Here is a 56382-nt window from a genome sequence, read left to right as displayed (position 1 = left end):
CTCGAGCTCCCAGTCCTCGGCCTTCACGTTGGGGAAGTATTCGCGGAGCGCGTCGATCCGGGTCTCCCACGACTGGAGGACCTGGCCGATGAGGTATTGCGTGAGGGGGACGTTGTCGATGCCGGTCTTCACCATCGGCCAGAGGTTGTCGGGCTTGATCGAGAGCGGGAGGTCGAGGAAGGAGCCCTGCTTCAGGAACTTCGTCGAGAACCCGGCGTAGGGGCCGAAGAGGAGGGCCTTCTTCCCGTCGATCACGCGGGTGTCGAGGTGGGGGACCGACATGGGGGGCGTGCCGACGGAGGCCTTGCCGTAGACCTTCGCGCCGTGGCGGGCGATGAGGTCGGGGTTCTTGCACCGCAGCCACTGGCCGCTGACGGGGAAGCCGCCGAAGCCCTTCCCTTCCGGGATGCCCGACTTCTGGAGGAGCGGGAGCGCCCCGCCGCCCGCGCCGAGGAAGACGAAGCGGGCCGCGACGGTGCCGGTCTCGTTCGTGTCGAGGTCGCGGATGCGGAGGGCCCAATGGCCTGAGGCGTCCCTCTTCACGTCGCGGACCTCGTGGCGGTAGCGGAGGAAGGTCCCCTGGCTCTTCTCGACCTCGGCGAGGAGGGCGCGGGTGAGAGCGCCGAAGTTGACGTCGGTCCCCTCGGCGTACCAGGTCGCGGCGATCTTCTCCTGCGGGTCGCGCCCCTCCATCACGAGGGGGATCCACTTCGCGATGACGGCGGGGTCTTCCGAGTATTCCATCGCGGCGAAGAGATGGTTCTTCGTCAGCGCCGCGTGGCGCTTCCGCAGGTAGGCGACGTTCGCCTCGCCCCGGACGAAGCTCATGTGGGGCGTCCGCTGGAGGAACGCGCCGGGCGAGGGGATCTTCCCGGCCTCGACGAGGGACGACCAGAACTGCTTCGTGACCTCGAACGATTCGTTGATCTTGAGCGCCTTTGAAATGTCGATCGAGCCGTCGGCCTTCTCCGGCGTGTAGTTCAGCTCGCAGAGGGCGGCGTGGCCGGTTCCGGCGTTGTTCCACGCGTCGGAGCTCTCCGAGGCGGGCCGGTCGAGGCGCTCGAAGAGGGCGATCTTCCACGTCGGCTCCAGCTCCCGCAGGAGGGCGGCCAGCGTCGCCGACATGATCCCGCCGCCGATCAGGGCGACGTCGATGACTTGGGAGGCGTTGGGTTTCGTGGAACAGCCGCAGGTACCGGAGGAGCAGGACATAGGGGAAAGGTTCCCGCCATGCTAAAGGAGCGCGGGGCCGCTAGGCAAGGCTGGGCGGATCGGGACAATCTTAGCCAATATCGGCCGATTCCGCCCGCTTCAGGGATGCCCATTGGACGACGATGAAGAAGACGGCAACGGAGCCGAGGATCACCGGTGCGTGCCGGACGAAGGCGAGGTAGTAGGCGTCGATCCCCACGGGCCCGAGGTAGCGGTAGCGGAGGGGGAGGAAGTTCCAGAGGATGATGGGAGAGAAGAGGAGGGGGAAGAGGATTTTGGCGCTCAGCCGGTGCCAGCGGATGAGGGAAAAGGCTTGGACGGCCGAGGCGGCGGCGAGGCTGAAGAGGACGGGGACGAGGTTTAGGTAGAGGGCGTTGTAGGGGCAGGAGAGAAGGAAGTGGTCCTTGGTGGTGGAGAGAACGGTGGCGTCGGGGAAGGCTTCGCGGTAGGCGGCGAGTTTGAGGGAGCCGGAGTAGTAGGAGACGGGGACGGTGGGATGGAGGAGGCCGACGACGAGGAAGGGGGCGATCATGAGGGCGATGAGGCTGTAGTTGAGGAGGAGGACGGCCTGGTGTCCCTGCCGTCGCCCGATGGGGCGGGTGACGATGAATTCGGCATCGGGGCAGGGCGCGGAGGCGAAGTCCCGCTTCGTCGCCGAGGCCTGGAAGAAGAAGCGGCTGGCGAGGGTCATCGGGAAGAGGAGGGTGAAGAAGAGCATGCCCGTGTAGCTGGAGATCATGATGTCCCACCGGAACGAGGGATCGTTGCCGACGAAACGGAAGGGCATGTCAGCCATGAAAATGGGGAGAAGGAGATAGGCCACCGAGCTGAGCCAAAGGCCCCACGAGCCGTTTTTCCAGAAGAGCCCGACGAGGGCGGGGAGGGGGGATTTCATGAGAGAATTTCCTGACGGATGAAGGCGCGGTAGGCGAAGGTTTGGGCGATGGCGATGAGGGTCGCACAGGTGGGGATGAAGAGGGGGTGGCTGAAGAGCGCGGTTCCGGCCCAGATGTGGGCGAAGCTGGCGGCGGTGGGGAAGAGGACGCTGCACACGCGCAGTATCCCCAGCTGCAGCTTCGGAAAAGGCCAGAGCATGAGCAGGAGGGCCTGATAGAGGGAGATCAGCGTGGCGATCAGGATGAGGTGGCAGGGAAAATCTTGGAGGTGGATGTGGAAGAGGGAGGCTTCGAGGACGAGCAACGGTGCGATGAGGAAGAGAAGGAAAAACGGATGGAGGGTCTGCGCGGCATGGAGGGCCGGGCGGGAAAGTGGCCGGGTGAGGGAAAATTCGAGAGGGAAAGCGGCGAGGTGACTCTCTTTCTGAGGCGCTTTCTGGCAGGCGAGGAGGGGGAAGATATAAAGCAAGATGTAGAGGAAGCCATCGCCCGCCGCTTTGAAGAAAAAGGTGAAGGCAAGGGGGATGACGAGGAAGATCCAAAGGTAAGCCCGGCTTTCGAGGAAGGTCATCCGCAGCGCGTTGCGAAAATCGCGGAAGCTCATCGCATTTCCCCCGTCTTGCTCAACGCGACGAAGAGGTCTTCGAGGTTGAGGTCGGTGATTTCGCATTGGGCGCCGTGGGCGCGGGCGAAGGCTTCGGCGGGGGCGGGATCGCCTTCGCCATTGGGAAGACGGAGGATCGCGGCGATTTCGTGGCGTTCCCGGATCACCTCGTAGGCTCCGGGCGGGGTGAGGGCGGCGAGGTTCGTGTTCGCCGGGAAGGAGTGGAAGCGGACCCGCTTGACGGTTTCCTTCAGGGTGTCGAGCGGCTCGTCGATCTTCAGCCGCCCGTCGGCGAGGATGCCGACGCGGTCGGCGACCCGCTCGATGTCGGAGAGGATGTGGGAGGAGAGGAAGACGGTGGGGCGGCTTCCGGCGTCCCCCTCCGCGCGGAGGAGGTCGAGGATTTCGCCGAGGAGTTCGCGGCGGGCGACGGCGTCGAGGGTGGAGGCCGGTTCGTCGAGGATGAGGAGTTCGGGCCGCTGGGCGAGGGCGAGGACGAGGGCGACCTGCCGCTGGCCGCCTTGCGAGAGGGTGGAGACCGGTTTCTTCGGGTCGATCCGGAAGCGGTCGAAGAGGCGGCGGACGAGGGCGGCGTCCCACCGCGGGTAGAGCGGGGCGCAGAAGGAGACGATGGTGGCGACCTTCATGTTGGCCGGGAGGATCTGCTTCTCGCTGACGTAGCCGACCCGTTGGCGATCCTCGGGGGAGAGGGTGAAAGGGTCCTGGCCGAGGATGCGGACGGTCCCGGCGTCGGGCTTGATGAGTCCGGCGAGGAGGCGGATGGCGGTCGTCTTTCCCGCGCCGTTGCGGCCAAGGAAACCGTAGACGCCGCCCTTCGGTACGCGGAGGGTGAGGTCGCGCAGGGCTTCGGTCTTGCCGAAGGAACGGCGGAGGCCGACGGCTTCGATGGCATAAGCGCCGGAATCGGGTGCGAATGTGGACCCGATGGAGGCAAAGGAATCAGCGGGATTTGTCGGCATAGGTTTTCTCGATGAGGCGTTGGAGTTCGGAAAGGGGGAGGCCGAGGTGGAGGGCCTCGCCGACGACCTGGTCGACGGCGGGCTGGAGGAGGCGGCCCTGCGCGGCGGGGGCGAGGGGTTTCTTCCCCGCCGCGACGAAGGTCCCCTGGCCGCGCCGGGTCTCGACGGTGCCGTCCCGCTCGAGGAGCTGATAGACCTTGGCCACGGTGAGGGGATTGACGCCGAGGGAGGCGGAAAGCTCCCGCACGGAGGGCAGCTGTTCCCCGGCCTTCAACTGCCCTCCCGCGATCCGTTCCTGGATCTGCCGGAGCATCTGCCGGTAGAGGGGAAGGCCGCTCTGGGGGTTGAGGTGGAGGAGCATGGGGGTCCGGGTAGAAGACTTAGTGTAGTATATGACTAATACACTAAGCCGGACCTGTCAATCGCAATGGTACGATGGGGGCAACGGGATCAGGGAGAGGCCGAAGCCGTGGTGGTGGCGGGGGCCGCTTTCCGGAGGGCGTCGTCGAGGGTGAGGAGGCGGGTGTAGTCGGTGTTGAAGGAGAGGGTGGCGAGGTGTTGTCGGTTGACCTCGGCGGCTTCGGCGGCCTTGCCGTTGGCCTCCAGCGCGGCGGCGACCCAGAGGAGGGTGATGTAGCCGTATTGGTCCTTCGACCAGGTGCGGACGTCGTTGGCGGTGGGGGCGGCCTCGCCCCGCATGACTTGTTGGGCGTAGAGGTAGGCCTTGCGGTCGGTCTTGAAGTTCAGGAGTTCCTGCCACGCGGCGTCTTTCGCTGCCGGGTCCTTCGTGCGGAGGGCGGCGTAGAGGCGGAAGACGGCCCCGGCGGCGTTCCACGGGGTGGTCTGGGTGTGCTTCGCGGCGTAGGCGACGGTGGAGGGCCAGTCGAGGATCGCGGCGTGCCGGAGCATGGCGTTGTAGGAGGAGGCGCGGTCGGAGGTCTCCGGGGTGAGGTCGCCGTCGATTTTCAGGATGAGGCCGCGCGCCTTCTCGGCCTCGTTGCGGCGGGCGAGGGAGGCGGCCTGGAGGAGGGGGAAGAAGGTGCGGGTCTCGTGGGCGGCTCCGAGGGTGATGAAGGCCACGTCGAGGGCCGCGTCGCTCTTGACGAGCGCCAGCGCCTGGCTGGAGCTGGCGGTGGGCTTGCGGAGCGGCTCGGTCCTTTTCTCGAGGGCGAAGAGGGCGAGGGAGAGGACGCTGTCGGGAGGCTGCTCCGGGGTGGCGCGGAAGAGGAGCTTGATCTCGTCGGCGGTGAGTGTCTCGGGTGTCTTCGTCGCGGCGATCTGGTAGGCGCGGAGCATGTAGCTGTCGGGATGGCGGACGAGGAGGACCTCGTAGGGTGCGGGCCGCGGGGTGGCCTGGGTGGCGGGCGGCTGGTCCCGGAGGAGGGCGTAGAGAAGGGGATCGGTGACGTGGGTCGGTTCCTGGAGCTCCTTCCCGAGCCACTCGGCAGAGCTCGGCTTCGCCTTCTGGAGCCAGCCGAGGGAGCGGGCGCACCAGCGGCGGAGCCAGGGATCGTCGGGGTTCTGCTGGAGGAGGGCGTCGAACTGGGCGTGGGCCTCCTCGGGATGGTTGTCCTCGAAGGCGGCGAGGGCTTTCTGCTCCGCCTGGCGGAGGGGGGAGGGAGTGGCGAAGCCTTCGGGAAGGGGGAAGGCGTTCCCGATCTGCGTGGCGAGGAGGGCGCGGAGGGCGGTGTTGTCGTGCTCGGTCCCGGCCCAGACGATGACTCCGGCGGGGTTGATCAGGAAGCTGGTGGGGTAGAAACGGATTTTCCACGCGGGATCGCGGCTGGCGCTGACGGCCTGTTTTCCGTGGAAGGCGTAGGCGGTCATCAGCTCGACATCGTCGATCGAGGGGGAGTCGTTAAGCTGGATGAAGTCGAAGGGCTGGTCCTTCAGTTCCTCCTGGATGTCGGAGAGGGCGATGGAGAGCGATTCCGACGGGGTGCACCACGGGATGTCGAAGGTGAGGAGGACCCAGCGGCCCTTCGATTCGGCGAGGGTGTGGGTGAGGCCGACCTTCAGGTTGTATTGGATCTCGGGGGCCGGCTTGCCGATGAGGAACTCGACCTCGGGCGGCAGGGCGGCGGGCTCTTTCTCCTTGGTATCGGCGGAGGGGGGCGTGTCGCGGGAGGCGGCGCTCTCCTGCCCGTGCGCGGGGGAGAGGGGGAGCGCCAGCGGTGCAAGGGCAAGGGTCAGGGCAAGAAGAGCGAGGGGAGTCGGGCGGGCCACATGGCGTACTTACTCCAACACGGGCCGAAGAAGCGACGAAAGAAATGCGCCATCGCCATAAAAAAGGCGATGGCGTTTTACTTTATTTCCCCGGCTCGTAATTGAGGTTGGGGGCGAGCCACTTTTCGGCTTCGGCGAGGGGGATGCCCTTGCGTTGGGCGTAGTCTTCGAGCTGGTCTTTGCCGAGGCGGCCGACGGCGAAGTACTTCGACTGGGGGTGGGCGAAGTAGAGGCCGCTGACCGAGCTGGCGGGCCACATGGCGCAGCTTTCGGTGAGCTTGATGCCGGTCTGCCGCTCGACGTCGAGGAGCTGGAAGAGGACGGGCTTCTCGGTGTGGTCGGGGCAGGCGGGGTAGCCGGGGGCGGGGCGGATGCCGCGGTAGTCCTCGTCGATGAGCTGGTCGTTCGTGAGGTTCTCGGCGAGGCCGAAGCCCCAGAGGTCGCGGACCTTCTTGTGGGTCGCCTCGGCGAGGGCCTCGGCGAGGCGGTCGGCGATCGCCTTGACCAGCAGGGCGTCGTAGTCGTTGAGTTCCTTTTCGAGCTGGGCGCAGAGTTCGTCGACGCCGTGGCCGGTGGTGACGGCGAAGCCGCCGACCCAGTCGAGGCGGCCCGAGTCCTTCGGCGCGACGAAGTCGGCGAGGGCGTAGTGGGGCTGCTGCTGGGGCTTCTCGGCCTGCTGGCGGAGGGTGCGGAAGGTGGTGAGGAGTTTGCGCTCCCCGGGGCAGGCGGGGTCGTAGACCTCGATGTCGTCGCCGACGCTGTTCGCGGGGAAGAGGCCGAAGAGGGCCTTGGCCTTGAGGCGTTTTCCCTCGACGATCCATTTCAGGATCCGCTGGCCGTCGGCGAAGAGTTCGGTCGCCTGCGGGCCGACGACTTCGTCCTTCAGGATCTTCGGGTAGCGGCCCCGGAGTTCCCACGCGTGGAAGAAGGGGGACCAGTCGATGAAGGGGACGATCTCTTCCAACGGGAAGTCGTCGATGAGGGTGATGCCCGGCTTCGCGGGGACGGCGATGTCGGCGGCGGCCCAGTCGCAGGTGAAGCGGCGGGCGCGGGCCTCTTCGATCGTGAACATCTTCACGGCGGCGCGGCGGGCGCCGTATTCCTCGCGGACCTTGGTGTATTCGGCGGCGATCTCGGCGAGGTAGCCGGGGCGGGTCCCGGCGTTGGCGAGCTGCCCGGCGACGCCGACGACGCGGGAGGCGTCGATGACGTGGACGACGCCGTTCGGATACTCGGGGGCGATCTTCACGGCGGTGTGGGCGCGGCTGGTCGTCGCGCCACCGATGAGGAGGGGGAGCTCGAATCCGGTCCGCTTCATCTCCTTGGCGACGTGGACCATCTCGTCGAGCGAGGGGGTGATGAGGCCGGAGAGGCCGATGAGGGTGGCGTTCTGTTCCCTCGCGGCGGCGAGGATCTTGTCGGCGGGGACCATGACGCCGAGGTCGATGACCTCGTAGCCGTTGCAGGCGAGGACGACGCCGACGATGTTCTTGCCGATGTCGTGGACGTCGCCCTTCACGGTGGCCATCACGATCTTGTCCTTCACGGTCAGCTTCCCCTCGGCGGCGAGGCGGCGCTTTTCCTCCTCCATCGCGGGGGTGAGCCAGGCGACCGATTTCTTCATGACGCGGGCGCTCTTCACGACCTGCGGGAGGAACATCTTCCCCGCGCCGAAGAGGTCGCCGACGACGCGCATGCCGTCCATGAGGGGGCCCTCGATGACGTTGAGGGGGCGGCCGTACTTGGCGAGGGCCTCCTCGGTGTCGGCGTCGATGAAATCGGTGATCCCCTTGAGGAGGGCGTATTCGAGGCGCTTCTCGACGCTCTCGGCGCGCCAGAGTTCCTCCTTCGGACCGTCGGCCTTCACCCCGGAGGCGGCGGCCTTCATGGCGTCGGCGTGGACGATGAGGCGTTCCGTCGCGTCGGGGCGGCGGTCGAGGAGGACGTCCTCGACGAGTTCGAGGAGGTCCTTCGGGATCTCGTCGTAGACGCCGAGCTGGCCCGCGTTGACGATCGCCATGTCCATCCCGGCCTTGATGGCGTGGTAGAGGAAGGCGGCGTGCATCGCCTCGCGGACGGGGTTGTTCCCGCGGAAGGAGAAGGAGACGTTGGAGAGGCCGCCGCTGACCTTCGCGTGGGGGAGGGTCGCCTTGATCTCGCGGACGGCCTCGATGAAGTCGACGGCGTAGTGGTTGTGCTCCTCCATCCCGGTGGCGACGGTGAGGATGTTCGGGTCGAAGATGATGTCCTGCGGGGGGAAGCCGATCCCGGTCAGGAGGTGGTAGGCGCGGGTGCAGATGCGGACCTTCTCCGCCTGCGTCGCAGCCTGGCCCTGCTCGTCGAAGGCCATGACGACGCTCGCCGCGCCGTAGCGCATGATCTTCCGCGCCCGCTCGAGGAAGACGGCCTCGCCGTCCTTCAGGCTGATCGAGTTGACGATGGCCTTGCCCTGGACGCAGCGGAGGCCGGCCTCGATGACGCTCCACTTGGAGCTGTCGATCATGATCGGGACGCGGGAGATCTCCGGTTCCGAGGCGATGAGGTTGAGGAACTTCACCATCGCCGCCTCGCCGTCGAGCATCCCCTCGTCGAGGTTGACGTCGATGACGTTCGCGCCGCTCTCGACCTGCTGGCGGGCGACGGCGAGGGCCGCGTCGTAATCCCCGGCGAGGATGAGCTTCGAGAAGCGGGGGGAGCCGGTGACGTTCGTCCGCTCGCCGACCATGGTGAAGATCGGTTCCCGGCCGATGGTGTAGGGCTCCAGCCCGCTGAGGTGGAGGAAAGGATCGGCCTCGGGGACGACGCGGGGCGGGATCGGCTCGACGATCTTCGCGATGGCGGCGATGTGGTCGGGCGTGGTGCCGCAGCAGCCGCCGACGATGTTCAGCATGCCGCTCTCGGCGAATTCCCGGATGATCGCGCTGGTCTGGTCGGGGGTCTCGTCGTAGCCGCCGAAGGCGTTGGGCAAGCCGGCGTTCGGGTGGCAGCTGATGAGGCAGGGGGCGATGCGGGAGAGCTCCTGGAGGTAGGGCCGCATGTCCTTCGCGCCGAGGGCGCAGTTGATGCCGACGGAGAAGGGGCGGGAGTGGGAGACCGAGTTCCAGAAGGCCTCGGTGGTCTGCCCGGAGAGGGTGCGGCCCGAGGCGTCGGTGATCGTCACCGAGATCATGATCGGGAGGCGGCGGCCCAGCTTGTCGAAGACGAGTTCGATGGCGTAGAGGGCGGCCTTCGCGTTGAGGGTGTCGAAGATCGTCTCGACGAGGAGGACGTCGCTCCCGCCCTCGATGAGGCCCTCGACCTGCTCGACGTAGGCCTCGACGAGCTGCTGGTAGGTGACGGCGCGGAAGCCCGGGCTGTTCACGTCGGGCGACATCGAGGCGGTTTTGCTGGTCGGCCCGATCGAGCCGGCGACGAAGGCGGCCTTGCCGGGGAACTTCGCCTTGTGCTTGTCGACGGCGGCGCGGGCGACCGAGGCGGCGGCGACGTTCAGCTCCCGGGCGAGGCCCTCCATGCCGTAGTCGGCCTGGGAGATCGTGGTGCTGTTGAAGGTGTTCGTCTCGATGAAGTTCGCCCCGCCTTCGAGGTAGGCGGTGTGGATCGCCTCGATGGCGTCGGGCTTCGTGAGGACGAGGAGGTCGTTGTTCCCCTTGATGTCGCTCGGCCAGTCGGCGAAGCGGGTGCCGCGGAAATCGGCCTCCTCGAGGCCGAGGCGCTGGATCATGGTCCCCATGCCGCCGTCGAGGATGGCGATGCGGCGGGAGAGGAGTTCGTTCAGGGCGGGAAGGGGATCGGGGACCATGGTGGAGGTGTCATAAATAGCGGTTTTATAGGGGGGTTCAAGAAAGTCTCGCCGGGGGGGAGATCCTCGGGCGTTGCGGCCCTTCGGGGCTGGCGGGGTCGACCCTGTACAGCTGGAGGCGACCCGCTTTATAGCCCAAGAGGGGCTTTGCCCCTCCTCGAACCTCCCCTTCGGAGGGCCTTAGCTAGGCGGACGCGCTTTGGCGGCGCCTTGTCTCCGAACTGGATTAAAATCGGATGGTTCCTGGAGCGCCCGAGGGTACGGACGATAGGGAGAGACGAGGCCAATACGCCCTGGCTCCTATTGGGAAGAATCACGCGTCCTTGTGTTGGGGAGCCGAAGGGGATTGGCCGGGAGGGGGGAGTGTGATAGAACGGGGAGATGGCTTCGTCGAAACCCCTTCGCGTGAAAGAAGGGCGTCCGGCGTACCTGAAGCGGAGCGCGGCCGACGACAAGACGAAGCATCAGGAGTTGAAGACCTATTCCGCGCTCGGCCTCGGGCGGAGCTATAAGTCGGTGAAGGGGCGGAAGAAGCTCGCGGCGCTGGCCGATGGGCCGACTCTTCTGATCGGTGGCGATGCGCCCGATCGGCCTCAGATCGTGGTGAACCGGGAGGCGTACCGGAAGACCCGCCTCGATGTCCTCCGCCGGGTTCTTCTCGAGGCGGGAGCGATCATGCCCGAGGCACCGAAGGAGGTCCTCCTCGACCAGCTTCATCCCCGCGTGGAGCGGGAGACGTATGAGCATCTGGCGCTCCTCCATCACGAGGGGCCGCGCCTCGATGCCGCCTTCCAGCGTCTCCACGGGCGGAACCCGACGGCGCTGGAGCGGGAGCTCCTCGTCCCGCCCGAGGCCCGGGGGCCGGAGAAGATCAAAACGGCCAAGACCGCCGAGGCCGTCGGGGCGATCAACCAGGCGGCCTACGGCTCCTACCGGGCCGGGGTGATCGACGAGGTGCTGGGGCAGGTGCAGGCCCGGCAGAGGCACAATCCGGCGCGCTACCAGACCCTCTGGGCCGAGGCGGTGGGGCCGGAGATCGCGATGCAGAGCCGCTTCGAGAAAGTCGATCCCGCCACGGGCACCGCCTATTTCCGCTGCATGAACAGCGCGCTCTCCTTCCGCCTCCAACGGATGCCCGACCTCCCCGCCAAGCTCACGAAAGGCCTGAAGACCCCCGTGCGGCAGGTAAAAGTGATGTTTTAGCTTTTAATGGTTAAGCTTGGGCCTTGGAGCGCGAAAGACGGAAAAGGAAGTACTCCAAGCTCTCCGTCAACGCCAGCCACGAGGCCTCGACGATGTTCGTCGAGACGCCGACGGTGCTCCAGCTCGCCTCCCCGGCGCCCGACTCGATGAAGACGCGGACGCGGGCGCCGCTGCCCGACGCCGAGTTCACGATGCGGACCTTGTAATCGGTGAGGGTGACCTGGGCCACCTCGGGATAGAAGGCGGTGAGGGCCTTGCGGAGGGCCGCGTCGAGGGCGTTGACGGGGCCGTCTCCTTCCGCCACCTCGTAGCCGCGGTCGCCCTGCGGCGTGGCGATCTTCACCGTCGCCTCGCAGAGGTCGAGGTTCCGCGTCGGGTCCTTGCGGATCGAGACGTGGTATTCGAGGAGGTCGAAGTAGGGCTTGTACTCGCCCCGGGCACGGCGCATCAGGAGCTCGAAGGAGGCGTCGGCCCCCTCGAACTCGTAGCCGTCGTTCTCCAGCCGCTTCACCTCCTCCAGGATGGCGCGGGTGTCGGGGGCCTTCTCCTCGAGGGCGATGCCGAATTCCCGGGCCTTCATCATCACGTTGGCCCCGCCCGCGAGCTCGCTGACGAGGACGCGCCGGGCGTTGCCGACGGTCTCCGGGACGATGTGCTCGTAGCTGGAGGCGAACTTGTTCACCGCGTTCACGTGGGTCCCGCCCTTGTGGGCGAAGGAGGCCTGGCCGACGAAGGGGGCGCGGATGTTCGGCCGCTGGTTCGCCGTCTCGTCGAGGAAGAGGGAGAGGTCGCGGAGCTGCGCCAGCTTCGCCGCCGGGAGGACGGTGTGCCCCATCTTCAGCTGGAGGTTCGGGATGACGGTGGTGAGGTTGCAGTTCCCGTTCCGTTCCCCGTAGCCGTTCAGCGTTCCCTGGACGTGGGTCGCGCCCGCGCCGACCGCCGCGAGGGCGTTGGCGACGCCGAGGCCGCCGTCGTCATGGGTGTGGACGCCGACGCAGCCCTCGCCGATGCGGGCGATGGCGGCGCGGGTCACCTCGATGATGTGGCTGGGGAGGGAGCCGCCGTTCGTGTCGCAGAGGACGACGAAGCTCGCCCCCGCGTCGCGGGCCGCCTGGAAGCAGGCGAGGGCGTAGTCGGGGTCCTCCTTGTAGCCGTCGAAGGTGTGCTCCGCGTCGTAGATCACCTCGCGGCCGTTCTCCTTCAGGAAACGGACGGTGTCGGCGATCATGGCGAGGTTCTCCTCCGGCGTCGTCCGCAGGACCTCGCGGACGTGGTGGAGGGAGGTCTTCCCGTAGATCGTCACGACGGGGGTGCGGGCCTCCAGCAGGAGGCGGACCTGGGGGTCCTGCTCCACGGCGATCCCGGCGCGGCGGGTGCTGCCGAAGGCGGCGAGCTTCGCATGGCCGAGGGAGAGTTCCTTCGCCCGCTCGAAGAACTCGATGTCCTTCGGGTTGCTCCCCGGCCAGCCCCCCTCGATGTAATCGGCCCCGAAGGCGTCGAGCCGCGCGGCGATGCGGAGCTTGTCGGCGGTGGAGAAATTGATTCCTTCGGCCTGCGCTCCATCGCGCAGCGTGGTATCATAGAGGGCGACTTTCGGTTTCATGGGAGGGGGAAGCGCAGTATGAAGAAAGAAGGAACCCATTGCACGTCTTGAATGTCGATTCCGGCAGAGCGGGTTACGTCCGAAAAGGGGCCCGTTGGAGGCGCATTCGCGCGTGATTTTGGACGAATTGACCCGGAAGACGCAGCGGGGGGTTGAAATCGGTACGCCAATCGGCTGAGATAGGCGCGATCTCATGAGCGGTACCGTTTCCACTCCCCCCATGCGGATCCTCCTGATCGAGGATAACCGCGGCGATGCCCTTCTTTTGGAAGAAACCCTGAAAGAGACCAATCTCGTGTTCGAGATCCGCCAGTGCGAGATGCTCCAGGACGGGATCGACCTCGCCCAGAAGGAATCGTTCGACCTCGTCCTCCTCGACCTTTCCCTCCCGGACAGCAGTGGCGCGGCGACCGTCGCCCGGGCCGGGAAGGCCTTCTGGAAGATCCCCGTCGTCGTCCTCACCTCCCTCGACGACGACCAGATGGGGCTGAAGGCGCTCCAGTTCGGCGCCCAGGATTACCTCGTCAAGTCGCAGGCCACCGCTCCCCTCCTCCTCCGCGCGATCCGCTACGCAAAGGAACGGCACCGGGAACGGGAGACCCTCCTCCAGGCCTCCCTCATCGACCCGCTGACCGGGCTCTACAACCGGCGCGGCTTCATCAGCGTCGCCGGGGAGGAGCTGACCGCGCGGCAGGGCGGGGAAGCCCTCGTCCTCTTCGCCGACCTCGACGGGCTGAAGCCGATCAACGACACCCACGGCCACGCCGCCGGCGATTGGGCCATCGCCCACGCCGGGGAAGCCCTGAAGGGGGCGACCTCCTCCGACGCCATCGCCGCCCGCATCGGCGGGGACGAATTCGTCGTCATGATCCTCCGCGCCCCCGAGGGGACCGAGGAACACCTCAAGGTCCGCATCAAGGAAGAGACGGCCCGGATCAACGCCGAATCGGGCCGCCCCTACCGCCTTTCGATGAGCCTCGGCTTCCACCGCCCGAAGCCGGGCGAGCCGATCGAGCTCGACCAGTTGCTGAATCAGGCCGACGCGGCGCTCTACGAGGCGAAGCGGGCGCGCCCGCGGTAGGGTCGCGAAGTTAGGGGGGGAGCGCCTTTCGGGGCTGGGTACAGACCTTGGACCGGTCGATGTAACCCCCGCGTTTTAAAGATGCAAGAGGGGCGGTGGCGCTCCTGCGCTGCGCCCTGGGATAGGCCTGAACTTGGAAAACGGTTTCTCTTCAGGCGGTGTCACGTGATGTGGCAAGCGTCCGCTAGTTCCCCCTGTCCGCTTGGGAAGATCACGCGTCCGTAGGCGAGGACTTGGCAGCTAAGGCAGCAATCCCAATTTCGGCGCGCTCTCGGGCGTCAGCGGATTCACGGTGAATCCGGAATGCTCCAGCTTCCCGATCCACTCCCGGCAAAGGCGGCGCGCTCCGGCGGCGTCGAAGTCGAGGTGGATGTCGGGGTACTGGGCGAGGTTGGCCTCGGCGAGGGCGAAGAGGTTGCCCGAGGGGCGGAGCCGGTTCTTCTGGAGGTGGACGAAGGCCCCGGCGAGCTGGATCAGCCCCTTGAAGAAGTTCCCCTCCGCCTCCTTCCTCACCGGCAGCCACATCTCCTCCAGCACGTCGTGGGCCTCGTAATAGAGGGCCGCGTTGAAGCAGGCGAAGTAGCCCGCGTAGTAGGGGGAGTGCCGGGGATCGGCGGTGACCGTGGCGAGGAAGGCGGCGATCTTGGGGGATTTCTTGCTCACGCCGCCCGGTCCCTTACTTGAGCTTGTTTTCCTTGAGGAACTCCTCGAGGTCTTCCGGGCCGAAGTCGGCGAGGACGCGGTCTTCCCATTCGAGGGTCGGGGCCTTCGTCTGGCCGGAGATCTCCTTCATCCGCTTGAAGGCGTCGCGGTCGCGGAGGACGTCGATGGGATCGTAGGAGATGCCATGCCGGTCGAGGACGGCTTCGGCTTCGCTGCACCAGGGGCAGCCGGTTTTGACGTAGAGGATCGGAGTCATGGGAGCAGTCATAAATGGTACGGCCAAAAAAAATCCCCGCAACTTTTTCCGTGGTATCCGGTTCAATTATCGTAATGAAGAAATTCTCTCTGTTGTTGACTCTTTCCGTCCTCGGCCTCTCGTTCGCGAGCCTGGCCTCGGCGCAGACTCCCGTGACCGCCCCCGTCGCCCCCCCTTCGGATCCCGCCGGCACCACCGCCCCCGCCGATCCCTCGGTTCCCCCGGCCGTCTCCGCGCCCGGCTCGACTGCCGCCGCCCCCAAGAAGGCGAAGAAGAAGCACAAGAAGAAGGACGCCGCCGCCACCGCCACCGCTGGTAAGGCCGCGGACGACAAGACGGCTGCCGCCGACAAGAAGGCCAAGAAGAAGGCGAAGAAGAAGCACAAGAAGGACGCCGCCGCTGCCGCCGCCTCCACTCCCGCGACGACGGCCGCTTCGGCCCCGGTCACGACCTCGGCCCCCGCGACGAGCGCCAAGTAAGCCGGATCCGTTCGTTTCCCAAAAAGCGGCAGGGCCTTCCCTGCCGCTTTTTTGCGTCCGAGGGGCGCGCCTCTTTTCCGTTTTTCGCGATTTACCTCCCTTGAAGAAGGGAGAGGCATACTTTCTGCTGCACTAAAAAAGCCTCTCCCCGATCCGCAGGAAGCCGGGTGCGGAAAGGCGTTATTTCACAATCGGTACCGAAGCAAACAACGAAAAAACGTATGAATCAATGGACGATCAAAGGCCGGATTTTATTCGGCTTCAGCCTCATGATTGTGCTGGCCGCCGGGCTCGGGCTCTTTTCCCTGGTGCAGCGGGGCAGCGTGGTCGACGCCGTGGTCGGCGTCGACGGGAAGGTCCCCGTGGGGGTCGTCAACGGCGACGCCGAAGCCGTCGTCCATTCCCTCGCCCTGACGGAGACGTTCTACGGCAGCTACGTCCTCCTCGGGGAACTGCTGACGGCGACGCCCGAGGCCGCCGCGACGATCAAGGCCAAGCTGGCCGACAACACCCAGCGTTCCGAGGGCGACATCGCCTGGTACGACGCCTACGTCCGCTCCGACGAGCAGAAGGCGATGTGGAACCATTTCAAGGATACCCGGGGCCGCTGGTATGACATCCGGAAGCAATTCATGGCGCGCCTCGACGCGGGCGACACGGCCGGGGCCGCCGAGATCTATCGCGGGGAGATGGCCCTCGCCTTCCACGAGCGGCAGGAGACCTTCGGCACCCTCAACGGGGCCAACGCGCGGCGGCTCGACGCCAGCGGTGCCCGCTTCCAGAGCACGGCGGCGACGGCCTTCTGGATCATCCTCAGTGTCATCGTCCTCATCGTCTGCGTCGGCATCGGCGCGGCGTGGAGGATCATCGGCGGGATCAACTCGACGCTCCAGGAGGTGAGCCAGATGCTCGGGGAGAGTTCCTCCCAGGTGGCCGACGCCGCCGGGCAGGTCTCGACCAGCAGCAATCACCTCGCCGAGGGGGCGAGTCGCCAGGCCGCCACGCTCGAGGAGACCAGCGCCAGCCTCGAGGAGATCGCCAGCATGACGCGTCGCAACGCCGACAGCGCCGCGAGCGCCAAGGCCCTCTCCATGGAGACCCGGACCGCCGCCGAGGGCGGCGCGGAGCGGACCGGGGAGATGAAGCACGCCACCGAGGCGATCCAGAAGGCGAGCAGCGAGATGGCCGCCGCGATCGGCGACATCAAGAAGTCGAGCGACGACATTTCCAAGATCATCAAGACGATCGACGAGATCGCGTTCCAGACGAACATCCTGGCGCTGAACGCCGCCGTCGAGGCGGCCCGGGCCGGGGAGGCCGGGGCCGGGTTCGCCGTCGTCGCCGAGGAGGTCCGCGCCCTCGCCCAGCGGAGCGCCGACGCCGCGAAGGAGACGGCCCTCCTCATCGAGGCCGCCGCGGAGCAGAGCCAGCGGGGCGTCGAGGTCAACGTCCGGGTGACGAACCGGATCGCCGAGATTTCCCAGAAATCGCGCGCGGTGGAGCAGAGCCTCGCCGACATCGTCGCGAAGGTCCGGCAGGTCGATTCCCAGATCGAGTCGATCGCCACCGCCTCGGGCGAGCAGAGCACCGGCCTCTCCGAGCTGACGCGGGCCATCGGCGAGATGGAGCAGACGACGCAGGACAGCGCCGCCACCTCGGAGCAGACCGCCGCCGCCGCCGAGGAACTCAGCGGCCAGTCGGCCGAGCTCCAGAGCCACGTCGGCGTCCTGCAGCAGCTGGTGACCGGCGGCGGGGAAACGCGGGGAGGCTTCGCCAAGGCGGCCTCGTCCTCCTCCCGGCACGTGACCCGCACGCGGGTCGCCGTCGGCGCCTCGAAGGGGACGAAGGCCAAGGCCTCCCTTTCCTCCGATGACGAAGGGGCGATCCCGCTGCCGCCGATCTCCGAGGGAGAGGGGAAGCTCCATGGGTCGGAGTTCCGGGGGGAGTGATCCCTCTCTAAGCGAAAAAGCCGTCCGGGAAACCGGACGGCTTTTTTTGTGTTTGGATCGGCCGGGAAAGAGGAAAAAGCTATTTCCGACGCCAGGGCCAGAACCACCACGCGACGTAGTTTTGCCAGAAGTCGTCCTGCTCGTGGAGGTTGGAGTGCTTCGGACGGAACAGGGCGGCGAAGATCCCGCCGACCAGGGCGGCACAGCCGATCGCCACGAGGGCGGCCTTCAGCGAGGCGCTGCGCCGCAGGAAGAGGACGGCCCCGACGAATCCTCCGGCGAAGGCGCCGAGGAGGAAGTCGAAGACCTTGTCGAAGGTATCTTTCTTCGACCAATTGCCAGTTTCCTTCGGCGGCTCGGTGGAATTCTTGTTCATCTCCATGAAAAGGGGGGCCTGGAATTAGGCTTGAGCCATTAAAGAGCACATCAGTGCGGGAGGCAAGGCGCGGGAGTTGATCAATTCGGGCGAGGCCCTATCCTGCCGCGATGGATTTTCCCCGCATCGTGGCCGTGATCGGTGGCGGCCCCGCCGGGCTGCGGGCCGCCGAGGTCGCGGCCGAGGCCGGTTGCGCGGTGACGGTCTTCGACCACAAGCCGTCGCCGGGGCGGAAGTTCCTCCTGGCCGGGGTCGGCGGGTTGAATCTCACCCATTCGGAACCGCTGGAGAAATTCGTCCCCCGCTATCGCGGCGGCGAGGGGCGGTGGCCCGCGCTGTTGGCCGATTTCGATCCCGAGGCGCTCCGGGCCTGGGCGGCGGAACTCGGCGTCCCGACCTTCGTCGGGACCAGCGGGCGGGTCTTCCCCGAGGCGAAGAAGGCGGCCCCGCTGCTTCGCGCCTGGACCGCGCGATTGAAGAAGCAGGGCGTCGCCTTCCGCTTCCGCCATGCCTGGCGGGGCTGGGAGGAGACCGGGGACGGCTCCGGCCTCCATCTTCTTTTTGAGAGCGAGGGGAACGCGATCAGCTATCCCTGCACCGCCGCGGTCCTCGCCCTCGGCGGCGCTTCCTACCCGGAGACCGGCTCCGACGGCGGCTGGGTCTCCCTGCTCGCGGAACGGGGCATCCCCGTCGCGCCGTGGCGGGCGGCGAACTGCGGTTATGAGGTCGCCGGGGGATGGCCCGCCCCGGTCCTCGCCGCCGCCGAGGGGATGCCGCTGAAGAACATCGCCCTGACTGTCGGTATCGGTGGCGGCAGGCGGCGGGTCGAGGGGGAATGCCTCGTCACCCGGTACGGGATCGAGGGGAGCGCCGTCTACGCCCTCGGCGCGGCGATCCGGGAGAGTCTCCCCCGCGAGATCCGCCTCGATTTCAAGTCGACCCTTTCGGTCGACGAGCTCCTCCGCCGGGCCGGGACCCCTCCCCGCGATCCCGCCGCCTTCCTTGCAACCGCCGCGCCCCGCTGGCGGCTGGGACCGGCGGCGACGGCCCTGCTGGAATGGGCCGAGAGCGGCTCCCCCTCCCCGACCCCCGCCGCCCTGGCGGCGCGGGTGAAGGACTTCCCCCTCGCGCTGGGGGAAGCCCGGCCCGTCGCCGAGGCGATCTCCTCGGCGGGCGGGATCGCATGGGAGGCCCTGGACGAGAATCTGATGCTCCGGGCGATCCCCGGTCTCTTCGCCGCCGGGGAGATGATCGACTGGGAAGCCCCGACGGGCGGCTACCTCCTCCAGGGGAGCTTCGCCACGGGAACCCGGGCGGGACGCGGGGCGGCGGAATATCGGGGTTGAAGCGCGATCAGAGCGAAGCCGAGAGGCTCGATAGGATCAGAAAAGCGACCCACGCGGCGAGGTGGAGGAGGAGTACCACGCTGCCGATCAGCCAGCGGTCCTTGGTCTTTTTCGCGAAGGCCGTCACCACCGGCGCGACGCTCATCGCCCACGCTCCCATGAAGAGAAGGAGGACGATCAGGAGGACGATGCCCTGGAGCCAGGTAACGGAGGGACGAACGCCGCAGACCATTTCCCCCGTGACAAGACCCGCGAAGAGGAGGGCGGGGAGGGCTCCGATCGCGGCGCGGGTCTTCCAGCCTCGGGTTTTGCGATGGAGCGCCAGCGTCAGCAGGACCATCCCCCCGGTCACGAGGCCCCAGGTCAGCAACGCCCCGGTCCCGATGCGGACCACGATCCAATAGGGATCGGTCAGGAAGGAATGGAACACTTTACTGGTATGAAAGAGTTGGGTGGGGTCGGCAAGCCTCCTGCGCGATGCTTTTCCCTGAATCTGCTTGAATCGGGGACGATCGCCCCCATTCTGGTCTCCCCCAGCTTCCTATGAACGGCCCCGCTCTTCAGATCTTTTCCGGTTCGGCCAATGTCGACCTCGCCCAGAAAATCGCCAGCTACCTCGGCATCCCCCTCGGTCAGGCGACGGTGACCTCCTTCCCGGACGGCGAGACCTTCGTCAAGATCAACGAGAACATCCGGGGCCGCGACGTCTACATCGTCCAGCCGACCTGCCCGCCGACGAACCAGCACATCATGGAGCTGCTGATCATGATCGACGCCGTCCGCCGCGCCAGCGCTGCCCGGATCACCGCCGTCCTTCCCTTCTACGGCTACGCCCGCCAGGACCGCAAGGACCAGCCCCGCGTCCCGATCACCGCGAAGCTGATCGCGAACCTCCTCGTCGCCGCCGGGACGAACCGGGTGCTGACGATGGACCTCCACGCCCAGCAGATCCAGGGCTTCTTCGACATCCCCGTCGACCACCTCTACGCCGCCCCGATCTTCTACCGCCACCTTTCGGAGAAGAAGCTCGACAACCTCGTCGTCGTCTCGCCCGACGTCGGCGGGATGAAGATGGCCTCGGCCTATTCCCAGATGCTCGGCGCGGGCCTCGCCATCGTCGTGAAGCGCCGCATCAGCGCCACCGAGACCGAGGCGCAGTTCATCGTCGGCGACGTCGCCGGGAAGGACGTCCTCCTCGTCGACGACATCACCGAGACGGCGGGGACCCTCTGCTCCGCCGCGAAGATGCTGAAGAAGTCGGGCGCGAAGCGGATCTTCGCCGGCGTCTCCCACGCCGTCCTGAACGACATCGGCATCGAGCGCCTGAAGAATTCCGACATCGAGGAACTCATCACCACGAACAGCGTCCCCCCCGCGAAGATCGACGGCTTCAAGCTGACCGCCCTCGACGTCTCGGCCCTCCTCGGCGAGGCGATCCGGCGCGTCCACGACGGCGAGTCGGTCTCCTCCCTCTTCGACATCCGGTCCAAGGCGTAAGCCCGGGCAACCGGGCGGCAGGCTCCTCCTTCCGCCCCGGCCCCGGCCCCCGTCCAATCCCTTCCCACCCGATCCATGACGATGTCCTTCCTCGTCCGCCTCCTCGGTTCGGTCTCCCTCTCGGTCATCGCCGACATCGTCCTCTGCGTCCTGATCTTCCGGATCATGTTCGGCTGGATCTTCTCCAATCCCCGGCTGGGGCGCTTCGTCGGCATCCTCCTCGGCTTCGCCGCCTTCTTCTTCACCATCCAGAAGTTCGAGCTTCCCGTCACCCAGATCCTCGTCGCCGCCCTCATCGTGCCGACGGTCGCCCTCGTCGTCCTCAGCTTCCTCCCCGACCTCCGCCGCGCCTGGCAGACGGCGACGCTCCGGCAGCTCTTCGGCCACCGGCCCGTCGGCGGGAACAACCCGATCCCGGCCCTTTCCTCGGCCCTCGCCGAGCTCGTCCGCATCCGGCGCGGGACGATCCTCATCTTCCCGAAGGGGGACGACGTCGATTCCTTCCTCAACGGCGGCGAGGAGTACGACTCCCTCGTCACGAAGTCCCTCCTCCTCTCCCTCCTCCATCCCGGCTGCCCTCGGCACGACGGTGCCATCGTCATCCTGCGGGACCGCATCGTCCGCGTCGGCGCGGTCCTCCCGCTCAGCGACGGGACCGGGGAGACGCCCGTCCGCGACGAATGGGGAACGCGCCACCTCGCCGCCCTCGGCCTCAGCGAGCATTGCGACGCCGACATCCTCGTCGTCTCCGAGGAGCGCGGCGTCCTCTCCCACGCCCGGCAGGGGCGCCTCGCCGAGCTGGCCTCGGTGAAGGAGGAGGACATCGCCCGCTTCCTCGGGGAGATCCTCCGCGTCGAGCGGCGGCGGACCTCGACGCGGGACCGCTGGCTCTCCCGCTCCGCCTGGGCCGGGGCCGTCCTCGTCGCCCTGATCGCCGTCCCCACGGTGAACTGGCTGAACAAGCCGGTCCACGCCGCCCGCGTCACGAACCTCAACGTCGTCCAGGCCCCGATCAACTTCGCCAACGTCCCCGACGACCTCTACATCGACTCGGGGAGCGAGGCCCTCCGCGCCGACGTCTTCCTCCGCGTGCCGAACAACGAGGACATCGTCTCCGGCCGCTCGATCGACGACGCCGTTCACCGGCTCAACATCACCGTCGACCTCCAGAACGCCCACGCCGGGGCGCTGACGATGGACCTCACCTCCCACATGGCCTCGGAGCTGCCCCCCGGCTGGGAGATCGAGAGCTATCGGCCCCAGCAGCTGAAGCTGACCCTCGTCGAGGCCCAGAGCCGGACCTTCCCCATCGTCCCCGCCTTCGTCGGGCTCGAGAAGGGGATGCGCGTCGCCCAGGTCGTCAGCATCGTCCCGAACGTCCTCTCCGCCCGGATCAAGGACAAGCCCTCCCTCTACGGCCCGACGGTGAAGACCCTCCCGGTGAACCTCGACGGCTACCACCGCCCCGGGACCTACACCCTCCCCATCGCCCTCGACCTTCCCCCGACCATCCGCCCGCCGAAGAACTTCCCCGCGACGGTGAAGGTGACGGTGCGGCTGGAGAAGCCGTAGGGCGTTCTCCCCCAGGACGCCATGGCCGCTCTCCTCCCTCTCCCCCCCGGCTTCAAGCGGGAAGTCTTCCGCGCCGCCCGGGCGCTGATGCGGCGTCATTTTTGGCGGGTCGGCTGGCTCCTCTTCCTCGCCCTGCTGCCGGAATCGTTCTACGTCCTCTACCGGGTGGGGGCGGCCTTCGGCGCGTTCGATTTCGGCAACCTCCTCGATCCCGATCGGACGATGGAAAACATCGCCGCCCTGACGGCGATCGCGGCGACGGCCTCGGCGTGGGGCGGATGGTCGGAGCTGGTGCCGATGGCCGTCTCGCTCCCGCTCTGGATCGGTTGTTTCGCCGGGCTCCTCCATCTGGCGCGGGGGGAGCGTCCCGCCTGGGGGGACATGGCGCTTCTGTTCCGCAAGCCCCTCGATTGGCTCCTCGCCCTGCCCGCCGCCGTCCCCGGCCTCCTCCTGGCCCCCCTCTGGATCTTCTATCCGATGGTGATGATCGACGAGGGGATCGGCCCCGTCGCGGCGCTCCGCCGGAGCGGGGAACTGACCCGGGGCGCGCGTTGGCAGGTCTTGTTCTCCCTCTGCCTCCTGGCGGCCTTCCTCGCCCTGGGGAGCCTCCTCGGCGATATCGGCCTGATTTTGACGCTGCCCATCAGCTGCGTCACGGCGGTCGTCTTTTATGACCGGCTGAAGGGGAGGGAGGCCCTGTGCAGGTCCGATTTGGCCGCCCCTGTCGAGTAGGACGGTTCGGCCCGGGTTGCTATTTCCCGGCTTTTGAGTAGGGTGGACCGATGCACGCGCTCTTGAAATTGCTGGAAGCCAACGCCCGGGCCACGCCCGAGACCCTGGCCAAACAGCTGAACCTCACCCCCGAAGAGGTTTCCTCGCAGCTCCGGGAGCTGGAGGAAAAACGGATCATCCTCGGCTACACCGTCCTGGTCGACCACGACAAGGTCGACGGGGAGGCCGTGCAGGCCGCCATCGAGGTGAAGATCACCCCGGAGCGCGACGGCGGGTTCGACCGCATCGCCAACCGCATCGCCCGCTATCCCGAGGTCACCTCGTGCTGCCTCATGAGCGGCGGGTACGACCTCCTCGTCATCATCCACGGCCGGACGATGAAGGAGGTCGCCATGTTCGTCTCGGAGAAGCTCGCCACCGTCGCGGGCGTCCTATCGACCGCCACCCACTTCATGCTGAAGCCGTACAAGGAGCAGGGCGTCCTCCTTGTGAACGAAGGGACGCAGGAGCGTCTCTCCATCACTCCCTGACCCCGTCCCGCCCGGCCCCCGAATTTCACCGGACGGCACCGCCGTCCCCTTTTCCCATGTCCTCCAAGGTCATCCCGTTCTCCCCCGATTCACCGAAGCCGCCCCGCGACTTCATCGCCGACCACGTCCACGCCATCCCGCGCTCGGGCATCCGCGACTTCTTCGAGATCGTCCAGTCGATGGGCGACGTCATCTCCCTCGGCATCGGCGAGCCCGACTTCGTCACCCCCTGGCGCATCCGCGAGGCCGCCATCTATTCCCTCGAGCGGGGGAAGACCGGCTACACCTCGAACCTCGGCCTCCCGAAGCTCCGGAAGGAGATCGCCTCCTACGTCCGGAAGAATTACCGGATCGAGTATGACGGCCTCAGCGAGGTCATGGTCACCATCGGCGTCTCCGAGGCGATCGACATCGCCCTCCGCGCCGTCCTGAACCCGGGCGACGAGGTGATCTACCACGAGCCCTGCTACGTCTCCTACTCCCCCTCCATCGCGCTGGCCTACGGGAAGCCCGTCGCCATCGCGACGAAGGCCGAGGACGGCTTCCGCCTCCGCGCCCAGGACATCGCGGCGAAGATCACCCCCCGGACGAAGGTCCTGATGATGAACTTCCCGTGCAACCCGACCGGTGCCGCGATGAGCCGCGCCGACCTCGAGCCGATCGCCGCCCTCTGCCGGGAGCACGACCTCCTCGTCCTCACCGACGAGATCTATTCCGAGCTCTCCTACGACGAGCGGGAGCACGTCTCCATCGCCTCCCTCCCCGGGATGCGCGAGCGGACGATCTTCTTCCACGGCTTCTCGAAGGCCTTCGCGATGACCGGATTCCGCATCGGCTACGCCTGCGCCCCGAAGGAGCTGACCGAGGCGATGATGAAGATCCACCAATACGGCATCCTCTGCGCCCCGATCACCAGCCAGGAGGCGGCGCTCGAGGCGCTCCGCCACGGCCACGACGACATGATTGCGATGCGGGACCAGTATTGCGCCCGGCGCAATTTCCTCGTGAACCGCCTCAACGAGGCGGGCCTCCCGTGCCGCCTCCCCGAGGGGGCCTTCTACCTCTTCCCCAGCATCGAGGGGACCGGCCTCACCGCGCACGAGTTCGCCGTCCGCCTCCTCCAGGAGGAGAAGGTCGCCGTCGTCCCGGGCACCGCCTTCGGCCAGTCGGGCAGCGGCCATATCCGCTGCAGCTACGCCACCGGGATGGAGCAGATCGAGATCGCCGCCGAGCGGATCGGGAACTTCGTCGGCCGGTTGAAGAAGGGGTAGGCGGATGAGCCAGACCCGCCAGCTCGCGAAGCCCTTCAAGACCATCGCCGCGATTTCCGAGAACGGCGTGATCGGGGCCGCGGGCGGGATCCCGTGGCGGATCGCCGACGAATTCGCCTGGTTCAAGAAGGCGACGATGGGCCACACCCTCGTCATGGGGCGGAAGACCTACGAATCGATCGGCCGCCCCCTCCCGGGCCGCCGGATGATCGTCCTCTCCCGGCAGGCGCGGGAGATCCCCGGCGTCACCGTCCTCCCCTCCCTCGACCAGGTCGATCCGATGCGGTACGAGGGGGAGGTCTTCATCGCGGGCGGCGCGGAGGTCTACCGGCAGGGCATCCCCCTGAGCGACGAGCTCTGGCTCACCACCGTGAAGCAGACCGTCGAGGGCGACACCTTCTTCCCCGAATACGAAAGCCTCTTCACCCGGCAGGAGGCGATGGTGGAGCACCCGCTCTTCACGGTGTGGCGGTGGGTGCGGCGGTAGGGGAAAGGACCGATTCGGGGTCGCAACCCCTTCATTTCAGGCTTGAGCCCTGCGCTACATCTGCGATTTTGTCCCACCCTCCCATTTTTATGCTCAAACTGATCCGCAGCCAGTCGACGATCCTGATGGCCATCCTCCTCGGCATCATCAGCCTTTCGTTCATCGTCTATTTCAACCTGCCGACGATCGAGGGCCTCACCCGCGAAGACCTCGGCCGGATCGGGGGCCGCACCGTCACCCGCGACGACTTCCGCCTCGCCCAGCAGGACACCCTTCTCTGGCTCACCCTCACCCAGGGCGGCACCCTCCCTCCCGGCGCGAATTCCTCGAACGAGGTCGACCGCCTCGCCTGGCAGCGGATGGTCCTCTCGACCGAGGCGACCCGCGCCGGCCTCTCCGTCTCCGACGCCGAGGTCACCGACGCCATCCGCGCCTTCCCCTTCCTCCGCAAGGACGACCACTACGATCCGGCCAGCTACCAGCTCTTCGTCAAAAACTACCTCTCCTCCCGCGGCGTCACCGCCGACCGCTTCGAGGAAAGCGTCCGGAACGATCTCCTCATCAACAAGCTGACCCAGTCGATCGTCGCCTCCGCCTCGGTGACCCCCTCCGAGGTCGACCGCGTCATCGGCATCCGCCTCGGTTCCGCCCACCTCCAGGTCATCCGCCTGAAGCAGGCCGACTTCCTCGCGCAGGCCGCCGCCCCGACCCCCTCCGAGGTCGAGGACGCCTACAAGCTCTACCAGGCCAATCCGGCCTGGCGGACTCCCGCGAAGCGTTCGATCGCCTGGGCCTTCGTTCCCTTCGACGCCGGGGTCGAGAAGCTGGCCGAGAAGGAGAAAGCCGCCTCCAGGCGGAAGACCGGCGAGACGGCCCAGAGCCTCGCCGAGGCCGCCCTCTCCGCCACCGACAAGGACAAGACCGACGTCCACGCCCTCGAGAACGCCGCCGCCGCCCAAAAGATCAACTCGGTCGGGACGACGCCCCTCTTCGCCCGCACCGAGACCCCCGCCGGACTTCCCCCGAGCCCGAACCTGAACCGGGCCGCCTTCGGCATCACGAGCGACGTCCCCGTCAGCGATCCCGTCGAGACCGAGAAGGGTTACTACGTCCTCCAGCTCCTGAAGGCCGATTCCGGAGCCCTCCTGCCCCTCGACCAGGTCCGCCCCCTCATCGTGAAGGCCCTCACGGAACAGAGCGCCCGGAAGCTTGTCATGGAGCGGGGCCAGGCCCTCGACGTCGCGCTGAAGACTTCCCTCCTCTCGGGCAAGTCGCTCGCCGACGCGGCGAAGGAACAGAAGGCGAGCCTGGAGACGATCCCCGCCTTCATCCCCGAGGATGTCCAGACCGGCGCGGTCACGGTTCCCGAGGCGCAGACCCTCGTCCCCGTCTCGTTCTCCCTCCAGCCGGGCGAGATCAGCCAGTTCTTCCCGACCGCCGACGGCGGGATCATCGTCGGCCTCGTCGCGCGCGATCCGGCCGATGGGAAGAAGGCGGCGACGCTGCGTCCTTCGGTCGTGGCGCAGCAGTTGGAGCGGCGGAAGGAGAATATCTTTGCCGATTGGGTCGAGGCGCTTTACAAGTCGCCCTCTTACCGGCTTCCTGGGTTTCTGAAGGAACAGCGGTAGGGGTGCGGCCCTTCGGGGCATGCGGGGTCGACCCTGTACAGGTGGATGTAATCCGCTTTATAGCCCAAGAGGGGCTTTGCCCCTCCTGGAACCTCCTGTCTGAGGGCCTTAGCTAGGCGGACGCGCTTCCCCCTGCGCCTTGTCTCCTAACTGGATTAAAATCCGCTGGTTCCGGGAGCGTCCGAGGGTACGGATTGCGGGGGGAGACGGTACCAAGACGCCCAGACTCCTATTGGGAGAATAGCCGCTTCGGTTCCGCCAGCCCTCGGACGGGTGATTCCTCCCAAGCGGGTTAGTATCAGCCGAGTACAACTCTCCGAAGGAGCATTGCCTTTAGATGGAAGTAATAGTTCCCCCTACCGCCTCTTACGGGAGAGGTTCAAGGAGGGGCGACAGCCCACTCCTTGGCGTTAAAGAGGGTCGCCTCCAGCTGTACAGGCAAGCGCAGCGATTCTACCCTGCCCCGAAGGGGACTCACGGCCCCTTCGCGAACCCTACATCTCCACCGGATCGCCGAACTCAATCCCCAGATTCCTAGCTACGCGGATCGCGTCGGCAGGCAGTTCCTTCTTCCGTCCGAGGATTTCCTCAAGATTCCGAAGCTGCATCTTTCCGGCGACCTGGCCGACCATGACGCCGGTCTCGCCGTGGACGAGGGCCTGGACGGCCATCTCGCCCATGCGGGCGCCGAGGAGGCGGTCGAAGTGGGTGGGGATGCCGCCGCGCTGGACGTGGCCGAGGACGGTGAGGCGGACTTCCTGCTCGATCTTGCCCGCGCCGCGGAGGCGCTCCATGAACTCGCCGCCGGAGCAGACGCCCTCGGCGACGATGATGACGCTGTTGTTGTGCTTGTTCCGCGTGCGGTGGTGGAGGTTCTCGACGATGCGGTCCATGTTCACCCGGTATTCGGGGATCACGGCGACCTGGGAGCCGGTCGAGATCGAGGTCATCAGGGCGAGGTAGCCGCTGGAGCGGCCCATGACCTCGACGACGAAGCAGCGGCGGTGGGAGGCGGCGGTCGCCTTGATCATGTCGACGAGGGTGATGATCGTGTTGAGGGCGGTGTCGACGCCGATCCCCATCTCGGTCCCGTAGATGTCGTTGTCGATCGTCCCGGGCATGCCGACGACGGGGTAGCCGTGGCGGTGGATGGCGCGGGCGCCGGTGAGGGAGCCGTCGCCGCCGATGACGATGAGGCCCTCGATGCCGTGCTTGCGGAGGTTGGCGATGCCCTTCTTCTGGCCTTCCTCGGTGGTGAACTCGGGGCAGCGGCTGGTCTGGAGGAAGGTGCCGCTGTAGCGGTTCTTGCCGCTGACGATGAGGCTGTCGAGGGGGGTGAATTCCTCGTCGATCAGGCCCTGGTAACCGTTGTAAACGCCGACGACCTCAACCCCGAAGCTCAGGGCGGAACGGGTGACGGAGCGGATGGCGGGGTTCATTCCGGGCGAGTCTCCGCCGGAGGTGAGGACGGCAAGGCGTTTGATCATGATTGTGAGGGGTGGGGGATGAAGTGCTCGTTTTCCGTGATGATCCAGTTGAGCTGGCGATCATGAGGTTCACGGACGATTTGGGCAAGCTCCTGTACGGCGAAAAAGAGGCCGATGCGGAGGGTCCGCCCGGGGAGGCTGGCGAGGAGGCGGTCGTAGAAGCCCCCGCCCCGGCCGAGGCGGTAGCCGTCCCGGTCGAAGGCGAGGCCGGGGACGAGGATGGCGTCGATGGCGTCGTAGTCGGCCTCGGGCGCGTCGGGCGAGGGCTCCAGCATGATGATGTTCCGCTTCGGCGGGCAGGCGATCAGCTCCTCGGGCCCCGCGACGCGGTGGAGGGTGATGGCGGGGGGGGAGAAGACGGTGCGGGGGAAGAAGACCTCCCGGGGGGCGTGGCCGCCGTCGGCGGTCGGCAGGGGGGTGGGCCAGCCGGGGTTGGGCTCCGTGGGGAAGGGGGCGTAGACGGCGACGCGGCGGGCCTCCTGCCAGCCGGGGATCGAGGCGAGGCGCTCCCGGATCGCCTCGGAGGCGGGGGCGCGGCGGTCCCGGTCGAAGGCGGTGAGGGCGCTGCGGCCCCGGAGGCGCTGCCACTCTTTTTGCTCGGGAAGCGATTGGGGCATGGAGCGGGGGACGGCGGGCGCGGCAGGGAGGCCCGGTCAGAACGTCTGGGGCATCCCTTCGACGAGGAATTTGATCCGCTGGCTGACCCCTTCGCGGGCGGCGGCGGTGAGGAGGCGCTGGGCGGGCTCGTGGAGGGGCTCGAAGCTGAGGCGGTAGGTGCCGAAGTGCATCGGGATCATCGTCTGGCCCTGGAGCTCGCGGAAGGCGCAGACGGCCTGCTCCGGCCCGATGTGGACGTCGCGCTGGGAGGGGTTCTCGTAGGCCCCGATCGGCATGAGGACGATCTCGGGCTTGAGGCGGGCGCCGATCTGCTTGAACTCGTCGAAGTAGGCGGTGTCCCCGCAGTGGAAGACGGAGCGTTCCCCGTAGCGGATGACGTAGCCGCCGTAGCCGCGGTGGCTGTCGTGGAGGACGCGGGCGCCCCAGTGCTTCGCGGGGGTGAAGGTGATCGAGAGGCCGCGGAAGGTCCAGGTGTCCCACCAGTTCATCTCGTGGACCTTCTCGAAGCCGAGGTCGTGGACGAGGTTCGAGACGCCCGAGGGGACGACGATCGGCTGCCGCGCGGCGATCTTGCGGAGGGAGCGGCGGTTCAGGTGGTCGAAGTGGGCGTGGGTGATGAGGACGAGGTCGATGTCGGGGAGGTCGTCGATCTCGAACCCGGCATGCTTCAGGCGGCGGATGACGAGCATCCAGTTCGCCCAGTTCGGGTCGACGAGGATGTTGTGTTCCGGGGTCTGGATGAGGAAGGAGGCGTGGCCGATCCAGGTGATGCAGACCTGGCCTTTCTCCAGCTTCGGGAAGATCGGCTTGTTCTTCGTCCCTTGCTTCCGGGAGAAGAGGGAGGGGAGGAGGACCTCGGTGATGAAGTTCTTCCCCCGGCCCGGGCGGGGACGGCGCAGGGCGTGGATGGCCTCCTTCTCGGTCGGAAGGGGGCCGGTCGCGTCGGCGGGGTGGACGTCCTGTCGGGAGCGGTGGGGCACGGTTTAATATAGCCCAAAACGGGCTATTTTTTGGGGATGAAGAGCTTTTGCCCCACGTGGATCGCCTCATCCTTCCCCAGCCCGTTGGCTTTCCGCAGATCGGCGACGGTGACATGGACGTCGTTACCCTGGTAGGCGACGGCGATGGCGTGGAGGGTATCGCCCTTCACGACGACGTAATCGAATCCGGTTTCGGCCCCCTTGTCGGGAGCCTTTTCCCCGGAAGCGGCGGCGCTCTCCTTCGGCGGGGCGGAGGGAGGGGGCGTCGGGGCCGGGGCGCGCTTCGAGTTTTCGGCGACGATCTTGCCGACCTCGTCGAGGAGGGTCTTCCTCTCGTCGGCGCGGGCGGCGTCGAGCTTCGCCAGGGCGGCGCGGAGGGCCGTGTTCTCGTCCTTCAGCGTTGCCAGCTGGGAGCGGAGCGCGTCGAGGTCGGCCTTCTGCTGGCCGATCGTCATCTTCATGTCGGCGATCTGCGTCGTGTGGCTATCGAGGGCGGCTTGGAGGGAGTCGATCTGGTCCGATGCGCGGAGGAGTTTCTGGCGGGCGGCCTTCTCGTCCTCGCGCGCGCCGGGATCGCTCTGCGCCCGGGCCGGGAGGGGGGCCGAAAGGGAGAGGAGGAGCAGCCCGCAAAGCAGGCCGGTCGAGTAAAGAAGGGAGAGGGGACCGATGCGTGGCATGGAGGACTCATGATACGGGGGGGCCGTTCCGGAGGACAAGCCGGAAGAGCGCCGGTATTTCCCCCTATTTTTCCCTCCTGCAAGATGAGTAATCCCGTTGGTTGTCGGAGGCTCTACGGAAGACCTAGGATTGGATTACACCTGTTGCGGTTTTGGCTTACGAACGGGGGTTAGTGAGCCGAATTTCATTCTCTATGGCGTTATGAAATCTGTCCTCGGACTTTCCCTCAGCCGCGACAACCGGGTCTGGATCGACCGGTTGGCCGCGGTCGTCCTCGTGCTGATCCTGATCGCTTCGGCGGTCTACCTGAACCACCTCAAAAAAGCCCGCCTCGCGGAGGTCGAGGGAATCCGGCTCCGCCATCACAAGGCGGCCGAGGAGGTCCTCGCGACGAAGGTGGGCCACGTCGAGGGAGTCTTGCGGGAGATGGACCAGGATGTCCTCCTGGTCGGCTCGCTCCCCGAGGCGATGCGTATTTCGGGCAACGCGCACAACCCCCGCCTCGCCGACGTGGCGCGGGGGAACGCCCCCCATTCCGAGGCGGAACAGGCGGTGCTGCGGATGTACGAGGCCCTCTCGACCGGGCTCCCCGTCAGCGAGGTCTATTGCGTCCTGAAGGGATTCCACCCCGACCTCACCGGCAGCGATCCGGCGGGGGAGCGCCCTTACTTCGAGGTCGGCAAGCCGAAGCGGTCGACCGGCGGCAGCCCCTACGAGATGATCGAATATGCCTGGATGGCCCAGGCCGTGAAGGCGATGGAGGCGGCGGCGGCGAAGCTCCCCCGCAATGCCCGCGGGCTGATCCCCCGCGCCGTCTCCCCCGAGCTGGTGACGCGCGAGGTGATCGACGACGGCAAGCCGGCCTCGCGGCACGGCTTCATCATTGCGACGCCGTTCTACCGGGATTCGGGGGAATTCGAGGGGGCGATCGCCGTCGTCTTCCAGCGGCGCGACGTCGGGGCGGCGATGGCCGGCGTCGGGGGCAGCGAGCAGCGGGGGCGCTTCCTGCTGGTGCAGACCGAGAGCAACATCCGCCTCACCGAGCCCGAGGGAAAGGCGCTGCGCTCGATGTCGCTCGACGATCCCGCCTTCGTCTCGATGGATCTCGCCCCGGAGTTCCCGGCCTGGCGTCTCTATTACCTGTGGAACCCGCGGGACATGGAAGCGGAGATCGCCGAGGTGATGACCGACTATCGCGGTGACTGGAAATTGGCCCTCGGCCTGATCGTCGCGAAGATCGCCGTCCTGACGGTGCTGTGGCGTCTGTGGCGGAAGAACGGGGTGCTGCGGGCGCAGGCCGCCGAGCTCAAGGAGATGCAGACCCTCATGGACAACGCCGACGGCGCGATCATCGTCCTCGACATCGATTGCCGCATCCAGGTCTGGAACCGGATGGCGGAGCGCATTCACGAGATCCCCGCCGCGTCGGCCCTCGGGAGCGATATCCGGCAGCTCCTCTTCACGAAGGCGGTGGGGAAGGTCCCGGCCGTCGAGGAGGTTGCCGCCTCCGGGAAATGGCTGGGAGACATCGAGTATACGACCGGGGAAGGCCTGATGCTGATCGTGGAGAGCCACTGGTCGGTCATCCGCGACGGGGAAGGGCATCCGAAGGGATTCTTCGTCGTCGAATACGACATGACGGAGAAGCATGTCTGCGAATTCCAGCTCCGCCGCGCGCAGCGGATGGAGAACATCGGGGCGCTGGCCAGCGGCGTGGCCCACGACCTCAACAACGCGCTGACCCCGGTGATCGTCGGCATGCAGATGCTCGACAAGATGCGCGGGGAGATGGAGCGGAAGGCCCTCCAGAAGACGATCCTCGCCTCGGCCCAGCGGGGGACGGCGATGGTGCGGCAGATCCTCAGCTTCGTCCGGGGGACGCAGGGCGAGGACGGCCCGATCCAGATCGGGCACCTGCTGGAGGAGATGACGAAGATCGTCCGGGACACCTTCCCGAAGGCGGTGACGATCGAGGCCCGCCCGGGGAAAAACCTCCACGTCGTCAACGGCAACGCCACCGAGCTCCACCAGGTCCTCCTCAACCTCTGCGTCAACGGCCGGGACGCGATGATGCCGAAGGGCGGCGCGCTGATCCTCTCGGCGGAGAACGCCACCCTCACCCTCCGCGACGTCACCGGGCCGGGGCGCGAGGGGGTCCTGCCGGGCGAGTTCCTCGTCATCACGGTCGCCGACTCCGGCGGCGGGATCCCGGCCCACATCCTGCCGAAGATTTTCGAGCCCCTCTTCACGACGAAGGAGCCGGGCAAGGGGACCGGCCTCGGCCTCTCCACCGTCTCGGCCATCGTGAAGCGGATGGGCGGCTTCATCGGCGTCGAGAGCGAGGCGGGGCGCGGCACCCGCTTCTCGATCCATCTTCCGGCGCTCCTCGATTCCGAGGTCGAGGAGAAGAAGTCAGAGGAGACGCACGAGCTGCCCCTCGGTTCCGGGCAGCGGGTCCTCCTGGTCGACGACGACAACACGATCCGCCGCCTTTCCAAGGTGATGCTCGAGAACTACGGCTACCGCGTGGTGGCGGCGACGAACGGGCTCGAGGCGCTCTCCCTCTACGCCCAGCAGGAGGAGCCGATCCATCTCGTGATCTCCGATGTCGACATGCCCTACATGGGGGGCCCCGAGCTGGCGGCGAGCCTCCATGCGAAGGATCCCGAACTGCCGGTGATTTTGATCAGCGGCTCCGATCTGACGGAGGAGCAGCTCGCCGGGGTCGGGCGGGAGAGCCTCGGCTTCCTGATTAAGCCCTACACGGTCGAAGGGCTCATCCGGGAAGTGGGGAGGCACGTGGGGGCGGTGACGGAGCCCCACGCGCTCGCCTCGGCGGCGGAGATCTAGACCGACCTTGTCACGCGGCCTCGGCCCCTTCCGTGCAGGATCGGTTCTCTTCCCGGAGGGCGCAGAAAGATAAGTAGTTTAGACGATTGTCCGGAAGAAAAAAGGCCGCCTAGGATGATCCACGTTCGTTTTCATTTTGGTTTGCATGTGGGAGGGGCATAGAAGCTGAAGTCGATGTCGTTTTTTCATGAAATTCTCTTCGTCTCGTTTCATCGCGCGATCTTCATCGCGGGATTCTCTTGTCTGGATTGATCGGATTTCGATCGGGGTAATTTTACTGAGTCTGGCCGGGGCCTCTTTTTATTTTTTATGGCAGCGGGCGGGGCTCCATCGGGAGATCGCGGCTATCCGTCTCCGGCACGAGTCGGAGGATCGTGCGATTTTGGAGTCGAAGGCCGAGCACGTGCAGGGATTGCTCCGGGAGATCTATGAAGGCGGCCGGGCGATTGCGATGTTGCCCGATGTGCGAAATATCGAGGGGAAAAACAAAACCCCGGGCGCCCGGATGGGGGGCGCACGGGAGCGCCAATCCTCTCAGGCGGAGAAGACCGTCAGGGAACTCTACGATGTGTTTTCTGCCGGCACGCGGGTTTCCGAGATTTATTGTGTTCTCAAGGGGTTCCATCCCGATCTCACTGGAAATGGGACCAAGGGGGAGAGGCCGTTCTTCGAGGTGGTGGGGGAGGAACCCCGGCCGGGCGCGGCGGCGGAGGATGAGGACAATGCCTATGAGTCGGAAGAGTACGCTTGGCTGGCAAAGGAAGTCCGCCGAATGGAGGCCGTGGCGCAGGGCTCTCGGCTTTCCCCGACTCTGTCTCCGGAATTGGTGACCTGTGGAGATCACGACGGGGCCGATCATACGTCGGCAGACTCCCGCCGCGGGTTCATCTTGGCGGTGCCGTTTTATCACCATGCCTCGGGGAGGTTTTCCGGGGTGATCGCGATGATTTTCCAGAAAAGCGCGTGGGAAAAAATATTGGCGGGATCGTCGACGAATGGCTTGAGCGGACGGTTTCTGCTGGTGCGAAGCGATACTGGCATGCGCATTTCGGACGCCTCTGAACCGGCGATGAAGGCGGAGATGGAGCGGACGCCGCTCCAGAGTCCTGCGTTGATTCGGCTCGCCTTGGAGGAACGGGGATTTCCTGGGTGGGATCTTTATTATCGTTGGGATGAGGCCGACTTGCAGTGGGATATCGGGGGGCAGACTGCCGCGTTTTACCGGCGCTCGGAAACGGTGGTGCTGCTTGTGGGGGCCCTTATCGTGCTGACGCTTCTGGGGCGTCGCATTCTGCGGACGAATGGGGCGCTCCGGCTCCGGGTGCGGGAGCTCAAGGAGGCGCACCAACGGATCGGGGAACAGAATGCGCTGCTCGACGAGGCGCAGGACGCCATCTTCATGTTCGGTCTCGATTTTCGCGTGCAGCTTTGGAATCGGGCGGCGGAACGTTTTTATGGGTTTGCGGCGGCGGATGCCCGGGGACGGGATGCCCGGGAAGTTCTGTTTTCCAGGGCGGCAGGGGTAGTGCCGACGATGGAGGACATTCTGGCGGCGGGGAAGTGGGTCGGAGAGTTGATTTACAAGGTGGCGGAGGGGAAGGCCCTGACGGTGGAGAGCCATTGGCTGGTGCTCCATGATGAGCAGGGGAAGCCGAAGGCGATCTTCGTCGTCGATTCGAACATGACGGAAAAGAAGAGTTTCGAGGCCCAGCTCCGGCGGGCGCAGCGGATGGAGAATGTCGGGGCGTTGGCGAGTGGCGTGGCCCATGATTTGAACAATGCGTTGACGCCGGTGATTGTGGGGATGCAGTTGTTGGAGGAGACACGGGACGAGGAGGGACGGCGGGGGCTGCAGCAGACGATTCTTTCCTCGGCCCTGCGCGGGACGGCGATGGTGAAGCAGATACTCGGCTTTGTTCGCGGGACGCAGGGGGTGGATGGGGAGGTCCAGATTCGGCACCTGATCGAGGAGATGGTTAAAATTGTCCGCGACACGTTTCCGAAGACGATCACGATCGAGTCCCGCATGGGGAAGGATCTGTGGCCGATTTGCGGCAATGTCACGGAATTGCATCAGGTGCTCCTTAATTTGTGCGTGAATGCTCGGGATGCGATGATGCCCGGAGGCGGGCGGTTGATGCTTTCGGCGGAGAATGTGACGCTCGACGCGAAGGAAGTGGAGGGGCGGGAGGGGGTGGTGCCGGGGAAGTTCTTGGTCCTTGCCGTTGCCGACTCGGGAAGCGGCATCCCGGCCCACGTTTTGCCGAAAATCTTCGAGCCCCTTTTCACGACGAAGGATCCGGACAAGGGGACGGGCCTCGGCCTTTCAACCGTCGCCGGGATTGTCCGGCGGATGGGCGGCTTCATCAGTGTTGAAAGCACAATCGGCATCGGGACGAAGTTTTTGATTCATCTGCCGGCCCTGATTTCTTCCGAGAAGAAGGAGATGGAGGAGAAGCTGGAGAGGGGAGAATTGCCGGTGGGCGGAGGAGAGAAGATTCTCCTCGTCGACGACGACAATACGGTCCGCCGTCTTTCCAAGGTGATGCTGGAGAATTACGGCTACCGCGTCGTGACGGCGACGAATGGCCTGGAGGCGGTCTCTCTATTCAGCCATCAGATGGAGACGATCGATCTCGTGATCTCCGATGTTGATATGCCCTACATGGATGGAATCGACGTAGCGGCGGCCCTGCATTTGAAGAAAGCGAGCGTGCCGATCGTTCTGATCAGCGGCTCGGAGTTGACGAAGGAGCAACTGGCCGGAATCGATCGGGAAAGTCTCGGGTTTCTGATCAAGCCTTATACCGTGGAGGGCTTGATCCGGGAGGTGGCGCGCCACACGGGCGCTGTGGCCCCGAGGGGGTAGCGTTCTCGTTCCGCCTCGGGGGTTGGGGCGTTCTTGATCGGCCCCGCCCTCGTACGTCTCAGGCCTTCTGCTGCTCGCTGCGCGCCTGGAGGCGCGCGGCGATGTAGGAGCCGCCGACGAGCGCGGCCGCGGCGAGCTGCGAGAGGCACGATTGCCAGTTCGGGAAGAAGGAGACCCAGACGCCGGCCCAATCGGGGACGATCTCCTTCAGGAAGGGGATCTCCGAGGTGGCGATCCAATGGGCCTGCTGCATCTCGAAGACCTGCTCCCCGACCATGATCATGAGGACGCCCGCCAGCAGGACGCCGGTGAGGATCAGCATCTGGCGGTAGGGGAGGTGGCGGTGGGCGACGAAGGTGAGGGCCGCCAGGATGCCGGTGAGGACGAGGCCGATGAGGCAGCCGCCGAAGACGATGCCCGCGCCCATCTTCAGGTGGTAGCTCTGGAGGAAGAGGACGACCTCGAAGCCCTCGCGGTAGAGGGAGGAGAAGCCGAGGATGCCGAGGCCGAGGACGAGCTTCCTGTGGATCGCCCCGTCGTCGCCGTTCTCCTTCTTCGCCGCGAGGAGTTCCCGCTTCTTCCGGTTGTGGGCCGTGATCCAGCCGCCCCAGTAGATCTTGTGGAAGAACCAGTTCATGATGACGAGGAGGACGACGATGGCGACGAGGCCGGTCCAGACCTGCATGTCGAGGGCGGGGACGCTGTCGAGGAGGTCGTTGACGATGCCGACGGCGATGAACCAGGTGGCGACCGTCGCCGCGATGCCGACGACGACGCCGAGCCAGACGGGACGCCGGTGGACGGCGTCCTTCCCGACCATGCTCGCCATGATCGCCGAGAGGACGAGGACGCACTCCATCCCCTCGCGGAAGACGAGGAGGGCGATGTTGAAGAGGGCGGCCCCGGGGGTCAGCCCCTCGGTGGTCGGATCGGGGGTCCCGCCCGAGGTGCGGAACATCCAGACGAGGGTCGAGACGATGGCCGCCGCGCCGATGAGGGTGAGGAGGAGGGCCGAGAGGGTCCACCGCTTCGGGGCGGGCGCGTCGGCGGGGATGACGATCGAGGGGGAGGAGAGGTCGGCGGTGGAGCTCATAAGAGTAAAAGGGGGAGGATTTCCACTATCCTCCTTCCCCGGGGAGGTGCCAACGGGGGGTTGCGGTCGATATGCTCCGAATTGCTGTCGGCCGGATTGCCGCAATCGGGCCGGACAAGGATCGACAACGGGACGGCCCCCGGTACGGTAAGGGGCCTATGGTGAAATTGAAGCTGGTCCCGGTGGGGGAGGGGGAAGCCCCGGCCCGGGGCATCCGCCTGCCCGAAAGGCTCTTGAGGCGGTACGGGATCGTCGATTCCGTCGCCGTCGAGCTGGCCCCGGACGGCTTGATCCTCCGCCCCACCCGGGCGGGAAAACTTTCCTGGCGGAGCACCGCCGCCTCGATGGCGAAGCGGGGGGAGAAATGGAACGGCTGGGACAACACCCTGAGCGATGGCCTTGATACCCTCTGAGATCGAAACGTACGGCCTCTACCTGGCCGACCTCGGCGCCGTCCCGGGACGCGACCTGCGGGGCCTCCTCCCCGTCGTCCTCGTCAGCCGGGAGGAGATGAACGCGGCGCTCGACACCGTCGTCGTCTGCCCGCTCTCGACGAACAACCATCCCGCGTGGCGTTCCCGCATCCTGATCCGGCATGCCGGAAAGGAGAGCGGCATCGCCGTCGACCAGATCCGGAGCCTCCGGGCGGACCGGTTGGTGCGGAAGCTGGGGCAGCTCACCCAGCGGGACGCCACCGAGCTCAGGCGTCTGATCTGCGAGATGTACGGGACCGCTTAGGCCGCCGACGGGGGGCGGTTCAGGCGGTCGCCGTCTCGCGCGACATCGTTCCCTTGTACTTTCCGGGTTCCTCGTCGCGGACGCCGAAGTTGTCGGCATGGAGGGCGGCGATCCGGTCCATTTCCTCGGGGGTGAGGCGGGCCGTGTCGGGGGCGGTGGCGAATTCGACGAGCTGTTCCTCGTTGTAGATGTTCGGGAGGGTGCTCCCGATCCGGGGATCGGCGAGGAGCCACTGGAGGGTCGCCTGGCCGAGGGTCCGGTTCGCGTTTTCGAGGAAGCGGAGGGTCTCCACCTTCTGCACGCCGTTCAGCAGCCAGCTGCGGGGGCGGTGGACGCGGTGGTCGTTCGGGGGGAAGACGGTCTCGGTGGTGTACTTCCCCTCGAGCATGCCGCTGGAGTGGGGGACGCGGACGAGGTAGCGGGTGTCGGGGCTGGCCCCTTCGTCCATGATCGCCTTGCCGGGGTGCTGCTCCAGGAGGTTGTAGATGTGCTGGAGGACGTGGGGCTGGTGCCGCTTCACCGTGTCGACCCCCTCGTAGAGCCAGCCGATGGCGGGCCCGAGGGCGGCGCCCCAGGCGCGGATCTTCCCTTCCTGGCGGAGGGTCTCCATGAGGTCCCAGAGGAGCTGGTCGTCGACCTGCTCCATGCGGATGTTGTGGAGGTGGAGGATGTCGATCCGGTCGGTGCCGATGCGCTGGAGGGCCTTCTCCACCGCCTCGCGGATGAAGGCGAGGCCGAAGTTGTGGGGGATCTCCCGCTGGCCGCGGCCCCGGTCGTCGCCGTGCTGGTAGAAGTCGTAGCCGACCTTGGTCGAGACGACGATCTTGTCGCGGTCCGCGCCGGGGAAGGCCTTGGCGAGGAGTTCCTCGCTCTTGCCGTTGCCGTAGGTGTCGGCGGCGTCGAAGAGGGTGATGCCGAGGTCGAGGGCGCGGCGCATGAGGTGGAGGGCCTCCGCCTCGGTGAAGGTGCCCCACCAGCCGGTGGAGACGGTCCAGAGGCCGAAGCCGACTTCGGAGAGCTGCAGGTCGGTGCGGGGGAGGGGACGGTATTTCATGGAGAGGGAATTAAACGGTGAAGCTCTTGCCGCAGGAACAGTGGGAGGCGGCGTTCGGGTTCGTGACGACGAAGCCGGTGCTCTGGAGGTCGTCGCTGTAGTCGAGGGTCGAGCCGCTGACGTAGAGCGCGCTCTTCGGGTCGATGACGACCTTCACGGTGCCGACGCCGTTCGCGCCCGCGATGCTCTCGACGAGGATGTCCTTCGCCCGGGGGGCCTCGACGAGGTCCATCTGGTATTGGAGCCCGGAGCAGCCCCCGCCGACGACGGCGATGCGGAGCGCCCCGCCCGTCTTCCCGCTTTGGGCGAGGAGCGTGGCGAGCTGCCTGGCCGCGTTCTCGCTGACGCGGCAGAGGTTCTCGTTACCGATTTTGTAGGGAAGGGGGGCCGTGTCCATGGGGAGGAAGGTACTATGGAACCGGCGGCGGCGGGGGTCAAGGGGCCGGTGGGGGGAGAATTGCCGCAGGCGAGGGCGGACGAAAAAAAAGAAGGCCGAGCCTGTACTTTTTCCTCAAGTTCGGGCCTCCTTGTGCCGAAGAGGAGATTAGAAGGCTCTCCAGGCTTCAGTTTTTCTTCTCTCCAGACGAAGGATAGCCTTGAGCGGGAGAAACTTAGCAGCTATTCTAGCATATCGAAGGATCGACATATGGGCACAACCATCACAGGCACACTCGGCGGAGTCCAGATCTCCTCCCTGATCTCGGCGCAGGACGCCGCGAACCGTTCCCATGCCGTCACCCTGTCGAGCCAGGAAACGATCATCACCGGGAAGAATACGGCGCTGACGACGCTCGAAACCCAGCTGAACAGCCTCGAATCGAACCTCAACGCGATCACGAAGGTCTCCTTCTGGGAGAGCAAGGTCGCCTCGACCGGGGACTCGAACGTCGCCACGGCGACGGTCGCCTCGACCGACGCCTCGGACGGTTCCTACGACATCAATATCCTCCAGTCGGCGACGCCGACGGTCTTCACCAGCGCGAAGGCCTCGTCGATCCCCGCGGCGAGCGCCACCGTCTCGAGCGTCTTCGGCTCGAACGCCCTCGGGACGATCCTCGTCGGCACCGCCACGGGCGGGACGACGACGCTGACCATCGACTCGACGACGACCCTCGCCAGCCTCGCCAGCCAGATCGGGACGGCCATCGGCGGTTCCGCCTCCTACGACGCCACGGCGGGGACCTTCACCCTGACGGCGAGCGATTCCCTCGTCCTCAGCGCCGGGACCAGCTCCTTCCTCCAGAACGCCCACCTCTTCAACAACTACTCCGCCCGCTCCGCCTCCGGCACGACGCTGACGAGCGGCGAGACCCTCTCCGCCGCCTACGGCTCCTCCTTCGTGAACGGGACGTTCCAGGTCAACGGCGTCTCGATCGAGGCCGACTCGACCGACACCGTCGGCGCGGTCATCAACCGGATCAACGCCCAGGTCCCCGGCGTCACCGCCTCGATCGTCAACGGGCGGCTGACGGTCAACTCGACTTCCCCGGTCACGATCGCCAACGGGACGGGCAGCTTCTTCAACCAGGCGGGCCTGGCGACCAGCTCGGCCACGTCGTCGACCTCGACGACCTCCATCGGCTCCGTCGACACGACGACGACGACGGCGGGGTCGAGCGGCTCCTTCAACGTCAACGGCGTCGCGATCTCCTACAGCTCGACCGACACCGTCGCGGCGGTCCTCTCCGCGATCAACGCCAGCACCGCCGGGGTCACCGCGACCTACGACAGCTACAACGACCGGATCCTCATCACCGAGAACACCGCCGGCCCGAACGCCGTCATCGTCAACGGCGACACGGGGAGCTTCCTCTCGAAGTTCGGCCTCGCCAACGGCACCCAGCAGACGGGCAAGTCGACGATCTTCACGGTCAACGGCGGCAGCCAGCGCGTCGCGGCGACCAACACCCTCTCCAGCGATGACCTCGGCATCGCCGGCCTCAGCCTCACGGTGAAGAAGGCCGGGGAGACGACAGTGACCATCGGCGCCGACTCGGCGAGCATCAAGACGATGCTCGACGCCTTCGTCGACTCCTACAACAACGTCCAGGCCTTGACGACCTACTACACGACGGTCGACACGAGCAACTCGGCCAACAACGGCGTCCTCGCCAACGACGGCAGCCTCACCCAGCTCGGCAACCGCCTCCGCCTCGTCTTCGGCAGCGTCCTCGACTCGAGCGGCACCTACCGCACGCTGGCCGACCTCGGCATCACCGGCAACTCGACCGACAACACGGCGACCATCAGCGACGCGACGAACCTCGACAACGCGCTGACGAACAACCTCGACGACCTCAAGGCGATGTTCCTCGGCTCGACCTCGGGCCTCGGCAGCCAGCTGACGAGCCTCATCAACGGCTACGTCCTCGGCTCGACGAGCGTCATCGAGGGGAAGCTCGCCAGCAACAAGACGGCGATCAAGAACCTCGACAACCAGATCTCCCAGATCAATTCCTACGCCGACGTCCAGCTCCTCCAGCTCCAGTCGTCCTACGCCGCCTACAGCGCCGCGCAGCAGCAGGCCTCGTCGATGACCCAATACTTCAGCAGCAGCTCGAGCTCCAGCTCGTCGAGTTCCTCGGCGGGCGGCATCCTGAGCTAGTCGGCGATGCCGGGGAAGGCCTCGTAGAATCGCTTTTAGGGCGCTTTTTCGGTTTTAGGTTTAGATGGCGAAAATATTCATTCTCCCGCGCATCGCGCTTGACGGGGGGTACTCTCTTCTTTCAAGCTAGGTTTCCAATGACTCTGACGATCGATTCCGAATCCGTCGATCTCCCGTCCAAGCCGGACGAGGCGTTCTCCGAGTATTACGAACGGATCGCCGACCATCTTCTTCAGAAGAATCGCTGCATCGGCGTCTGCTCCATCAACGGCCAGGAAGTCGCCACCATCGAGGCGGGCGCCCTCCTCTTCCCCGCCGCCACCGAGATCAGCGTCACCTCCGTCTCGATCCGCGTCGCCCTCCAGGCGAACATTGCCCTCCAGTGCAACACGATGCGCCGCATCGAGGAGTCCTGCGAGACCCTCGTCACCGACAGCCTCCTGGCCGACCCGAAGCAGGTCGCCGTTTCCTGGCAGGAACTGTGCGAGGAGATCAAGTCGATCCTCACCTTCATCCCCCGCCTCGGCGTCCTCCTGACCGACGCCCAGGTCGATTCCCTCGTCGAGGGCCGCCTGAGCGAGCTCAACGGGGTGATGAGCGAGATCGCCGCCTTCCTTTCCAAGGGCGACGTCGTCGGCTTCTCCGACACGCTCGAAATGAAGCTCCTTCCCTGGATCGTCGGCCTGCGGGAATTCTTCCAGGCCCAACTCACCGTCGTCGAGGCCTTTGGCCGGGAGGAAACCGCATGAGCCAGGATATCGGACGCACCTATGTGACGAACGCCGTCCGCTCGGCCACCCCCGGGCAGCTGATCATCATGCTCTACGACGGGCTGATCCGCTTCGCCACCGATTCCCGCGATCTCCTCCGCGAGGGGAAGCCGGCCGCCGACTCGATCAACCGCTGCATCCGCATCCTGACCGAGCTCAACGTCTGCCTCCGCTTCGAGGTCGCTCCCGAATTCTGCGACCGCCTTTCCAAGCTGTACGAGTTCTATACCGTCGAGCTTTCCCGCGCGATGCACCAGCACCAGCCCGAGATCATCACGAACATCCTCCCGATGATCGAGAACCTCCGCGACGCGTGGCAGACCGCCGAGCAGCAGGTCGGCGGCAAGAAGGACGAGGGCGAGACGCCCGAAGGGCAGTAGCCCGTCGTCGCCTTTCGGTTTCCCCTTCCTCAGCCCCCGGTCTCGAAGCCGGGATAGAGCGTCATCCCCCCGTCGATGAAGACCGTCGTCCCGTGGACGTAATCGGCGTAGTCCGAGGCGAGGAACGCGGCCAAACGCCCGACCTCTTCGGGCTCTCCGATCCGCTTGTAGGGAATGAGCTTCAGCAGCGCGTTGTAATGCTCGGGCGTGTCCCACGCCGCCTTGTTGATCGGCGTCTGGATCGCGCCGGGGGCGATGCTGTTCACGCGGATGCGGTGGGGGGCGACTTCCTGCGCGATGCTTTTCATGAGGAGCATGACGCCCCCTTTTGACGCCGCATAATTCACATGGCCCGCCCACGGGATCACTTCGTGGACCGAACTCATGCAGATGATTTTCCCGGCGGCGCAGGAGAGTTTCGGACGGACACCGTGGCGCTTGAATTCCTTCACCGCTTCGCGGGCGCAGAGGAACTGCCCTGTCAGGTTCACGTCGATCACCTTTTGCCATTGCGCCGTGGTCATCTCGTCGAGCGGGGCGTCCTGTTGGAGGCCCGCGTTGTTCACGAGGATGTCGAGGTCGCCGAAGCGGTCGCGGACCGCGGCGAACATCGCGAGGACTTCGCTCTCCTGCGCCACGTCGGCCTTGAAGGCGAAGGCCGTGCGGCCCATTGCTTCGAGTTCCCGGACGACCTCGAGGGCGGGTTCTTCCTTTGAGGAGTAATTGACGCAGACATCGGCTCCGGCCCGGCCGAGTTCGAGGGCGACGGCTTTGCCGATGCCGGAACTGGCTCCGGTGACCAGGGCCTTCTGGCCGGTCAACAGGGGGAGGGGAGGGCAGACGGGCGGGTGGACGTCGGGGAAGGGGGGCATGGAGGAAGATAGCAGGGTGGGGGGAAGGGGCAAATGGGGGCTTCCTTGGGTGTTGTGGGAGCGGGGCGGCCCTTCGGGGCTTGCGGGGTCGACCCTGTACAGCTGGAGGCGATCCGCTTTAACGCCACAGAGGGGCTTCGCCCCTCCGTGACCTCCTGTTCTGAGGGCCTTAACTAGGCGAACGCGCTTTGGCGGCGCCTCGTCTTCTCACTGGATTAAAATCCGCTGCTTCCCGGAGCGCCCGAGGGTGCGAACGATAGGGAGAGACGGGGCCAATACGCCTAGACCCCTATTGGGAGATGATCCGCTCGGTTAGACGAAGGCTTCGTCTTCGAGTAGGTCGCTGCGTTGCGCTGTCGCCAGCTTGGCGTAGAGGCCGCCTTGGACCAGGAGTTCGGCATGCGATCCTCGCTCGATGATCCGTCCCCCTTTCATTACGAGGATGAGGTCGGCGCGGCGGACGGTGGAGAGGCGGTGGGCGACGAGGAAGGAGGTCCGGTTCTTCAGGAGCTTTTCCAAGGCCTCGGCGATCAGCTTTTCGGTCAATGTGTCGACGCTCGCGGTCGCCTCGTCGAGGACGAGGATCGGCGGGTCTTTGAGCAGGGCGCGGGCGATGGCGAGGCGCTGTTTCTCGCCGCCGCTCAGCTTCACGCCCCGCTCGCCGATCTCGGTATCGTAGCCCTGCGGGAGGGCGCGGATGAATTCGTCGGCGTGGGCGGCGACGGCGGCGGCGGTCACGTCGGCCTCGCTCGCGCCGGGGCGGCCGAAGAGGAGGTTCTCCCGGATGGTGGTGTTGAAGAGGAAGTTCTCCTGGGAGACGAGGCCGATCTGGCTGCGGAGGACGGCGAGGGGATAGTGGCGGACGTCATGGCCGTCGAGGAGGACGGCCCCTTCGGTCGCCTCGTGGAAGCGGAGGAGGAGGCCCGCCAGGGTCGATTTCCCCGCGCCGGTTGGGCCGACGAGGGCGACGGTCTGGCCCGGCTTCACCTCGATGTTGATGTCGTGGAGGACGGGGAGGGGCGGCTCGTCCCGGTAGGAGAAGCCGACGTGGCGGAGGGAGACGGCGCCGTCGAGGCGCGGCAGGGCGCAGGCCCCGCCGGGACGGAAGGGGGAGGAGGCGGGCGGCTCGTAGCGTTCGGTCGGCGTGTCGATGATCTTGAAGACGCGGTCGGCGGCGGCGCGGGCCGATTGCCAGAGCTGGTTGAGCTGGTGGAGCTTCCCGACCGGCTCGTAGAACATGCCGACGAAGAGGAGGAACTCGACGAGTTCCCCGTAGGTGAAGCGGTCGGCGAGGACGTCCCGTCCGCCGACGAAGAGGACGATGACGGTGCCGAGGGCGCCGATGAAGTTCATCGCCGGGGAATAGAGGGCCCAGGTGTGGGAGACGAGGATCTGGGCCTGCCGCGCCCGTTCCGAGACGCCGCCGAAGCGGGTCGATTCCTCGCCCTCGCGGGCGAACGACTTGATCTGGCGGATGCCGCCGAGGTTGTCGAGGAGGATCGAGTTCAGGGCCGAGGCGGCGCGGCGCTGCTCCCGGTAGCGGCCCCCGGCGGTGAGGGTGTACCAGAGCGCCCCGCCGAAGAGGAGCGGCAGGGGGAGGAGCATCCAGGCGGCGAGGACGGCGTTCTTCTGGAAGAGGAGGATGCCGACGCCGACGATCTGGAGGAGGGCGACGATGCCCTGCTCGACGCCGTCGATGAGGACCCGCTCGACGTTCGTGACGTCCTCGCTGACGCGGGTCATGAGGTCGCCCGTCGCCCGTTTCTCGAACCAGCCGAGGGGGAGGCGCTGGAGGTGGTCGTAGAGGTCGTTGCGGAGGTCGCGGATGACGTTTCCTTCAAATTGGTTGTTGAACCGGATGCGGAGGCAATTGAAGAGATCGCGGGCGAAGAAGGCCCCGGCCATGAGGAGGGCGCACGGCAGGAGGAGGTCCCCCCGCTTTGCGACGATCACGTTGTCGATGATGTAGCCGGTGACCTTCGGGAAGACGAACCCGGCGAGGGTGGTGAGGAGCGCGCACCCGAGGGTGGCGGCGGCGAGGCCGGGATAGCGGCGGAGGTAGATGAAGACGCGGAGGACGGAGCCCATCGGTGGATGTTAGGCGGAATTGGGGGGGAGGCAAGGATGGGGGGGCGCGAAGTTGTGGGGCGGCCCGTTGGGGCGGGCGGGGTCGACCCTGTACAGCTGGAGGCGATCCGCTTTATAGCCACAGAGGGGCTCCGCCCCTCCGTGACCTCCTGTTCTGAGGGCCTGAACTTGGCGGACGCGCTTTGGCGGCGCCTCGTCTCCGAACTGAATTAAAATCGGATGGTTCCGGTACGCCCGAGGGTACGGATTGCGGGGGGAGACGGGGCCAATACGCCCTGACTCCTATTGGGAGAGGGGGGCGTCCTCCGCATTGGAATCCGGCGCTCTACAGCCCGGACCCCGGGGCTCCGTTCCGGATCTCGATGAAGGTCCGCGAGGCCGAGATTTCCCGACCGGGGAGCATTGTCGAGACGGCCATCTCGCGGATCACGTAGGCGTCGCCGATCTGCATGACGCCGTTGACCTCGACCCGCTTGATGACTTCGCCCTTCGTGTTGTAGCCGTCGACGCGGAGGAAGGCGCAATATTGGGAGCTGATCCAGTAGCGGACCTTCGAGTAGGAGCTGCTGACGCCCTCGGGCGGGGTCGCTTCCAGGCACCAGGCGGGGAGGGTCTTGATCGAGTCGCAGCCGATGCCGGTCACCTTGTCCCAGAAGATGAAGCCGAGGCCGAGGTCCTCGTAGGTGATGTCGGTGTCGAGGATCGTCTCGCCGAGGGCCTTGCCGGAGACGGTCTGCCAGGCGTCCGATTCCTTCTTCCGCCGCTCGATGGTGGCGTGGTCGGGATCGAGGACGACGCGGATCTGGAGGGGCTGCTCGGTGAAGGCATAGACCATCTCGCGGAGCCGGGTCTTCATGACCATCGGATAGATGTTCTTCTTCGTGTGGAGGACGCCGTTGAGCTTGAAGTCCTGGAGGTTCAGGTTCCGGAAGACCCGGGCCTGGATGAGGTTCACGGGGGGGGTCGGGCGGGAGGTGTCGGGATCGGCGTGGAGCGCGGGAAGGAGGGGGATCAGGAACGCGGCGAGGAGGGAGAGGGGGTATTTGGCTTGTTTCATGGGGGTCCTGATGGCTAGCTTTCTACCCCACTCTTCAGAGAAGAGCCAAGTACCGAATCGCCGAACGACACACCATGAACCAGACCGGCTACCGCAAGCGGGTGACGCTCCTCCTCTTTGCGCTCCTCCTTGTCCGCTTCTGGTACGGGCAGACCTTCGAGCTCACCGGCCCCGAGGCGATGGTCTGGCTCCGGGGGAAGCACCTCGCCCTCGGCTACTGGTCCCAGGGGCCGCTCCTCCCCCTGTTCTCCGCCCTCGGCGTCCACTTCTTCGGCGTCACCGAACTCGGCATCCGCTGGGTGGCGGCGGCGGTCTACACCGCCTCGGGCTTCCTCCTCTTCTACACGGGCCGCCAGATCTTCGGGGCGCGGGCGGGGTTCTGCTCCCTCCTCCTCTACGTCGTCCTCCCGCTCTACGCCTGGCAGGCGCTCCTCCTCTCCGACGCGACGCTGAACATCGGCCTCATGGCGCTGGCGCTGCTGACCTTCCGGCAGGCGACGGAGCGGAACCGGCTGCGGGACTGGGCCGTGGCCGGGGCGGTCTCCGCCGTGGCGGTCTGCCTCTCCGGCTGGAACCTGATGTGGGCGGGCGGCCTCCTCCTCTTCCGGGCGGTCGACGAGCACCGGCACGAGCGTTGGTGGCGGCCCTCGATCGGCCTCTTCCTCGGCCTGACGCTCCTCGGCTTCCTCCCGTTCTTCCTCTGGCACGCGAAGATCGGCTTTTCCTACGGGCTCTCGGAAAGCGCCCTGAAGTGGCTCGGCTCGAAGCAGCAATTGAACTCGCTCGACCTCTCGATCGGCCTCGCCGGGCTCCGGGACTTCCTCTGCGCGCAGGGCGTGTGGCTCGCCCCGACGGGGGTCGCGGCGATCGCCTACGCCGTCTGGCGCTCGCGGGAGGAGGTCTTCCTCCGGCGTTCCCATCTCTTCCTCCTCTGCCTCGCCGTCCCGGGGATCGTCCTCCAGGTTCTCCTCACCCTCTGGAACCTCGAGAACCAGGAATCGCTCTCCGCGCTCTACCTGCCGCTCCTCCTCATGACGGGAAGCGTCGCCGCGCGGCGGATCTGGGGGGCCCACCACCTCTTCTGGCGTCGCCTGGCGCTGGTGCTGCTGGTGCTGGCCGGGGCGCAGAGCGTCTCCGGGCTGATGCCCAGGGTGGCGGAGCGGATCTGGCCGAATTACTCCGCCGTCCGTCCCGTCCACGCCCGCCACCTCGCCGAGGAGGTGGAGCGCCTCCAGCGGGAGGTCGGCGCGGGGATCATCATCACCGACTGGGTCCGGGAGTCGGCGCTCCTCCAGTTCTACCTGCCGCTCCATCCCTTCGTCCACGTCGTCCCCGGCCATTCCCTCACCCAGTTCGATTTCTGGGCGGGCTACGGCTCGTGGGAGGGCGAGGCGTCGAACGCCCTCCTGATGCTCCGCACCGCCGAGGTGCCGGAGGCGGTGCGGAAGGACTTCGCCCTCGTCCGCCCCCTCCCGCCGATCCCGATCCCGGAGGCGAAGGGCTGGCACTTCTTCCTGTGCGAGCGGATGCCCGTTCCTCCTTCCCAAATCCTGGGCCAGCCCTAGCGTCTTCCTTCTTTCCCTTCCCATGTCCTTCCAGCTCACCCACACCGATCCCTCCAGCCGCGCCCGTGCCGGAGTCCTGACGACGGAACACGGCACGATCGAAACGCCGGTCTTCATGCCCGTCGGCACCCAGGGGAGCGTGAAGGCGGTCTTCGGCCGCGACCTGCGGGAGATGAAGACCCAGATCCTGCTGGGGAACACCTACCATCTCTTCATCCGCCCCGGCATCGACGACATGCGGACCTACGGCGGCCTCCACAAGTTCATGAACTGGGACGGCCCGATCCTGACCGACAGCGGCGGCTTCCAGGTCTTCAGCCTCGCGCCGCTGCGGAAGCTCGTCGAGGACGGCGTCCACTTCCGCTCCCACATCAGCGGGGAGCCCCTCTTCCTCGGGACGAAGGAATCGATCGGGATGCAGGTCGCCATCGGCTCCGACATCATGATGGTCCTCGACGAATGCCCGCCGTGGCCGTGCGAGCCGGAGCCCGCCCGCGCCGCCGTCGAGCGGACGGTCCGCTGGGCCGCCGACTGCAAGCGGATCGCCGCCGAGCTCGCCGCGAGCGAGGTGAACCGCCCGACGAAGAACCAGCTCCTCTTCGGCATCGTCCAGGGCGGCTCCCATGCCGACCTGCGGAAGGAATGCGCCCAGCGCCTCGTCGAGATCGGCTTCGACGGCTACGCCATCGGCGGCGTCAGCGTCGGGGAACCGGAGCCCGAGATGATGGCCTCGATCGAGATGGCCGAGCCCTACCTCCCCGCCGACAAGCCCCGCTACGCGATGGGCCTCGGCCAGCCGTGGCAGCTCGTCGAGCTGGTGGCGCGCGGCGTCGACATGTTCGACTGCGTCCTCCCGACCCGGATGGCCCGCCACGGCACCGTCTATTCCCGCGACGGCCACTTCCACCTGAAGACCTCCCCCTACCGCCTCGACGAGCGCCCCCTCGACCCCGAATGCGGCTGCTACGCCTGCAAGAACTACACCCGGGCCTACATCCGGCACCTCCTGAAGACGGAAGAAATAGTTGGCCTGATGCTGGTCTCCCTGCATAATTCCCACTTCTACCTGGACTTTATGCGGGAAGTCCGGGCGGCGATCATCGCCGGCACCTTCGCCGATTACCGCCGCGCGTTCCGCGAGCGGTATCGGATTCCGGGCAAGAATTTGGGAGAGCACCGCAGCGATTTAAAACGAAAAAACGATAACGAATAGAGAGACTGAATATGACGACCTACGCTTCGATCCTGGCCATGGCCCCTGCCGCCGTCGACCCCGCCACCGGCGCCCCCTCCCAGCCCGCCTGGGTCGGGATGATGTTCCCCCTCCTCATCATCGTCCTCTTCTACTTCCTCCTGATCCGGCCCCAGCAGAAGGCCCGCAAGGAACAGCAGAAGCTGATCGACAACATCAAGAACGGCGACGAGGTGACGCTGACCAGCGGCATCCTCGGCACGGTGACCAACGTCAAGGAGACGACTGTCGTCGTCCGCGTCGACGAAGGCGTGAAGCTCGAAGTCCTCAAGGCCGCCATCGCGACGGTCGGCCAGGCCGGCCCCAAGACGATCTAAGCCGACGGGAAAGGGCGGGGAAAATCTCCCCGCCCTTTTCCGTATCCTCCCCCACCCCCCTCCCGAGAGTTATCCGATGATCTACACGATCTTCGCCACGTCGCTGGCCTTCTTTGTCTTCCTTATCTGGTACATCATGACCGACGATGCCGCCGTCCGGCGCCGCGTCGGCCTCGCCTCGATCCTCGCGGTCGTCGCGTCGAGCCTCTTCTCCCTCTACCCGATCCAGGAAACGGTCAAGCTCGGCCTCGACCTCAAGGGCGGCACCGCCTTCCTCATCCAGCTCGACGGGACCCCCTCGGCGGGCGCCCGCGACAAGGCGATCGAGGTCATCCGCAAGCGCGTCGACAAGTACGGCATGGCCGAGCCCCTCATCCAGCCCGTCGGCGAGAACCGGATCAGCGTCCAGATCCCCGGCCTCACCGACGAGCACAAGGGCGAGGCCCGCGCCCAGCTCTCCAAGGTCGCGAAGCTCGAATTCCGCCTCGTCCATCCCGACAACGAGGCCCTCCTCGCCGCCCGCCGCGCCGGGACCGGGACGATCCCGCTCGAATACGAGGTCCTGCCCTCCGTCTCCTACGACATCAAGGGCGAGAAGGTCCACACCGAGATCGTCGTGAAGCGCCGCGCCGAGATGTCGGGCAAGTACGTCGCCCGCGCCTTCGCCAGCATCGACGAGGTCGGCCGCCCCACCGTCATCATCCACTTCACCGATCCGGGCAAGGAGATCTTCGGCCCCCTCACCGAGGCCAACATCGGCAAGCGCCTCGCCATCGTCCTCGACAACGAGGTCCAGACCGCGCCGAACATCAACAGCGCGATCTACGACACCTGCGTCATCTCCAACGACGGCGGCGGGATGAAGAAGCAGGAGGCCGAGGAGCTGGCCAGCGTTCTCGAGAACCCGCTCGAGACGCCCGTGAAGCTCCTCGAGGAGCGCGGCGTCGACGCCTCCCTCGGGCGCGACTCGATCGTCTCCGGTCAGAAGGCCGTCGAGGTCGCCATCGCGGCGGTCGCGCTCTTCATGATCGCCTACTACCACTTCGCCGGGGTCATCGCCACCGTCGGGCTGGTGCTGAACCTCCTCATGCTCTTCGGCATGCTGGCGCAGTTCCACTTCACCCTCACCCTACCCGGCATCGCGGGCATCGTCCTCACCATCGGCATGGCGGTCGACGCCAACGTCCTGATCTACGAGCGCATCCGCGACGAGCAGAATCTCGGGAAGCCCCTCCGCGTTGCCGCCGAGGCCGGTTTCGCCCGCGCCTTCAGCGCGATCTTCGACGCCCACGTCACGAACCTCGTCCCGGCGGTCATCCTCGTCGTCCTCGGCAGCGGCCCGCTTCAGGGCTTCGCGATCACCCTGATCCTCGGCATCGTGGCGAATCTCTTCGCCGCCCTCGTCGTGACGAAGAACTCCTTCGAGTGGCTCACCGCCTTCGACAAGTTCGACCGCCTCTCGATGTTCCACTTCCTGAAGAACCCGAAGATCGACTTCATCAAGGCGGCCCGGACCCTCTCGTGGGTCACGGTCATCGTCCTCGTCGTCGGCCTCCTCCACTTCGCCACCCACCGGGAGAACCTCCTCGGCGTCGACTTCGCCGGGGGCGACCTCGCGACGATCACCTACAAGCAGAAGGTCTCCGTCGAGGAAGTGCGCGGCGTCGTCGAGAAGGCGGGCGTCCACGTCGGCTCGATCCAGACGACCTCCGAGGGGAAGCTCCTCCTCCAGACCCGCTTCGGCGAGGGCGAGAAGGCCGTCGCCTCCCTCGTCCAGGCGTTCCCCGACGCCGGGTTCGCCGCCTCGGGCCTCGACAGCGTCGGCCCCGTCGTCGGCGGCGAGCTGGCGACCCGCGCCCTCTGGACGCTGGCGGCCGGCCTCCTCGGCATCATGCTCTACGTCGCCTTCCGCTACGAGTGGTCGTTCTCCCTCGCGGCGACGATCGGGCAGATCCACGACGTCCTCGTCGCCGTCGCCGTCATGGCGCTCCTCGGGCGCGAGTTCAACATGACGCTGATCGGCGCCTTCCTCACGATCCTCGGCTACTCGATCAACGACAAGATCGTCATCTCCGACCGTATCCGCGAGGGCTGGCGCGGCGGCGAGGCGAAGAGCTTCTACGACGTCGTCAACCGCGGCCTCAACCTTACCCTCGCCCGCACCCTGATGACGGGCGGCACGGTGATCCTCGCCGTCCTCGCCCTCCTCGTTTTCGGCGGGCGGGTGATCGGCGACTTCGCGCTGGCGATGCTCGCGGGCATCCTCGCGGGCGTCTTCTCCTCCCACTTCCTCACGCCGTGGCTCCTCGTCCGCTTCCAAGGCGTCGCCGAGAAGCAGCGCCGCGCCGAGGCCGCGAAGCTGGCCGCCGCCGCCGCCGCGATCCAGATCCGCAACTAAGCGCCTCCCGCTATGGCCAAGGCCGCGCCCTCCCAACCGGCCCCGTCGGCGCAGGAGAAGCGATGGATCGACGCCGCCCCCTCGCCCGAGGAACGGGCGGGGGCGGAGGCCCTCGCCCGGGATCTCGCCCTCTCCCCCCTCCTCGCCGGGCTCCTGGCCGGGCGCGGGGTGCGGACGGCGGAGGAGGGGGAGCGGTTCCTCGATCCCCGGCTCCAGTCGCTCTCCGATCCCTTCCGCCTCACCGACCTCCGCGCCGCCGCCGAGCGGGTCGTCCGCGCCGTGGCGCAGGGGGAGAAGATCGCCGTCTTCGGCGATTACGACGTCGACGGCATCACCTCGACGGCCCTCCTCACGCGCTTCCTCGGCTCCGTCGGCGGCAAGGTGGCCGCCTTCCTTCCCCGCCGCCTTTCCGAAGGGTACGGCCTGACGCGGCAGGCCGCCGAACGGTGCCTCGCCGAGGCCTCGCCGCGGCTCCTCATCGCCGTCGATTGCGGCACCTCGTCGCCCGACGAGGTCGCGTGGCTGCGGGAGCAGGGCGTCGAGACGGTCATCCTCGACCATCACGAGCTGCCCTCCCGCCTCCCCCGATGCGAGGCCCTGGTGAATCCCCACCGGGACGGCCACTCCGAATACCTCGCCAGCGTCGGCCTCGCCTTCAAGTTGGCCCATGCCCTCCTGAAGCTCGAGCCGCGCTGGCGGGAGCGGGTCGATCTCAAGGCGTTCCTCCCCTTCGTGGCGATGGGCACCGTCTCCGACCTCGCCCCGCTGCAGGAGGAGAACCGGGTCTTCGTCCGGCACGGCCTCCTCCGGCTGGAGAAGATCGACGAGGGGAACTTCGAGGGGATCCGCGCCCTGGTGAAGGTCTCCGGGATCCGCACCGGCGCGGGTGTCACGGCGGAGGACATCGGCTTCCGCCTCGGGCCCCGCATCAACGCGAGCGGCCGGATCGACGACGCCTCGGAATCGCTCCGCCTCCTCCTGACCGACGATCCCTCCGAGGCCGAACGGATCGCCCGCTCCCTCGACGGGATGAACCGGGAACGGCAGGACCTCGAGCAGAAGACCCTCGACGAGGCGACCGCCATGCTCGCCGAGGGCCTCGGCGGGGAGCCCGGCGTGATCCTCGGCAAGCGGGGCTGGCATCCCGGCGTGATCGGGATCGTCGCCTCCCGCATCCAGAAAATGACGGGCCGCCCTGCGATCGTCATCGGCTTCGACGAGGCCGGGGACGGGAAGGGGAGCGGACGGAGCGTCGAGGGCTGCTCCCTTGTCGAGGGGCTGCGCGGCGCCCATGAAAGCCTGCCTGGAGGCCTCCTCGACCGTTACGGCGGGCACGAGATGGCGGCGGGGCTCTCCCTCCGCGTCGAGCGCCTCGAAGCCTTCCGCACCGCCTTCAACGAGTGGATGCGCGCCGCTGTCTCCCCCGAGGCGCTCCGTCCCCGCCTCCGCCTCGACGGGGAGCTGCCCGTCTCCAGCGTCGGCGAATCGCTCTTTCGCGAAATCGGCCGCCTCGCCCCCTTCGGCCGGGGCAATGTCCAGCCGCTCTTCGCCTTCCGCCGCGTCCTCCAGAGCCGCCCGCCGCAGCGGATCAAGGAAAAGCACCTCAAGCTCTTCCTGGCCTCCAACGGCAGCCGGGGAGGGGAGGCGCTCGACGCCATCGCCTTCGGCTTCGGCACGCGGACGATGCCCGCCGCGCCGCTCTCCCTCGCCGGATCGCTCGAGTGGGACGATTACAAGGGCCGGGTGCAGATCCGCGTCGTCGATTGGCGCGGGGAGGGGTGACGTGATGGCCGCTCCCCGCCTCGGCTCCGTCCCTTACCGCAACGTTGCGGCGTTGATTGAGGGGCTCGATCCCGCGCCGACGACGTTGGTCCCGGCCCGCCTCGCCGAGGAGCTCGCCGCGGGCCGCCTCGACGCCGCCCTGGTCCCCATTGCCGAATACCTCCGCGATCCGGCGGCCTATGCCCTGGTCGACGACGTCGCCGTCGCCTCGCGCGGGGAGGTCTACAGCGTCATCCTGATCCCCGATTGGCCGCCGCAGAACGAGGGGGAGGGGAACGGGCTCGAAGTCCTCCGCCCCCTGTGGACGATCTCCCTCGATCCCGACTCCCGCACCTCGGTCCTCCTCACGCGGGTGTTGGCCGAGATCGGATGCGGCACCCGTCCGAAGTACGTCGGCCCCTATGAGGATGCCGACGCCCGCCTCTTGATCGGCGATCCGGCGATCCGTTTCCGCCAGGAGAATCCCGACCGGGCCGTGATCGACCTCGGCCTCCTCTGGAAACGGTGGACCGGCCTCCCCTTCGTCTACGCCGCTTGGGTCGTGCGGCGGGAGGTCGCCGAACGGCAGCCCGAATTGGGGCCGTTCCTCCGCGGCGTGAAGGAGCGGGGCCTCGCCGCACTGCCCCGGATCGCCCGCGACGAGGCCGAGCTTCGTTACCTCACCGAAAATATTCACCCCCATTTGGGCGACGAGGAAAAAGCGGGTCTTTTGCTCTTCGCCCGCTATGCTCGAAGTCTGCCGGGAACGCCCCTCCCGGCGGAAGAACCCACACCGGTCTGGATATGATTCAATCCCTCATCGATTCCGAAGCGAAAGAAAAAGTGCTCAACGGCGAGCGGATCAGCCCCGCCGAGGCGCGCGAGCTCTACCACGCCCCCCTGGCCGAGCTGGCCCTCCTGGCCGACGCCCGACGCCGCCAGATCCAGCAGCCCGCCTACGACGGCCGGGGCAACGAGATCGTCACCTACATCGTCGACCGGAACATCAATTACACGAACGTCTGCGACGTCTACTGCAAGTTCTGCGCCTTCTACCGGACCGAGAAGGATGCCGACCACTACGTCCTCCCGCCCGAGGTGATCTCCCAGAAGATCCGCGAGCTGGAGGCGATCGGCGGCACCCAGATCCTGATGCAGGGCGGCCACCATCCGGGGTTGAAGATCGATTACTACCTCGAGCTCCTCAACCACATCCGGACGAACCATCCGACGATCAACATCCACGGCTTCTCGCCGCCCGAGTTCAATCACTTCGCCTCGGTCTTCAACATGCCGCTTGAGGAGGTCATCGTCCGCTTCAAGGAGGCGGGCCTCGGCTCGATCCCCGGCGGCGGCGGCGAGATCCTCGTCGACGCGATCCGCAACCGCATCTCCCCCCGGAAGTGCACCGGCTCCCAGTGGCTCGACGTCATGCGGATCGCCCACCGCCACGGTCTCAATTCGAGCGCCACGATGATGTTCGGACACGTCGAGTCGGTCGACGACCGGATCGAGCACCTCCGCCTCCTCCGCGACCAGCAGGACGAGACCGGCGGGTTCACCGCCTTCATCTGCTGGACCTTCCAGCCCGACAACACCGTGTTGAAGGCCGAGCCCGTCGGCAGCCACGAGTACCTCCGCATGCAGGCCCTCTCCCGCATCTTCCTCGACAACATCCCCAACATCCAGTCGAGCTGGGTGACGCAGGGACCGCAGATCGGCCAGGTCGCCCTCCAGTTCGGCGCGAACGACTTCGGCAGCATCATGATGGAGGAGAACGTCGTCTCCTCCGCTGGCACCAGCTTCCGCCTCACCGTCGCCGAGATGACCCGCCTCATCCGCGAGGCCGGGTATGAAGCCCGGCAGCGAGATAATTGGTATCGGCTGCTGAACTAGCGTTCTCTCCCAATAGGAGTCTGGGTGTATTGGCCCCATCTATCCCTATTGCTCGTACCCTCGGGCGCTCCAGGAACCATTCGATTTTAATCCAGTTCCGAGACGAGGCGCCGCCAACGCGCGTCCGCCTAGCTAAGGCCCTCAGAACAGGAGGTTCCAGGAGGGGCGAAGCCCCTCTTGGGCTATAAAGCGGATCGCCTCCAGCTGTACAGGGTTGACCGCGCAAGTCCCGAAGGGCATCCCCCATCCCGCGCCCCCTTTTCCTCAAAAAAAGCCACACCTCCCACCACAGAGCGTCTTGACAGCAGAAATAGAATTCTACATAGTTTCATCATGGAAACTATGTATTCCGTCACCGAGGCCCAGGCGAAGCTCCCGCAGCTTCTCCGCGACCTCGCCGCGCACGACGCCCCCGTCGCCCTCACCCGGCATGATCGCGCCGTGGCCTATCTTGTCTCCAAGGACCAGCTCGAGGCGCTCTACGAGACCATCGAGATCCTCGGCAATCCCGCCGCGATGAAGGCGATCCGGGATCATGAGGCGGGCAAGGGCAAGTGGTATCCCCTCTCGGTCCTCGATGAGCTCGATTGAAGTCAGGCTGCGGGAACAGGTCGTCGACTTCCTCCGGCGGCTCCCGCCCGATCCGCGTCACCGGATGCGCGAG

The 56382-nt window shown here is 66.6% G+C and carries 50 protein-coding genes (2 of these 50 running past the window's edge); 28 read left to right on the top strand and 22 right to left on the bottom strand.

Annotated elements, in window-relative coordinates:
• From BLU04_RS01245 to metH, 7 genes are all read right to left on the bottom strand, one after another.
• Window positions 1–1212, bottom strand: the 5' portion of a protein-coding gene (locus BLU04_RS01245; protein ID WP_093281186.1) for a malate:quinone oxidoreductase. 330 nt of this gene lie to the left of the window's left edge; the window shows 1212 of its 1542 coding nt (coding positions 1–1212); it begins with the start codon at window positions 1210–1212; its stop codon lies beyond the left edge, outside the window.
• A 70-nt stretch (window positions 1213–1282) separates the two neighbouring features.
• A complete protein-coding gene (locus tag BLU04_RS01240) occupies window positions 1283–2107 on the bottom strand; it encodes a hypothetical protein (protein ID WP_093281183.1) in 825 nt (274 codons plus the stop codon).
• On the bottom strand, window positions 2104–2712 hold the full coding sequence (locus BLU04_RS01235) for a hypothetical protein (RefSeq protein WP_093281181.1): 609 nt from the start codon (window positions 2710–2712) through the stop codon (window positions 2104–2106). The genes BLU04_RS01240 and BLU04_RS01235 overlap by 4 nt, the downstream gene beginning before the upstream one ends.
• Complete coding sequence (locus tag BLU04_RS01230) at window positions 2709–3692, bottom strand: ABC transporter ATP-binding protein (protein ID WP_093281178.1); 984 nt, start codon at window positions 3690–3692, stop codon at window positions 2709–2711. Before BLU04_RS01230 ends, BLU04_RS01235 begins: the two co-directional genes overlap by 4 nt.
• Complete coding sequence (locus tag BLU04_RS01225) at window positions 3673–4053, bottom strand: GntR family transcriptional regulator (protein WP_093281176.1); 381 nt, start codon at window positions 4051–4053, stop codon at window positions 3673–3675. The genes BLU04_RS01230 and BLU04_RS01225 overlap by 20 nt, the downstream gene beginning before the upstream one ends.
• An 89-nt stretch (window positions 4054–4142) precedes the next feature.
• On the bottom strand, window positions 4143–5918 hold the full coding sequence (locus tag BLU04_RS01220; RefSeq protein ID WP_093281173.1) for a hypothetical protein: 1776 nt from the start codon (window positions 5916–5918) through the stop codon (window positions 4143–4145).
• A gap of 82 nt (window positions 5919–6000) precedes the next feature.
• Complete coding sequence (metH, locus tag BLU04_RS01215) at window positions 6001–9717, bottom strand: methionine synthase (RefSeq protein ID WP_093281170.1); 3717 nt, start codon at window positions 9715–9717, stop codon at window positions 6001–6003.
• A 405-nt stretch (window positions 9718–10122) separates the two neighbouring features.
• On the opposite strand from metH, the gene BLU04_RS01210 reads away from it, so the two are divergent.
• The gene (locus tag BLU04_RS01210; RefSeq protein WP_093281168.1) at window positions 10123–10920 is read left to right on the top strand and encodes a hypothetical protein; all 798 of its coding nucleotides are present in this window, start codon (window positions 10123–10125) and stop codon (window positions 10918–10920) included.
• Between the two features lie 10 nt (window positions 10921–10930).
• Here the strand turns inward: BLU04_RS01210 and cimA are convergent, their stop codons facing one another.
• Window positions 10931–12523, bottom strand: coding sequence for a citramalate synthase (gene cimA, locus BLU04_RS01205; RefSeq protein ID WP_093288377.1), 1593 nt, complete (start codon window positions 12521–12523; stop codon window positions 10931–10933).
• A 220-nt stretch (window positions 12524–12743) separates the two neighbouring features.
• Between cimA and BLU04_RS01200 the strand changes: the two genes are divergently transcribed.
• Window positions 12744–13604: a GGDEF domain-containing response regulator gene (locus BLU04_RS01200; protein ID WP_162274607.1), complete on the top strand. Its 861-nt coding sequence runs from the start codon at window positions 12744–12746 to the stop codon at window positions 13602–13604.
• Window positions 13605–13844: 240 nt separating this feature from the next.
• Here the strand turns inward: BLU04_RS01200 and BLU04_RS01195 are convergent, their stop codons facing one another.
• On the bottom strand, window positions 13845–14267 hold the full coding sequence (locus BLU04_RS01195) for a DUF309 domain-containing protein (RefSeq protein WP_197672997.1): 423 nt from the start codon (window positions 14265–14267) through the stop codon (window positions 13845–13847).
• 13 nt (window positions 14268–14280) lie between these two features.
• Complete coding sequence (locus tag BLU04_RS01190; RefSeq protein ID WP_197672995.1) at window positions 14281–14523, bottom strand: glutaredoxin family protein; 243 nt, start codon at window positions 14521–14523, stop codon at window positions 14281–14283.
• A 74-nt stretch (window positions 14524–14597) separates the two neighbouring features.
• On the opposite strand from BLU04_RS01190, the gene BLU04_RS16190 reads away from it, so the two are divergent.
• Window positions 14598–15002, top strand: coding sequence for a hypothetical protein (locus BLU04_RS16190; RefSeq protein WP_157895009.1), 405 nt, complete (start codon window positions 14598–14600; stop codon window positions 15000–15002).
• A 221-nt stretch (window positions 15003–15223) separates the two neighbouring features.
• On the top strand, window positions 15224–16951 hold the full coding sequence (locus tag BLU04_RS01180; RefSeq protein ID WP_093281160.1) for a methyl-accepting chemotaxis protein: 1728 nt from the start codon (window positions 15224–15226) through the stop codon (window positions 16949–16951).
• A 79-nt stretch (window positions 16952–17030) separates the two neighbouring features.
• Here the strand turns inward: BLU04_RS01180 and BLU04_RS01175 are convergent, their stop codons facing one another.
• Entirely contained in the window at window positions 17031–17327 is a 297-nt protein-coding gene (locus BLU04_RS01175; protein WP_157895008.1) for a hypothetical protein, read from the bottom strand.
• Window positions 17328–17437: 110 nt separating this feature from the next.
• Between BLU04_RS01175 and BLU04_RS01170 the strand changes: the two genes are divergently transcribed.
• Window positions 17438–18673 (top strand): TIGR03862 family flavoprotein, encoded by a 1236-nt coding sequence (locus BLU04_RS01170; RefSeq protein WP_093281155.1) that lies wholly within the window; start codon window positions 17438–17440, stop codon window positions 18671–18673.
• A gap of 7 nt (window positions 18674–18680) precedes the next feature.
• Here BLU04_RS01170 and BLU04_RS01165 read toward each other — a convergent pair whose 3' ends face one another.
• Window positions 18681–19103, bottom strand: a complete 423-nt coding sequence (locus BLU04_RS01165) for a hypothetical protein (protein WP_093281153.1) — start codon at window positions 19101–19103, stop codon at window positions 18681–18683.
• Between the two features lie 113 nt (window positions 19104–19216).
• Here BLU04_RS01165 and BLU04_RS01160 point away from each other — a divergent pair, with 113 nt between their 5' ends.
• From BLU04_RS01160 to BLU04_RS01130, 7 genes are all read left to right on the top strand, one after another.
• The gene (locus tag BLU04_RS01160; RefSeq protein WP_093281151.1) at window positions 19217–20170 is read left to right on the top strand and encodes a ribose-phosphate pyrophosphokinase; all 954 of its coding nucleotides are present in this window, start codon (window positions 19217–19219) and stop codon (window positions 20168–20170) included.
• A 75-nt stretch (window positions 20171–20245) separates the two neighbouring features.
• Window positions 20246–21742 carry a diadenylate cyclase gene (locus tag BLU04_RS01155; RefSeq protein ID WP_093281148.1) on the top strand — a complete coding sequence of 499 codons (1497 nt, stop codon included), beginning with the start codon at window positions 20246–20248 and terminating at the stop codon, window positions 21740–21742.
• A gap of 21 nt (window positions 21743–21763) precedes the next feature.
• Window positions 21764–22474: a hypothetical protein gene (locus BLU04_RS01150; protein WP_093281146.1), complete on the top strand. Its 711-nt coding sequence runs from the start codon at window positions 21764–21766 to the stop codon at window positions 22472–22474.
• Window positions 22475–22524: 50 nt separating this feature from the next.
• On the top strand, window positions 22525–23004 hold the full coding sequence (locus BLU04_RS01145) for an Lrp/AsnC family transcriptional regulator (RefSeq protein WP_093281143.1): 480 nt from the start codon (window positions 22525–22527) through the stop codon (window positions 23002–23004).
• A 56-nt stretch (window positions 23005–23060) separates the two neighbouring features.
• The gene (locus BLU04_RS01140; RefSeq protein ID WP_093281141.1) at window positions 23061–24275 is read left to right on the top strand and encodes an aminotransferase class I/II-fold pyridoxal phosphate-dependent enzyme; all 1215 of its coding nucleotides are present in this window, start codon (window positions 23061–23063) and stop codon (window positions 24273–24275) included.
• Between the two features lie 4 nt (window positions 24276–24279).
• Window positions 24280–24762 (top strand): dihydrofolate reductase, encoded by a 483-nt coding sequence (locus tag BLU04_RS01135; RefSeq protein ID WP_093281138.1) that lies wholly within the window; start codon window positions 24280–24282, stop codon window positions 24760–24762.
• 89 nt (window positions 24763–24851) lie between these two features.
• Window positions 24852–26390, top strand: a complete 1539-nt coding sequence (locus tag BLU04_RS01130) for a peptidylprolyl isomerase (protein WP_093281136.1) — start codon at window positions 24852–24854, stop codon at window positions 26388–26390.
• A gap of 494 nt (window positions 26391–26884) precedes the next feature.
• Here the strand turns inward: BLU04_RS01130 and pfkA are convergent, their stop codons facing one another.
• From pfkA to BLU04_RS01110, 4 genes are read right to left on the bottom strand one after another with little or no spacing between them, the layout of a single operon-like run.
• A complete protein-coding gene (pfkA, locus tag BLU04_RS01125) occupies window positions 26885–27874 on the bottom strand; it encodes a 6-phosphofructokinase (RefSeq protein WP_093288370.1) in 990 nt (329 codons plus the stop codon).
• Window positions 27874–28494, bottom strand: a complete 621-nt coding sequence (locus BLU04_RS01120; RefSeq protein ID WP_093281133.1) for a 5-formyltetrahydrofolate cyclo-ligase — start codon at window positions 28492–28494, stop codon at window positions 27874–27876. The genes pfkA and BLU04_RS01120 overlap by 1 nt, the downstream gene beginning before the upstream one ends.
• Window positions 28495–28530: 36 nt before the next feature.
• The gene (locus BLU04_RS01115) at window positions 28531–29475 is read right to left on the bottom strand and encodes an MBL fold metallo-hydrolase (protein WP_231964886.1); all 945 of its coding nucleotides are present in this window, start codon (window positions 29473–29475) and stop codon (window positions 28531–28533) included.
• A 23-nt stretch (window positions 29476–29498) separates the two neighbouring features.
• A complete protein-coding gene (locus BLU04_RS01110; RefSeq protein ID WP_093281131.1) occupies window positions 29499–30152 on the bottom strand; it encodes a LysM peptidoglycan-binding domain-containing protein in 654 nt (217 codons plus the stop codon).
• Window positions 30153–30354: 202 nt separating this feature from the next.
• On the opposite strand from BLU04_RS01110, the gene BLU04_RS01105 reads away from it, so the two are divergent.
• Complete coding sequence (locus BLU04_RS01105; RefSeq protein WP_093281128.1) at window positions 30355–33003, top strand: ATP-binding protein; 2649 nt, start codon at window positions 30355–30357, stop codon at window positions 33001–33003.
• A 187-nt stretch (window positions 33004–33190) separates the two neighbouring features.
• Complete coding sequence (locus tag BLU04_RS01100) at window positions 33191–35872, top strand: PAS domain-containing sensor histidine kinase (protein ID WP_093281126.1); 2682 nt, start codon at window positions 33191–33193, stop codon at window positions 35870–35872.
• A 58-nt stretch (window positions 35873–35930) separates the two neighbouring features.
• Here the strand turns inward: BLU04_RS01100 and BLU04_RS01095 are convergent, their stop codons facing one another.
• Window positions 35931–36965: an FTR1 family protein gene (locus BLU04_RS01095; RefSeq protein WP_197672992.1), complete on the bottom strand. Its 1035-nt coding sequence runs from the start codon at window positions 36963–36965 to the stop codon at window positions 35931–35933.
• A 158-nt stretch (window positions 36966–37123) separates the two neighbouring features.
• Here BLU04_RS01095 and BLU04_RS01090 point away from each other — a divergent pair, with 158 nt between their 5' ends.
• Window positions 37124–37378: a hypothetical protein gene (locus BLU04_RS01090; protein ID WP_093281123.1), complete on the top strand. Its 255-nt coding sequence runs from the start codon at window positions 37124–37126 to the stop codon at window positions 37376–37378.
• On the top strand, window positions 37359–37703 hold the full coding sequence (locus BLU04_RS01085; protein WP_093281121.1) for a type II toxin-antitoxin system PemK/MazF family toxin: 345 nt from the start codon (window positions 37359–37361) through the stop codon (window positions 37701–37703). The genes BLU04_RS01090 and BLU04_RS01085 overlap by 20 nt, the downstream gene beginning before the upstream one ends.
• A gap of 19 nt (window positions 37704–37722) precedes the next feature.
• On the opposite strand, the gene BLU04_RS01080 is transcribed toward BLU04_RS01085, so the two are convergent.
• A complete protein-coding gene (locus tag BLU04_RS01080) occupies window positions 37723–38757 on the bottom strand; it encodes an aldo/keto reductase (protein WP_093281118.1) in 1035 nt (344 codons plus the stop codon).
• Window positions 38758–38767: 10 nt separating this feature from the next.
• Complete coding sequence (locus BLU04_RS01075; protein WP_093281115.1) at window positions 38768–39154, bottom strand: iron-sulfur cluster assembly accessory protein; 387 nt, start codon at window positions 39152–39154, stop codon at window positions 38768–38770.
• Between the two features lie 249 nt (window positions 39155–39403).
• On the opposite strand from BLU04_RS01075, the gene fliD reads away from it, so the two are divergent.
• The 3 genes from fliD (at window position 39404) to fliS (ending at window position 42512) form a co-directional block, all read left to right on the top strand.
• Window positions 39404–41362: a flagellar filament capping protein FliD gene (gene fliD / locus BLU04_RS01070; RefSeq protein ID WP_162274606.1), complete on the top strand. Its 1959-nt coding sequence runs from the start codon at window positions 39404–39406 to the stop codon at window positions 41360–41362.
• A gap of 137 nt (window positions 41363–41499) precedes the next feature.
• Window positions 41500–42111, top strand: coding sequence for a hypothetical protein (locus BLU04_RS01065; RefSeq protein ID WP_093281110.1), 612 nt, complete (start codon window positions 41500–41502; stop codon window positions 42109–42111).
• Window positions 42108–42512 (top strand): flagellar export chaperone FliS, encoded by a 405-nt coding sequence (gene fliS, locus BLU04_RS01060; protein WP_093281108.1) that lies wholly within the window; start codon window positions 42108–42110, stop codon window positions 42510–42512. Before BLU04_RS01065 ends, fliS begins: the two co-directional genes overlap by 4 nt.
• Before the next feature lie 29 nt (window positions 42513–42541).
• Here the strand turns inward: fliS and BLU04_RS01055 are convergent, their stop codons facing one another.
• The 3 genes from BLU04_RS01055 to BLU04_RS01040 all read right to left on the bottom strand — a co-directional run bounded on the left by BLU04_RS01055 (window position 42542) and on the right by BLU04_RS01040 (window position 46529).
• Window positions 42542–43384 carry an SDR family oxidoreductase gene (locus tag BLU04_RS01055; protein WP_093281105.1) on the bottom strand — a complete coding sequence of 281 codons (843 nt, stop codon included), beginning with the start codon at window positions 43382–43384 and terminating at the stop codon, window positions 42542–42544.
• A gap of 312 nt (window positions 43385–43696) precedes the next feature.
• A complete protein-coding gene (locus tag BLU04_RS01050) occupies window positions 43697–45472 on the bottom strand; it encodes an ABC transporter ATP-binding protein (RefSeq protein ID WP_093281103.1) in 1776 nt (591 codons plus the stop codon).
• A gap of 325 nt (window positions 45473–45797) precedes the next feature.
• A complete protein-coding gene (locus BLU04_RS01040; RefSeq protein WP_093281098.1) occupies window positions 45798–46529 on the bottom strand; it encodes an outer membrane lipoprotein-sorting protein in 732 nt (243 codons plus the stop codon).
• Between the two features lie 74 nt (window positions 46530–46603).
• On the opposite strand from BLU04_RS01040, the gene BLU04_RS01035 reads away from it, so the two are divergent.
• The 9 genes from BLU04_RS01035 to BLU04_RS16185 all read left to right on the top strand — a co-directional run.
• On the top strand, window positions 46604–48094 hold the full coding sequence (locus BLU04_RS01035) for a glycosyltransferase family 39 protein (protein ID WP_093281095.1): 1491 nt from the start codon (window positions 46604–46606) through the stop codon (window positions 48092–48094).
• Between the two features lie 22 nt (window positions 48095–48116).
• Window positions 48117–49307 carry a tRNA guanosine(34) transglycosylase Tgt gene (gene tgt, locus BLU04_RS01030; RefSeq protein ID WP_093281093.1) on the top strand — a complete coding sequence of 397 codons (1191 nt, stop codon included), beginning with the start codon at window positions 48117–48119 and terminating at the stop codon, window positions 49305–49307.
• Window positions 49308–49318: 11 nt separating this feature from the next.
• Complete coding sequence (gene yajC / locus BLU04_RS01025) at window positions 49319–49663, top strand: preprotein translocase subunit YajC (protein WP_231964885.1); 345 nt, start codon at window positions 49319–49321, stop codon at window positions 49661–49663.
• A gap of 76 nt (window positions 49664–49739) precedes the next feature.
• Entirely contained in the window at window positions 49740–52061 is a 2322-nt protein-coding gene (secD, locus tag BLU04_RS01020) for a protein translocase subunit SecD (protein WP_093281090.1), read from the top strand.
• A gap of 12 nt (window positions 52062–52073) precedes the next feature.
• Complete coding sequence (gene recJ, locus BLU04_RS01015) at window positions 52074–53843, top strand: single-stranded-DNA-specific exonuclease RecJ (protein WP_093281087.1); 1770 nt, start codon at window positions 52074–52076, stop codon at window positions 53841–53843.
• 4 nt (window positions 53844–53847) lie between these two features.
• The gene (locus tag BLU04_RS01010; protein WP_093281085.1) at window positions 53848–54630 is read left to right on the top strand and encodes a menaquinone biosynthesis protein; all 783 of its coding nucleotides are present in this window, start codon (window positions 53848–53850) and stop codon (window positions 54628–54630) included.
• Window positions 54627–55718: a cyclic dehypoxanthinyl futalosine synthase gene (gene mqnC, locus BLU04_RS01005; RefSeq protein ID WP_093281082.1), complete on the top strand. Its 1092-nt coding sequence runs from the start codon at window positions 54627–54629 to the stop codon at window positions 55716–55718. The genes BLU04_RS01010 and mqnC overlap by 4 nt, the downstream gene beginning before the upstream one ends.
• A 333-nt stretch (window positions 55719–56051) precedes the next feature.
• Window positions 56052–56309: a type II toxin-antitoxin system Phd/YefM family antitoxin gene (locus tag BLU04_RS01000; RefSeq protein ID WP_093281080.1), complete on the top strand. Its 258-nt coding sequence runs from the start codon at window positions 56052–56054 to the stop codon at window positions 56307–56309.
• A protein-coding gene (locus BLU04_RS16185) for a hypothetical protein (RefSeq protein ID WP_157895007.1) crosses the window boundary here: on the top strand, window positions 56296–56382 show its 5' portion. The gene runs 393 nt beyond the window's last position; 87 of the gene's 480 nt are visible here — the first part of the coding sequence; its start codon is at window positions 56296–56298; the stop codon falls past the right edge of the window. Before BLU04_RS01000 ends, BLU04_RS16185 begins: the two co-directional genes overlap by 14 nt.

The organism is Verrucomicrobium sp. GAS474 (genome assembly GCF_900105685.1).
In the GTDB taxonomy this organism is placed as follows: Bacteria; Verrucomicrobiota; Verrucomicrobiia; order Methylacidiphilales; family GAS474; genus GAS474.
The sequence above is the reverse complement of the archived record's forward strand: the minus strand, read 5'-3'. Positions and strand labels throughout refer to the sequence as shown.

Bases quoted from the DNA above. Each gene is read 5' to 3' on its own strand.
- BLU04_RS01240 (WP_093281183.1), bottom strand. From the start codon at position 2,107: ATGAAATCCCCCCTCCCCGCCCTCGTCGGGCTCTTCTGGAAAAACGGC.
- BLU04_RS01235 (WP_093281181.1), bottom strand. From the start codon at position 2,712: ATGAGCTTCCGCGATTTTCGCAACGCGCTGCGGATGACCTTCCTCGAA.
- BLU04_RS01230 (WP_093281178.1), bottom strand. From the start codon at position 3,692: ATGCCGACAAATCCCGCTGATTCCTTTGCCTCCATCGGGTCCACATTC.
- BLU04_RS01225 (WP_093281176.1), bottom strand. From the start codon at position 4,053: ATGCTCCTCCACCTCAACCCCCAGAGCGGCCTTCCCCTCTACCGGCAG.
- metH (WP_093281170.1), bottom strand. From the start codon at position 9,717: ATGGTCCCCGATCCCCTTCCCGCCCTGAACGAACTCCTCTCCCGCCGC.
- cimA (WP_093288377.1), bottom strand. From the start codon at position 12,523: ATGAAACCGAAAGTCGCCCTCTATGATACCACGCTGCGCGATGGAGCG.
- BLU04_RS01200 (WP_162274607.1), top strand. From the start codon at position 12,744: ATGCGGATCCTCCTGATCGAGGATAACCGCGGCGATGCCCTTCTTTTG.
- BLU04_RS01190 (WP_197672995.1), bottom strand. From the start codon at position 14,523: ATGACTCCGATCCTCTACGTCAAAACCGGCTGCCCCTGGTGCAGCGAA.
- BLU04_RS16190 (WP_157895009.1), top strand. From the start codon at position 14,598: ATGAAGAAATTCTCTCTGTTGTTGACTCTTTCCGTCCTCGGCCTCTCG.
- BLU04_RS01180 (WP_093281160.1), top strand. From the start codon at position 15,224: ATGAATCAATGGACGATCAAAGGCCGGATTTTATTCGGCTTCAGCCTC.
- BLU04_RS01175 (WP_157895008.1), bottom strand. From the start codon at position 17,327: ATGAACAAGAATTCCACCGAGCCGCCGAAGGAAACTGGCAATTGGTCG.
- BLU04_RS01170 (WP_093281155.1), top strand. From the start codon at position 17,438: ATGGATTTTCCCCGCATCGTGGCCGTGATCGGTGGCGGCCCCGCCGGG.
- BLU04_RS01160 (WP_093281151.1), top strand. From the start codon at position 19,217: ATGAACGGCCCCGCTCTTCAGATCTTTTCCGGTTCGGCCAATGTCGAC.
- BLU04_RS01155 (WP_093281148.1), top strand. From the start codon at position 20,246: ATGACGATGTCCTTCCTCGTCCGCCTCCTCGGTTCGGTCTCCCTCTCG.
- BLU04_RS01150 (WP_093281146.1), top strand. From the start codon at position 21,764: ATGGCCGCTCTCCTCCCTCTCCCCCCCGGCTTCAAGCGGGAAGTCTTC.
- BLU04_RS01145 (WP_093281143.1), top strand. From the start codon at position 22,525: ATGCACGCGCTCTTGAAATTGCTGGAAGCCAACGCCCGGGCCACGCCC.
- BLU04_RS01140 (WP_093281141.1), top strand. From the start codon at position 23,061: ATGTCCTCCAAGGTCATCCCGTTCTCCCCCGATTCACCGAAGCCGCCC.
- BLU04_RS01135 (WP_093281138.1), top strand. From the start codon at position 24,280: ATGAGCCAGACCCGCCAGCTCGCGAAGCCCTTCAAGACCATCGCCGCG.
- BLU04_RS01130 (WP_093281136.1), top strand. From the start codon at position 24,852: ATGCTCAAACTGATCCGCAGCCAGTCGACGATCCTGATGGCCATCCTC.
- BLU04_RS01120 (WP_093281133.1), bottom strand. From the start codon at position 28,494: ATGCCCCAATCGCTTCCCGAGCAAAAAGAGTGGCAGCGCCTCCGGGGC.
- BLU04_RS01110 (WP_093281131.1), bottom strand. From the start codon at position 30,152: ATGCCACGCATCGGTCCCCTCTCCCTTCTTTACTCGACCGGCCTGCTT.
- BLU04_RS01105 (WP_093281128.1), top strand. From the start codon at position 30,355: ATGAAATCTGTCCTCGGACTTTCCCTCAGCCGCGACAACCGGGTCTGG.
- BLU04_RS01100 (WP_093281126.1), top strand. From the start codon at position 33,191: ATGAAATTCTCTTCGTCTCGTTTCATCGCGCGATCTTCATCGCGGGAT.
- BLU04_RS01095 (WP_197672992.1), bottom strand. From the start codon at position 36,965: ATGAGCTCCACCGCCGACCTCTCCTCCCCCTCGATCGTCATCCCCGCC.
- BLU04_RS01090 (WP_093281123.1), top strand. From the start codon at position 37,124: ATGGTGAAATTGAAGCTGGTCCCGGTGGGGGAGGGGGAAGCCCCGGCC.
- BLU04_RS01085 (WP_093281121.1), top strand. From the start codon at position 37,359: ATGGCCTTGATACCCTCTGAGATCGAAACGTACGGCCTCTACCTGGCC.
- BLU04_RS01080 (WP_093281118.1), bottom strand. From the start codon at position 38,757: ATGAAATACCGTCCCCTCCCCCGCACCGACCTGCAGCTCTCCGAAGTC.
- BLU04_RS01075 (WP_093281115.1), bottom strand. From the start codon at position 39,154: ATGGACACGGCCCCCCTTCCCTACAAAATCGGTAACGAGAACCTCTGC.
- fliD (WP_162274606.1), top strand. From the start codon at position 39,404: ATGGGCACAACCATCACAGGCACACTCGGCGGAGTCCAGATCTCCTCC.
- BLU04_RS01065 (WP_093281110.1), top strand. From the start codon at position 41,500: ATGACTCTGACGATCGATTCCGAATCCGTCGATCTCCCGTCCAAGCCG.
- fliS (WP_093281108.1), top strand. From the start codon at position 42,108: ATGAGCCAGGATATCGGACGCACCTATGTGACGAACGCCGTCCGCTCG.
- BLU04_RS01055 (WP_093281105.1), bottom strand. From the start codon at position 43,384: ATGCCCCCCTTCCCCGACGTCCACCCGCCCGTCTGCCCTCCCCTCCCC.
- BLU04_RS01050 (WP_093281103.1), bottom strand. From the start codon at position 45,472: ATGGGCTCCGTCCTCCGCGTCTTCATCTACCTCCGCCGCTATCCCGGC.
- BLU04_RS01040 (WP_093281098.1), bottom strand. From the start codon at position 46,529: ATGAAACAAGCCAAATACCCCCTCTCCCTCCTCGCCGCGTTCCTGATC.
- BLU04_RS01035 (WP_093281095.1), top strand. From the start codon at position 46,604: ATGAACCAGACCGGCTACCGCAAGCGGGTGACGCTCCTCCTCTTTGCG.
- tgt (WP_093281093.1), top strand. From the start codon at position 48,117: ATGTCCTTCCAGCTCACCCACACCGATCCCTCCAGCCGCGCCCGTGCC.
- yajC (WP_231964885.1), top strand. From the start codon at position 49,319: ATGACGACCTACGCTTCGATCCTGGCCATGGCCCCTGCCGCCGTCGAC.
- secD (WP_093281090.1), top strand. From the start codon at position 49,740: ATGATCTACACGATCTTCGCCACGTCGCTGGCCTTCTTTGTCTTCCTT.
- recJ (WP_093281087.1), top strand. From the start codon at position 52,074: ATGGCCAAGGCCGCGCCCTCCCAACCGGCCCCGTCGGCGCAGGAGAAG.
- BLU04_RS01010 (WP_093281085.1), top strand. From the start codon at position 53,848: ATGGCCGCTCCCCGCCTCGGCTCCGTCCCTTACCGCAACGTTGCGGCG.
- mqnC (WP_093281082.1), top strand. From the start codon at position 54,627: ATGATTCAATCCCTCATCGATTCCGAAGCGAAAGAAAAAGTGCTCAAC.
- BLU04_RS01000 (WP_093281080.1), top strand. From the start codon at position 56,052: ATGGAAACTATGTATTCCGTCACCGAGGCCCAGGCGAAGCTCCCGCAG.